The organism is Rhodoplanes sp. SY1 (assembly GCF_046000175.1).
In the GTDB taxonomy this organism is placed as follows: domain Bacteria; phylum Pseudomonadota; class Alphaproteobacteria; order Rhizobiales; family Xanthobacteraceae; genus Rhodoplanes.
The window spans coordinates 55852-112831 of the sequence record NZ_JBEOMB010000008.1 but is presented as its reverse complement, the minus strand read 5'-3'; the positions used below and the strand labels follow the sequence as shown (position 1 = coordinate 112831).

The window sequence follows — 56980 nt, the reverse complement described above, 5'->3', positions numbered from 1 at the left end:
GTCACGAAGGGCGCGGCGGCGAGCGTCGTGGCGCCGAGCAGCGTGGCGGAGAGAAAGGTCCGGCGGTCCATCGGAAGGGTCCTTCTGCGGGGAGGGCGGTGAGGCGGACGCGGTGCGCCCGTCATTCGGCGGCGGCGACGAGCGGCACGGGATGCGGGTCCGCGGCCGGCGTGTCGTAGATGGCGTCGAGCACGCGCGGGCCGAGCTCGGCGGGCCGGCCGTCGTGGACGACGCGGCCGTGCGCCAGCGCGATCACCCGGTCGGCGAAGCGGCGCGCGAAGGCGAGCTGATGCAGGCTGACGATCGCCGTGATGCCGTCCTCGCGGCAGATGCGATGGAGATCGCTCAGCACCCGCTCGGCGCTGCCGGGATCGAGGCTCGCCACCGGCTCGTCGGCGAGCACGAGGGTGGGCTCCTGCGCCATCGCGCGGGCGATGCCGACGCGCTGCTGCTGGCCGCCGGAGAGCCGGTCGGCACGCTCCAGCGCGCGGTCGAGCAGGCCGACGCGGTCGAGCGCGGCGAGCGCCAGGCGCCGGTCGGCGCGCGGCAGCGGGAGCAGCGAGCGAAAGAAGCCGTGCGCGGCGAGCCGGCCGGTCAGGACGTTGTCGAGCGCGCTCAGCCGGCCGATGAGGTGATGCTGCTGGAACACCATGCCGGTGCGCCGGCGATGGCGGCGCAGCGCCTGCCGGTCGACGACGATCGAGCCGAGGCCGTCGGCGATCACGTCGCCGCCGGTCGGCGTCACCAGGCCGTTGAGGCAGCGCAGCAGCGTCGACTTGCCGGCCCCGGAGGCGCCGAGCAGCACCGTGAACTCGCCCGGCCGGAAGGCGAGCGAGGTCGGCTGCAGGGCGGTGAGGCCGTTCGCATAGGTCACGGTCGCGTGGTCGAGCCGCAGCATGATGATGGCGTCCGCCCGGTGTTCGAGTAAGCCGAACGATCAGCAAGATCGTTCACGAACGCCGATCTAGCGGACCCACATGACAGCCGGACGACAGGGGAGGGGGCTACGGCGTTTGGACGACACCGCGGGCTCGGATCCCTCTCCCCGCGCGCGGGGAGAGGGTGGCTCGCCTCGAAGAGGCGAGTCGGGTGAGAGGGCGTTTCCGTACAGCAGAGACTCGCGGCGACGCCCCCTCACCCGACGTCCGCGCTGGACGCGCGAACGTCGACCTCTCCCCGCACGCGGGGAGAGGTGAATCCGCGCGCGGGGAGAGGTGAAGTCGGGCAGACGTCGAGAAGTCGGGACGTTCTGGAAAAGCGAAGGAGCGGCCCGCCGCTCAGTTGATCAGCGCCTGCAGGGGCGCGGGGATGCGGCCGCCGCGGGCGACGAAGCGGGTGCTCGCCTCGGCGTGGACCGGGATGATCGGGGCGTGGCCGAGGAGGCCGCCGAAGTCGACCCTGTCGCCCACCGTCTTGCCGACCACCGGGATGATGCGCACCGCCGTGGTCTTGCGGTTGATCATGCCGATCGCCGCCTCGTCGGCCATGATGGCGGCGAGCGTCTCGGCCGGCGTGTCGCCCGGCACCGCGATCATGTCGAGGCCGACCGAGCAGACCGAGGTCATCGCCTCCAGCTTGTCGATGGTGAGCGTGCCCTGCGCCGCCGCCTCGATCATACCGGCGTCCTCGGAGAGCGGGATGAAGGCGCCCGACAGACCGCCGACATAGCTCGACGCCATGGCGCCGCCCTTCTTCACCGCGTCGTTGAGAAGTGCCAGCGCGGCCGTGGAGCCGTGGGTGCCCACCCGGTCGAGCCCGATCGCCTCGAGGATGCGGGCGACGCTGTCGCGCTCGGCCGGCGTCGGCGCGAGCGACAGGTCGATGATGCCGAACGGGATGCCGAGCCGGGCCGCGGCGGCGCGGCCGACCAGCTCGCCGGCCCGGGTGATCTTGAAAGCGGTGCCGCGGATCACCGCGGTGAGCGCGCCGAAGTCGACGTCGCCGGCCTCCTCGACGGCGCGCAGCACCACGCCCGGCCCGCTGACGCCGACATTGACCACGCAGTCGCTCTCGCTGGCGCCGTGGAAGGCGCCGGCCATGAACGGGTTGTCCTCGACGGCGTTGCAGAACACCACGAGCTTGGCGCAGCCGATCGAGCCGGCGTCGGCGGTCGCCGCCGCGATGGCCTTCACGCTGCGGCCCATCAGGGCGATCGCGTCCATGTTGAGGCCCGCCCGGGTCGAGCCGACATTGACCGAGGCGCAGACGCGCTTCGTCGCGGCGAGCGTCTGCGGCAGCGACGCGATCAACGCCTGGTCGACCGCGGTCATGCCCTTCTCGACGTGAGCAGAAAAGCCGCCGATGAAGTCGATGCCGAGCTCGTGGGCGGCGAGGTCGAGCGTCTCGCCGATCCTGATCATCTCGTCCGGCCCGCAGCGGCCGGCGATCAGCGACACCGGCGTCACGGCGATGCGGTTGTTGACGATCGGGATGCCGAACTCGCGGGCGATCTCGGCCGAGACCTTGGTCAGGTCGCGCGCGACGCGGGTCACCTTGGCGTGGATGTTGGCGCACAGGCTCGCGCAGTCGTCGGCGACGCAGTCGAACAGGCTGATGCCGACCGTGACGGTGCGGATGTCGAGCTTCTCGTGCCGCACCATGCCGATGGTCTCGAGGATTTCCTCGCCCGAGAAGCCGAGATGTTTCATCAGATGCCTCTTGTATCGAACTCGCTGGCTCCCCGGTCATTCCGGGGCGCGCTGTAAGCGCGAACCCGGAATCCAGTCACGAGCGCGGAGACTGTCGCTGGATTCCGGGTTCGACGCTGCGCGCCGTCCCGCAATGACCCGCGAGGATACCCGAAGGCCTCAGACCCGGTGCATCGCTTTGAAAATCTCCTCGCGCTCGATCTCGACCTTGACGGCGAGCGCGGCGCCCTTGCGGGCGAGGCGCTCGCGCAGATCGTCGAAGGAGACGTCGGAGGCGGACAGATCGACCATCATGATCATGGTGAAGAAGTCCCGCATCACCGACTGGCTGATGTCGAGGATGTTGACGCCGGCCTCGGCGATCACGGCGGAGATGCCGGCGATGATGCCGACGCGGTCGGCGCCGATGATCGTCACGATGGCGCGGCCGGAGAGGGGCTTGCCTGACGGAGTCTTGGCGGTCTGGGGCATGGCGGTCTCGGTCACGGGATTTTCGCGCAGCGTCCGCATGCTCGTCGGCGCGCGCGCGGCGACGGGGGCCGCCGGCTGGTCGTGGCCGTGTTTAGCGTGTCGCGCCTCGGCCGGCCACCGCGGGGTTCCGGCGACGACCGGGCTCCGGTCGGTGTCGATCAGGCGCTGGGACGGCCGAGGTCGGATGGGAGGGCATCGCGAAGCGCCCGGCCGCCGGCGCGGGCGGCGCGGCTCTGGGCGCGCAGGGCGGCCGCCTCGAGGCGAGCCTTCTCGGAGAGTGACCGCAAATGCTGGCTCTGGGCCAGGAGGACGCGGCTTTCGGCGTGGAGCGATTTGATGTCGTCGGAAAAGAGCTTCATGGGCGGACGAGAATCGGGGTTGGCGCTTCTGTCGTTGCGATGACATTCCGTAGGACACGGTCGTCTGATTTGCGGCGTTATGGTTAACAAATGGTAAATACGTAGCCAATCCCGCGTGGGCGTGGAGATTGTGCACTGCACAGTTGCGGCGATCGGTCTCCGCCCCTTCCGCCAGCCTCCCGTCCTTCCCAGATCGAGCTGGCCGGGCGGCGCCGATGCGGCCCGGCCGAGGAGGCCGCCATGTCGATCGTCACATCCATTCTGCAGGGCGCCGCGGGCGTCGTCGGGGTCCGCTCGGGGACCGAGGAGCCCCGCTTCGAGGTGCTGGAGCGGATCGGCGACGCGGTGGAAATCCGCCGCTACGGAGCCCGGCTCGCCGCCGACGTCACGGTCGCGGCCGACGAGATGGCGGCCCGCTCGGCCGGCTTCCGTCGGCTCGCCCGGTTCATCTTCGGCGCCAATCGGGCCCGCGACTCGATCGCCATGACGGCCCCGGTCACGGTCGCGTCCGGCGTGGGCGGGCAGCTCGGTGGGCCGGCTGTGCGGGGCGGCTCGGGCGGCTCGGGCGGATCGGCCCGCATCGCCATGACGGCCCCCGTGACGGTGGCGCCGACCTCGGTCACTCGCGCGGGTGACGTCGCCGACCGGGCGGCCGACGCGCCCGGCGTCGCGGCCGATCCGGGTGACCGCGACGGCGGCCCGCGCTGGACCATCCGGTTCTTCATGCCGGAACACTTCACCCGCGACACGCTGCCGGTGCCGGACGACCCCGGCATCGCCGTCGTCGAGGTGCCGGCCGAGACCGTCGCCGTCATTCGGTTCTCTGGATCGACCGCGCCCGACGCGGTGCAGCACCAGGCACGCCTGCTCGCCCGCATTCTGGCGACGACGCCGTGGCGCCCCGTCGGCGCGCCTTTCGCCCAGTTCTATGATCCGCCCTGGACCCTGCCGCCGCTCCGCCGCAACGAGGTCGCGGTGCGGGTGGAGGGGTAGGGGGGATACGCCGGAGCGATGCTGTAGTGTGCGAGCCGCTCCGGGGCCGATCCCGGACGAAACCGAGGTCCAGGTTCCGGCACAGCCCGGACCGTTCTCCAGGAGATGTCCCATGTCCCACGGCAGGGTGACCAGACGCGGGCTCGGCGTGCTGACGCTGCTCGCGGCGGCGGTCGCGTCCGGCGCCCCGGCGCGGGCGCAAGGGCGTTCGGTCCGCGTTCACAAGGATCCGTCCTGTGGCTGCTGCACCGGTTGGGCGCGCCATATGGAGGCGAATGGCTTCGCCGTGACCCTGGTCGACGTCGCCGATCTCGATGCGGTCAAGTCGCGGTTCGGTGTGCCGGACGAGCTGCGAACCTGCCACACGGCCGAGGTCGGCGGCTACGTGATCGAGGGGCATGTTCCGGCGACCGCGGTCGAGCGCCTTCTCGCCGAACGGCCGGCGGCCACCGGGCTCGCCGTGCCGGGCATGCCGATCGGCTCGCCCGGCATGGAGGGCGGGGCGCCCGAGACCTACCAGGTGATCCTGTTCGGTCCGGGCGTCCGCCGCGGCTACGGCCGCTTCCACGGCGCGTCTGCGGTCTGACCGTGTCCCGGCTGCCGCACCATCCGGGCCGTCGCTCTCACAGGCTGTCGCCGAAATCCGCCCTGAACTTCGCCACCAGCCGCTCCTGCCAGTCGGAGACCGGCTTCAGGAGGCCGTAGAAGAAGCGCAGCACCTCGGGCTCCTCGACGAAGGTGAGGCCGCCGACCAGCCGCCGGTTGGCGTGCAGCCACGACAGCCGGTCGATCGCGTACTTCACCTGGCTGAGCGTGAACACCCGGCGCGGCAGCGCCAGGCGCACCAGCTCCATGTTGGAGAACACCTCGCGGCCGTCCGGCTCGCGCTGCTCGGACAGCGTGCCGCGCTCCATGCCGCGGATGCCGGCGGCGATGTAGAGGGCCGAGGCGAGCGCGCCGGCCGGATACTGCGACTGCGGGATGTGGTCGACGAAGCGCTTGGCGTCGACGTGGCAGCCGAGCCCGCCGGGCGGCGTGATCACCGGCACGCCGCGGCGATCGAGCTCGTCCACCATGTAGGCGATGAACTGCGGCCCCTGGTTGATCATGTCCTCGTCCATGGTCTCCTCGAGACCGACGGTGAGCGCCTCGATCTCGCGCACCGACATGCCGCCATAGGTGAGGAAGCCCTCGTAGAGCGGGACGAGGCCGCGCATCTTCAGATAGACGTCCTGGTGGCGGATGCAGATGCCGCCGCCGCGCGCGCAGCCGAGCTTGCGCGCCGAGAAGTAGATGATGTCGCACAGATCCGCGATCTTGCGGGTGATCTCGCGGATGCTGAGATCCTTGCAGGACGGCTCGCGCGTCTTGTTGAAGTGGAGGTTGTCGGCGAGCAGGCTCGCGTCCATCACCAGCATGATGCCGTTCGCCCGGCACACCGCGCTGACCGCGGCGAGGTTCTCGATCGACACCGGCTGGCCGCCGATCAGGTTGGTGCCGGACTCGACCCGCACGAAGGCGACCTTGTCGGCGCCCCACTTGGCGATCACGGCGTTCAGCTTGCCGATGTCCATGTCGCCCTTGAACGGCAGGCGGCTCGTCACCTCGAGCCCGGCGTCCGACACCAGCTCCTCGACCACGCCGCCCTGCAGCGTGATGTGCGCCTTGGTGGTGGTGAAGTGATAGTTCATCGGCACGACCGAGCCGGGCGTCACCAGCACCTTGGCGAGGATGTGCTCGCAGGCGCGGCCCTGATGGGCGGGCAGGAAATACTCCATGCCGAAGATGTCGCGCAGCTTGGTCTCCAGCCGCGTGTAGGTGGCGCTGCCCGCATAGGCGTCGTCGGCGACCATCATGGCGGCGAGCTGCTGATCGCTCATGGCGTTGACGCCACTGTCGGTCAGCATGTCGAGGAACACCTCCTCGTTGGGCAGCAGGAAGGTGTTGTTGCCGGCCTTGGTCATCACCTCGAGGCGGCGCTCGATCGGCGGCAGGCCGAGTTTTTGGACGATCCGCACCTTGTGCATCTCGAGCGGAATCGTCTCGTCGCCGAAATACTTGATCTTCGACATGGGTCTCCCCGCTTAATACACTCTTGAAATCGATGCGGCGCCGGCGGCATGGCCGCGTCCGGAATTATGTTCGGGGTAACCAAATCGCGCGGCCGGAGCAATACCGTACTTCCTCGGACCCGGAGGGCGACGAAGTTCCCCTGACTGCCGGGACGGGATTGCGGCCCTCGTCGTTCCGACGGGATCGCCGCCACCCGCAGGCCGACAGCGCTTGGTACAGCAACGGACCCTTTGCGTGACGGTGGCGAACCCGTTCCGGACGCGATCATTGACGTGGAGAGGGTCGGTTCTCCGCAGCGCGAACATCGATCGTCACATCTCGCGGGGCCGGCCGGCTGCATGCCGCCGGCACTCGACCACGCCAGCGGCCGGGCCGGGAGCCGAGGTCGCCAATCGACAAGGAGTCTGAAATGAAGGTCATCAGTCTGGCCTCCGCTGTTGCGATCAGCTTGGGGCTCAGCAGCGCCGCGCTGGCACAACAGCCGAATCCGGCGACGTCCGGCACGCCCGGGCTGTCGTCCGGCAACGCCGCGATGCCGGGCGCGCGCCAGAGCGTCAGCAAGGGCGACATCAAGGACAAGCTGAAGCAGGCGGGGGTCGAGGACCGTGAGGAGTTCGAGGGGCATCTCGTGACCGCACGCGCGCCGAGCGGCCATTCGGTCGAGTTCATCGTAGGGCCGGAAGACTTCGAGGCCGACAAATCGGTCGATTTCGATCGCGACGCGTTCCGTGCGAAGTTGACCAGGGCCGGCTTCGACAACATTCGGTTCGCGAACAAGGCCGACATGGTGCGCGGACAGATGTCCGGCGACAAGCAGGTGCTCGCATTCAGCAGCGGCACCGCGCCGGCCGCCGGCGCCGCGCACAGCAAGTCGCCGGGGACCAGCGATTTGAAGAACGCGCTCGAGAAAGTCGGCCTCGACGATCGCAGCGAGTTCGAAGGCAGTCTGCTGACTGCTCGAACGGATCAGGGATCCATCAGGCTCCTCGTCGGCCCGGAGGAGTTCGAGGGCAGCAAGTCCGTCGAGCTGTCCGCCGACGACCTGAGCAAGCTCCAGCGGAACGGGTTTTCCGAGGCGGAGATGACCAAGAACGTCACCATGGTCCGGGGCAAGATGAACGATCTGGAGATCATCGCGCTGTCGGGGCAGGGCGTGGGCGCCACGACCGGCTCTCGTTGAGCCGACGAAACGCACGCGCTGGCCGTCGGATGTCACGCCGGCGGCCAGCGCGGCTTGCTTGGTGATTTGCTGCGCGGGCCGGTGTTCGGGCTGTCCAGTGCGATCGGCTTTGTCGAAGTCGAATCGCGCACCCGACCGCCGCCCGTCCCCGCGCAGGCGCCACCGACGCTACACTTCAGGATGCTGCACTTCAGTGACGCGCAGCCGGTCCGATGGACCGCGTGGGCACGGCGCGCCGTTCGGCGCCTTTGTCCACCCTGCGTTCCTCACGACGATAGCGCGCCCCGCCTCAAATATCCACGCTGGCGGCGAGCGCGTTCTCCTGGATGAACTCGCGGCGCGGCTCGACGATGTCGCCCATCAGCTTGGTGAAGATGTCCTCGGCCTCGTCGACCTCCTTGATCTTCACCTGGAGGAGCGAGCGGGCGTTGACGTCGAGCGTGGTCTCCCACAGCTGGTCGGGGTTCATCTCGCCCAGCCCCTTATAGCGCTGCAGCGTGACGCCCTTGCGGCCGGCCGCGATCACCGCCTCGATCAGGTCGACGGGACCGTGGATCGGCGTCTCGTCGCCCTTGCGGCGGAGCACGCCGGGCCGTGGATAGACCTGCTGGAGGAGCGGCGCGAGGTCGTCGAGCTTCTTGGCCTCGAGCGAGCCGAGCAGCGCGCCGTCGATCACCGCGACCTCCTTCACGCCGCGCACCGTGCGCTCGAACGTGAAGCCCTCGCCCTCGACGAACTTTCCTTCCCAGCCGCGCTCGGTCTCGTCGGCGAGCGCGTCGAGGCGGCGCGCGATATAGGCGGCGGCGCGATCGGCGCTCTCGCGGTCGAGCGCGATCGCCGGATTGAGCACGCCGGCGATGGCGGCCTGCTCGACCACCGCGCGGCGGTAGCGGCCGTGCAGGCCGCCGAGCACGCCGCGGACCGTGCGGGCCTGGTCGATCAGCAGCTTGAGGTCGGGGCCCGCGCGGTCCTCGCCCGAATGGGCGCGGAACACCGCCTCGTCGAGCCCGGTGGCGATCAGATAATCTTCCAGCGCGCGCTCGTCCTTGAGGTACTGCTCGGACTTGCCGCGGTTCACCTTGTAGAGCGGCGGCTGGGCGATGAAGATGTGGCCGCGATCGATCAATTCGCGCATCTGCCGGTAGAAGAACGTCAAGAGCAGCGTGCGGATATGGGCGCCGTCGACGTCGGCGTCCGTCATGATGATGATCTTGTGGTAGCGCAGCTTGTCGGCCGTGAACTCTTCCGAGATGCCGGTGCCGAGTGCCGTGATCAGCGTGCCGATCTCCTGGCTGGAGAGCATCTTGTCGATGCGGGCGCGCTCCACGTTCAAGATCTTGCCGCGCAACGGGAGCACCGCCTGGAACTCGCGATTGCGGCCCTGCTTGGCGGAGCCGCCGGCCGAGTCGCCCTCGACGATGAACAATTCGGACTTCGCCGGGTCGCGCTCCTGACAGTCGGCGAGTTTTCCAGGCAGCGAGGCGACGTCGAGGGCGCCCTTGCGCCGCGTCAGCTCGCGCGCCTTTCGTGCGGCTTCGCGGGCCGTGGCCGCCTCGACCACCTTGCCGACGACCACCTTGGCCTCGCTCGGATGCTCCTCGAGCCACGAGGCCAGCGCCTCGTTGAGCACGCCTTCCACGGCGGGGCGGACCTCGGAGGAGACCAGCTTGTCCTTGGTCTGCGACGAGAACTTCGGGTCCGGCACCTTCACGGAGAGCACCGCCGTGAGGCCCTCGCGGCAGTCGTCGCCGGTGAGCGCCACCTTCTCCTTCTTGGAGACGCCGCCGGACTCGGCATAGCCGGTGATCTGGCGGGTCAGCGCTCCGCGGAAGCCGGCCAGATGGGTGCCGCCGTCACGCTGCGGGATGTTGTTGGTGAAGCACAGGACGGTCTCGTGATAGCCGTCGTTCCACCACATCGCGCACTCGACCTCGATGCCGTCGCGCGACGACTTGATCACGATCGGGTCCGCGACCAGCGGCTTCTTGTTGCGGTCGATGTAACGCACGAAGGCCTCGACGCCGCCCTCGTAGTGCATCTCCTCGCGCTTCTCGACGGCGTGGCGCTGGTCGCACAGCAGGATCCGCACGCCCGAGTTCAGGAAGGCGAGCTCGCGCAGGCGATGCTCGAGCGTCGCCCAGTCGTACTCGGTCATCGTGAATGTCTCGGTCGAGGCCAGGAACGTCACCTCGGTGCCGCGCTGGCCGCCCGCCTCGCCGACCACGGCGAGCGGCGCCACCGCCTCGCCGTGCCGGAACTCGATCGCGTGCTCGTGGCCGTCGCGCCAGATGCGCAGCTTCAGCCAGCTCGACAGCGCGTTGACGACCGACACGCCGACGCCGTGCAGGCCGCCCGAGACCTTGTAGGAGTTCTGGTCGAATTTTCCGCCGGCGTGGAGCTGGGTCATGATGACCTCGGCGGCCGACACGCCCTCGCCCTTGTGGATCGCGGTCGGGATGCCGCGGCCGTCGTCCCGCACCGTCACCGAGCCGTCGGGATTCAGCGTGACCGAGACCTCGCGGGCGTAGCCGGCCAGCGCCTCGTCGATGGCGTTGTCGACCACCTCGTACACCATGTGGTGCAGGCCGGAGCCGTCGTCGGTGTCGCCGATATACATGCCCGGCCGCTTGCGCACGGCGTCGAGGCCCTTGAGGACCTTGATCGACTCGGCGCCGTAGTCGGAGCCGTCGGAGGGAAGGCGCGAGGGAGTCGGATCGTCCATGAAACGAGCTTCGAAAGGTCCTGGGACGGGGGAATTCGCTGGTTCGGTGTGACACGAAAGCCGGGGCGCGTACAGGACAATATGTCGATCCGTAAATGGTTATCGGACAAAGAGAATTCAAGAGATTTCGGCAGCCGCGGGACGGCCGTCCGACGGAGCCGTGCGACGGCGAATCAGGACAGTCCGAAAGCTATCGATTCCGGTGTCACGACACCTTCCGGACGAGGCTGTCGCCGTCCGGCCGGGGCGCGACCTCGAACACGTCCGCCTCGGCCGCGATCCCGGCGAAGGCGGCCGGGTCGGCGCCCGCCATCCAGACCTGGGCGCCGAGCGCGCCGAGCGCCTCGAACAGCGCGCCGCGTCGGCCGGGATCGAGATGGGCGACCACCTCGTCGAGCAGCACGACCGGGGCGATGCCGGTCATGGTGGCGACGAGCCCCGCGTGGGCCAGCACCAGCGTGATCAGCAGCGCCTTCTGCTCGCCCGTCGAGGCGTCGCGGGCCGCGATCCCCTTTGGCGCGAAGCTGACGAGCAGATCGGTGAGATGCGGGCCGTCGAGCGTGCGCCCGGCGGCGGCGTCGCGCCCGCGGTTGTCGCGCAACACCGTGCGGTACCGGTCCTCGACCTCGATCGCCGGACGGTCGAGCGCCGCCTGCTCCATCCAGCCGTCGAGCACCAGGCCCGCCGAGGGAAACGGCCCGGCCCCGCGCTCGAGCAGCGTCGCGGCGAGCCGCCGCACGGTCTCGGCCCGGGCGGCCGCCACGGCGACGGCGAGCTCGGCCGTCTCGTGCTCGGCGGCGTCGAGCCAGTGCGGGTCGGGCGACGGGCTTTCGAGGAGCCGATTGCGGCCCCGCAGGGCGCGCTCGAGTGCCGAGACGCGCGTCGCGTGGTCGGGATGCACGGCGAGCACCAGCCGGTCGAGGAAGCGCCGGCGCTCCGACGCCGGCCCGAGAAACAGCCCGTCCATGGTCGGCACCAGCCAGACGAGCCGCAGATGCTCGGCGAAGGCCGTCGCCGCGCCGACCGGCTCGCGGTCGATCCGGCATTTTCGCGCATGCGGGCCGTCGCCGCCGGCCGGCGCCAAAAGCCCGGTGCCGAGCGTCGCGAGCCCCTGCGCCCCCTCGACCTCGGCGGCCACGGCCCAGCTGCCGGGGCCGTCCTCGCGGGCGACGGCGTCGAGCGTCGCCCGGCGCAGGCCGCGCCCGGGGCCGAGAAACGAGATCGCTTCGAGAATGTTGGTCTTGCCGGCGCCGTTCGGCCCGGTCAGCACGACCAGCCGCCGCGACACGTTCAGGGTCGCGCTCGTCCAGCTGCGGAAGTCGGTCAGGCTGAGCTTGAGGATCTGCGGGGCGACGGTCATGTCCCTCACCTGTCATGGCCGGGCTCGTCCCGGCCATCCACGCTCTTGAAGACGTGGATGCCCGGCACGAGGCCGGGCATGACGACTCGGAGATTGCCGCGAGCGGCGCGCCTCACACCCGCATGGGCATCAGGACGTAGAGGGCGCCCTTGGCGTCCTTGTCCTGGATGAGGGTCGGCGAGCCCGGGTCGGCGAGCTTGAGGATCGCGGTGTCGCCCTCGATCTGGGCCGCGATGTCGAGCAGGTAGCGCGAGTTGAAGCCGATATCGAGCGGGTCGGCATCGTAGGCGACCTCGATCTCTTCGGTGGCGCTGCCGGAATCCGGGTTGGTCACTGAGAGGATCAGCTTGCTGCCCGAGATCGACAGCTTGACGGCGCGGCCGCGCTCGCTCGACACGGTCGAGACGCGGTCGACGGCCTGCTCGAAGTCGCGTTTCTCGACCTCGAGGAGCTTGTCGTTGCCGGCCGGGATGACGCGGCCGTAGTCCGGGAAGGTGCCGTCGATCAGCTTCGAGGTGAGCACGACGGCGCCCAGCGAGACGCGGATCTTGGTGGCGGAGAGCTCGATCTTCACCTCGCCCGCCGGGTCCTCGATCAGCCGATGCACCTCGCCGACCGTCTTGCGCGGCACGATCACGCCCGGCATGCCCTCGGTGCCGGCGGGCGCCGGGAACTCGACCTGGGCGAGGCGGTGGCCGTCGGTCGCGACGGCGCGCAGCCGCGCGGTCGCGCCCTCGCCGGCGACGTGCAGATAGATGCCGTTGAGGTAGTAGCGCGTCTCCTCGGTCGAGATGGCGAACTGGGTCTTGTCGATCAGCCGCTTGAGGTCGGCGGCCGGCAGCGCGAAGGCGTGCGTCATGTCGCCTGCTGCGAGATCCGGGAAGTCGCTCTCGGGCAGCGTCTGCAGCGTGAACTTGGAGCGTCCGGCCCGGATCGTCAGCACGGCGCGGTCGCCGGTGGCGTCGAGCGTCACCTGCGAGCCCTCCGGCAGCTTGCGGACGATCTCGTAGAACATGTGGGCCGGCACCGTGGTGACGCCGCCCGACGCCACCTCGGCCGGGATCGTCTCGATGATCTCGAGGTCGAGGTCGGTCGCCTTGAAGGACAGCTCCGAGCGGTCGGCGCGGATCAGCACGTTGGCGAGGATCGGGATGGTGTTGCGCCGCTCGACCACGCGGTGGACATGCGACAGCGATCGCAAAAGCTCGGACCGCTCGACCGTGACCTTCATGCGGAACCCCGCTCGACTGACTACGCAAAGGCGCGCCGGACAGGCCTGCGCCGACTGATGACGCTCGTCGCCGGGACGGTCCCGGCTCGGATGATGCTCATGGCCTAGGACGGTCCCGGCCCGGGCCGCCCGCTCGCGCGGGCGCCGGACGGACGCCGTGGGCGCACCGGAACACGGGAAAGTGCAATGCCGGGGCGGATTCGGCAAGGGTAACGACGCAATCCCCCGACAATCCGGGTGTTTTCGGCCGTCGTGTCGGCGATTGCGCTCGGCGTCGTGCGGGCCGTCGGGTCGCGACGGCACCATCGTCACCGGGCGGTGTCGCGGCCGGTCAGAGGCGGCCCGTCACAGCGTGATGCCGCCGGGCGGCGTCTCGGCGCCGGCCCGGTAGGCCAGCAGCTGCTCGGCCCGTCGCCACGGGGTGATGTGGTGGGCGTTCACATGGGCGCGCGCCGCGGTGGCGATGCGGCGCATCCGCTCGGGGTCGGCGAGCGCCGCCTCGACCACGGCGGTGAGGCTGCCCGGCACGTCGGCGTCGTAGTGGAGCGCGTGGACGCCCTCGAGAAGCGGGTGGAAGCGGGCGATGGTCGGCTGGTTGATCACCGGCACCGAGTAGACGGCCGCCGCCTCGTAGTGGCGGATGCAGTCCCAGCCGAAGCCCTCCGGCGACCAGGTCAGCCAGGCTTGGCTCATCAGCCGGCAGAACTCGTCCTTCCGCAGCCGCTCCTCGGCGATAAAGATGTCCTTGCGGCGCGCCGCCAGCGCCCGCAGCTCCTCCAGCCCGGTGTGGCGCACCGTCGAGGAGTTGGTGGCGACTGCGACGAGCAGGCCGATGGTCTTCTCCGGACACGCCGTCTCGGGCAGCGACGGGCCGTCGCTGAGATACCCGATCGCCCACGGCCGCAGCTTCTCGAGCCGGCTCCGGTTGCGCGGCTTGCGGCGGAAGCGGGTGGACGGCATCTCCGGATGGGCGGTGCGCTGGAACACCTGCCAGCGGTCGATCGGCAGCTCGCGCTTGAAGTAGAAGGTGCAGCGGTCGAGCAGGAAGGCGTTGCAGCGCGGGATCGTGCGCATGTCGTCGCCGTCGACGACGAGCACGCTCATGCGGCGCGGCAGCAGCCGGATCGCCTGGATGCCGAACAGCCGGATGAACCGCCGCCACGGTCGCGGCGGCCAGTGGAACACGCTGCGCAGCGGTCGCCAGTGCCAGGGCGGGTGGCGGGTCGGCGGATGCACCACGATGGTGTCGATCTCGTAGCGCCAGGCCCGCCGCCACAGGTCGACGAACTCGCGCAGGCCGAACTCGCGGACGTTCTCGGGGGCCGACGCGGCGAGGTCCTCCTCGCTCGTCCACAGCAGCATGGCGTTGGCCGGGTCGACGCGCGACAGGAGGCCGGCATTGCCGATCTCGACGATCGGCGGGGAGGCTTTCACGGGGACGGACCGGTCCGATGGCATGCAGGTCACTCGCTCGCGGCGGCCCGCGAGAGGAGCGGCGCCGCGTGGCCGGACCCTACTCCGGCGGGTGCGCCGGGGTCACGATCCGGATTGTATCGGAGTGTGACGGTGGTCCCCTTCGTGCCTCACTCCTGCAGCTCGCGCTTGATCGCCTCGATCTCCTCGGCGAGCGCGAGATCGTTGCCGACCAGGTTCTCGATCTTGCGGACGGCGTGCAGCACGGTCGTGTGGTCGCGGCCGCCGAAGCGGCGGCCGATCTCGGGCAGCGAGCGCAGCGTCAGGGTCTTGGCCAGATACATGGCGATCTGGCGCGGCCGCACCACGTTGGCGGTGCGGCGCGAGGAGAGGAGATCGCCGCGGCTGACATTGTAGCGGCGGGCGACGATGCGCTGGATCTCCTCGATCTTCACCTTGCGCGGCTCCTGCGGCCGCACGAGGTCGCGGATCTCGCGCTCGGCGAGCTCCATGGTGACCGGCTGGCCGGTCAGCTTGGAGTGGGCGAGCAGCCGGTTGAGGGCGCCTTCGAGGTCGCGACCGTTGTGGGTCACCGACTTCGCGATGAAGGCGAGGACGGGCGCCGGCACGTCGAAGGCGGCGTGGTGGTTGCGCGCGCTCGCCACCCGGGCCTGCAGGATCTCGAGCCGCAGATCCTCGCCGAACGAGCCCATCTCGACGACCAGCCCGCCGGCGAGCCGCGAGCGGACCCGGTCGTCGAGATTCTCGAGGTCGAGCGGCGGGCGGTCGGCGGCCACCACGACCTGCCGGCCGGCGTCGATCATGGCGTTGAGCGTGTGGGAGAACTCGGCGAAGGTCGACTTGCCCTGCAGGAACTGCAGGTCGTCGATGAGGAGCACGTCGGTCGCCCGCAGCACCTCCTTGAAGGCCAGCGTCGTCTGGGTGCGCAGCGACGAGACGAAGCCGTACACGAACTTCTCGGCCGTGAGATAGAGGACGCGCCGCTCGCCGCCGGCATTGCCGGCCCAGGCGATCGCCTGCAGCAGGTGGGTCTTGCCGAGCCCGACCGCGGCGTGGACGTAGAGCGGGTTGAACATCACCGGATCGCCGCGGCGCGCGGTGGCGACCTGCTTGGCGGCGGCATGGGCGAGCGAGTTCGCGCGGCCGACCACGAAGGAGTCGAAGGTCAGCCGCGGGTCGAGCGGCGAGCCGCCGATCGAATCGTGGGCCGAGGCCGCCGCCGGCGTCGCCGAAGCGATGGGCGCGGCGGCGTGGCCGTTGAGGGTGCCGAAGCCGACCGGTGCCGGATCGTGCCGCACCGTGACGGTGGCCGGCGACACCGGCTTGGTCGTCGCGGCCGCAGCGGGGCGCATCATCGTGGAGCGCACCGAGAGGTCGATGCGGCGGACCAGCGGCTCCTCGCCCTGCCAGCAGGCGAGCACCCGCTCGGCGTAGTGGGACTGAATCCAGCTCTTGAGGAAGCGGGTCGGCACCGAGAGGCGCACCGTCTCGCTCTCGACGCTCTCCAGCTCCATGCGGGCGAACCAGCTCGAGAAGATGTCCTCGCCGACCTCGGCGCGCAGGCGACCCTTCACCCGCGTCCAGCGTTCCTGATGGTTGTTCGTCATGGTCATGGCCTCACGCATTCCGCCTGGGGCGGACACTGACAGTCGGGTGCTCGCGCGGCCGGAGGGACTCCGGCGCGTTCGGGCACGGTCGATCCGCGGGGCGCCGCGGGCCTCGACGGGCGAGGCGGGCGCCCCCGGTGGTCAGCTTTCGGGAGGCGAGAGCGTGGCCGGTCGCACGGACGGGCCGGGACGGCGGGGGACGAGGGGCAGACGGGGAGAGAGAGCGGGTCCACGCCGACCGACAGCCGCGGGACCATTCGACACCGACCGGGCGTCGAAACGAATGTGCCACATTTTAGTCATGTTCGCCCCTGGACTTAAAGTCTGTAGTTCGGCCTCGAAGCCACAGAATTCCCGATCAGCCGCTGAAGTATTGGTTCAGCGGACGTCGAACAGTCCCGTTTGTTTTCAGGTACAAGAGATGGGGTCGATACGCCGTACGAGCCTTCGGCACGTTCACGTTGTTACTTTAAACTACGCCTTTCGGTGTGAACGTCGCGCCTGTGACTCACGATCTCGACCTCTTCTTCGGAACCCGCCGAGCGGCGGGGCCTGTCCATCACCAATACACAGGGCCCCCCCGGCCCGCAATGCCCTGGATGGGGCGGCTCGGCGGCAATGCAGCGTCGGGTTACGCCGGGCCGCGCAACGAATCTTCTTGCAAACGACAACCGATTGTCCGCGCGTCGAATTTCATCGTGTTGTGACAAACCGCGCGGGTTAACCAAACTGCCCCGCGACGGCGCGCGGCGGAGACGGCGTGCGACAGCCCGGGAGGCAATGCCGACCGGTCGCCTCGGCTTTGATGTTAACGCTTTGTTAAGGCGCTGAATTTCCTGCGCGCCCGAGCCGGGTAACCTGCGCTCCGATGGGCATCCGGCCGGGGGGACTCGTAACTCGCGTGGAATACGGGAAACTACTTAAAGTCGCGATTGTGCTTAACGGGACCGCGAAGTTGTTGCGCAAGAGCAACGGTGATGCCTCGGAACAACATCGAAAGCCGGGGTTCTTCGTAAGGGATCGTCCGCGTCATGTCATCCGACCTACGTAGATGAACAGGGGACAACGACAGAATTGTCGTGGCGCGGTCGGGTGTTTGGAACATCGAAACAAGGATTTGCGGAACCGAGGGGCGGAAATGCGACTCGCGAATGCCTCGGCGCAGAGCCTGTCAGGATCCGAGATCGTGTGACGGCGGTCACCCCGGCTGCGGGGCAGGCCCGTCCGAAACGACGAAAGGCCGGGACGACCCCGGCCTTCTCACAACCCCGAAAGAGAGGAACGACCGCGGTCGTTCTCAGGCGAGCTTGGTCACCGCATGGGTGAGGCGCGCCACCTTGCGGCTGGCGCTGCGCTTGTGGACCACGCCCTTCTGGGCCGCCCGCATGAGCACCGGCTCGGCCGCCTGCAGGGCCGCCGTGGCCGCCGCCTTGTCGCCGCTCGCCAGCGCCTCCTCGACCTTGCGGACGAAGGTGCGCATGCGCGAGCGCCGCGCCTTGTTCACCTCGGTGCGACGCGCGATCTTGCGGGTGGCCTTCTTGGCGGAAGTCGTATTGGCCATCTTGGCGGTGTCCGTCCGTTGTAACCGAGTGACTCGGTCTCAGTGTCTGTCGTCGTCTGTCTTGCCGTGGGGCGGCCCGGGATGGCCCGGTCCGGCGCCGCGCTCGCAAGGGGCGCACAAAATCTGCCGCGGCGCGCTCGCGCCGCCGGGTGAGCGACGCTTATAAGTGTGCGCCCCGTCGGCGTCAACGGCCCTCTGTCGGATGTTTGCGGCGCACGCTATGATTTCCACATACCCCTCCGAGCGCGGCCTTTCCCGATGATTCGCTTCGCCTTTCGCTTCGTCGGCCTGTGGATCCTGGCCGCGGCCTTCATCTTCCTCGTCTACGACGGCACCCGGTCGATCGCCGCCGGGGTGGTGCTGATCAAGCCGTTCGGCGAGACCTGGAACGACATCCATGCCGGCAGCCTGCAGGCCTTGCAGCCGATCATGGAGCGGCACTCGCCCTGGCTGTGGGATCCCGCCATGCTCAAGGCGCTGACCTCGCCGACCTGGCTGGTGCTCGGGGTCATCGGCATGATTCTCGTGCTGCTCGGCCGCAAGAAGAAGCCGCTGATCGGCTACGCGCGTCGCTGAACCCCGCTTTCCCGGTTCCCGCCTGATCGAGATGTGATCGGCCGCCCGCCTGCGCCGGGCGGCCGCGCTCCCCATATCTCGCCTCGCGTCCGCAGCGGCGCACCCGAGAAGGAGACCCCCGATGTTCCTGTTCCGCAAGAAGGCCGAGATGCCGTCCCCGCGCGAGATGCTGCCGGGGCGCGACCGGCCGATCCCGACCGCGTCGCATCACTTCGTCAACGGGCGCGCCCTGCAGGGACCGTATCCGGACGGGCTCGAGACGGCGATCTTCGGGCTGGGCTGCTTCTGGGGCGCCGAGCGGAAGTTCTGGCAGCTCGGCGACGGCGTTCACGTCACGGCGGTGGGTTACGCCGGCGGCGGCACGCCGAACCCGACCTACGAGGAGGTCTGCTCCGGCCGCACCGGCCACAACGAGGTGGTGCTGGTGGTCTTCGATCCGAGGACGATCTCCTACGAGCGCCTGCTGCAGACCTTCTGGGAGAGCCACGACCCGACCCAGGGCATGCGCCAGGGCAACGACGTCGGCACCCAGTATCGCTCCGGCATCTATGTCGGGTCGCCGGCGCAGCGCGCCGCCGCGGAAGCGTCGCGCGACGCCTATCAGGCGGCGCTGTCGGCGCGCGGCCACGGGGCGATCACGACCGAGATCGTCGACGCGCCGCCGTTCTATTTCGCCGAGGACTATCACCAGCAGTATCTCGCCAAGAACCCGGCCGGCTATTGCGGGCTCGGCGGCACCGGCGTGAGCTGCCCGGTCGGCGCCGGCGTGCCGGCGGCGTGAGGGGCGCAGCGCCCGGGCGCTGAAGCAGACTTTCCATCGATCGCGATCACGCGCGGCCGGGCACGCCCCGGCCGCATTTCTTATCCTGCGCGATGTCTGCTCGGTGTCACCGCAACGGATCTAACCGTGGACCGTGGCAGGGCCGCCGCACGTCGCCGCGGAGCGACGAAACCCTGGCGTGCGCGGCCCGGAAACCCCCGTGCGGTGAAGCTTTGTTAACGATAATGAGGTGTTAATCCCGGACAGTAGAGTTCTCAGCGCAGTCCGGATTCCCATGCGGCACGTTCGTAACCTCGTCGTGATCCTCGCCGCCCTGGCCGTCTCCGGCTGTGTCTCGACGCCGCGCTTCCTGATGCCCGGCCCGCCGCCGCCGCCGCCCTCGATCGACGCGGTCGTCTACGGCGGTCCCGACGTGACCGGTGCGATCCCCGGTGCGATCCCTGGGCCGTCGCCCGCCGTCGCCGCGGCGCTGGTCCGGGCCGACGATCCCGATCCGCCCTACACGCTCGATGCCGGCGACCGGCTGCGCGTCGTGGTCTACGGCCAGGAGGGGCTCACCAACACCTATGCGGTCGATGCCGCCGGCCGCATCACGCTGCCGCTGATCGGTGGCGTCGCGGCCCGCGGCCGCACCACGGCCGAGCTCGCCAGGGTGATCGCGGCACGGCTGCGCGACGGCTACATCCGCGAGCCGCATGTCGCGGTCGAGGTCGAGTCCTATCGGCCGTTCTTCATTCTCGGCGAGGTGGCGTTCCCGGGCCAGTACCCGTTCGTCGCCCATCTCACGGCCGAGACGGCGGTGGCGATCGCCGGCGGCTTCACGCCGCGCGCCTATCGCACCGAGATCGAGATCACCCGCCCGACCCCGCAGGGACCGGTCCGCCTCAAGGGCCCGATGCTCACCCCGGTGCGCCCGGGCGACACCGTGGTGGTGTCGGAGCGGTGGTTCTGAGGGTCGCTTTCGGCGTACCCGCGATCCCTCGCGCAAGGCTTATCCGCTCGTCCCCGCGAAGGCGGCGACCCAGGGGCGGCACGGTGCGACGTCCTGGATTCCCGCCTTCGCGGGAATGAGCGGAGGTCTGGGCCGCGCCCCGGAATGACAATCGCCCCTCACCGGTGATGCACGGCGAGCCACACGGTGGCGCCGTCCGGATCGGTCGCGTCGACGCGGTGGCGGGCGTGGGCCGGGATGTGGACGAAGTCGCCGGGGCGCAGGTCTCGCGGCGCCGCCTCCTTCTCGAACCGCAGGGTCGCGGTCCCGCTGAGCAGCACCACCCATTCGCCCCAGGCCTGATCGTACCAGAAGCCCGGCGGGCTCGCCTGACCGTGCGAGACGATGCGCTCGATCTTGAGATCCGGCGTCGCGAGCAGGGTCGCGATCACCTCCTCGGCGCGGCGCGTCTCGCTGCCGGCGAACAGGTTGCCGCTGGTGATCATTCCGGCCTCGCTGCTCTCGGTCGGTCGCCCCGGTCCGCCACGGCCTGACGCCGTGGCGTCACGTCGCGCGCGCGAGCCAGGCCGCGATGTCGTCGCGATGCTGGTTCAGGTAGTGGCGGAACCACACGGCGTAGCGCTCGGGATGCGCCTTCTGGTCGGCGAACAGCGTCTCGAACGGCACCCAGGCGTACTCGCTCACCTCGTCCGGTGCCGGCGCGACCGCGCCGTCGAAGGTGCCGCCGAAGGCATGCACCAGCTCGTCCTCGATGAAGCCGTTGGACAGCGTCGCGCGGTAATGCGTCTTGAAGATCGGCGCGAGCGCGCAGGCGAATCCCATCTCCTCGGGCAGCCGCCGCAGCGCCGCGTCGAGCGTCGACTCGCCGGGCCGCGGGTGGCTGCAGCAGGTGTTCGCCCACAGCCCGCCCGAGTGGTACTTGGCCGGGTTGCGGCGCTGGATCAGGATCTCGCCGCGGGCGTTGCGGACCAGCACCGAGATGGCGCGATGCGGCAGGCCGCGGCGATGCACCTCGGTCTTGCCGGCGACGCCGAGCGGCCGGTCGTCGGCGTCGACCAGGATGATCTGCTCCTCGGTCGCGTCCTCGGTCGTCGGGTCGGCGATCGCATCGACCGGCATTCTGGATCTCTCGTGCTGCAGTGCGTGACGACCGCGTGGGGTGCCGCGCGGAATGGCCGCAGTATAGGCAAGGGGGGCGGGGCGACAACCCCGGGCCGACAATCCCGGGCCGATAGCCCGGGGCCGACGTGCCCGCGACGCCGAACGGCCGGCGCGGGCGCCGGCCGTCATGGGTGTCGCCAAGGAAGGGGGCGGTTCGGCCCGGTCCGGGGCGGGGCGGGGCTGCCGGACCGCGCCGCGCCAGAGCCGCCGCTGCGGTCAGATCGCCGCCGCTGCGGTCAGACCGCAGCCGCTGCGGTCAGACCGCAGCCGTGATCCACTGCTCGAGCTTGGCCTTCGGCGCGGCGCCGACCTGGCGCGACGAGAGCTCGCCGTTCTTGAACAGCATCAGGGTCGGGATCGACATGATGTTGTACTGCGCCGCGACCTTGGGATTCTCGTCGACGTTGAGCTTGACGATCTTCACCTTGCCGTCGAGCGAGCCGGCGATCTCCTCGAGGGCCGGGGCGATCATGCGGCAGGGGCCGCACCACTCGGCCCAGAAGTCCACGACGACCGGCTTGTCCGACTTCAGCACCTCGGTCTCGAAGTCCTGGTCGGAAACCTTGGTCACGCCCATGCCATACCTCGCGGGGTTCGATGATCGGGCCTGAACGTATGAATGCGTCCCGGGTGCGTCAAGGCGCCGCCGCGGCGACCCCGAGCCGGGCCAGGGCGGCGGCCCGGGCGTCGGGCGGAATCTCCATCAGCTCCGGCGTTTCGGTCCACACCAGCGCGGTGGAGATGCGCCGTCCGGGCCACAGCCGGCCGAGCACGGCGGCATAGAGCGCGAGTTGCGTCACGTAGTCGGGCGGCACCTCGGCGAGCGTTCTCGGGGCTGTGCGATTCGTCTTGAAGTCGGCGATCAGCACGGCGTCCGCCGTGACGGCGAGGCGGTCGACCTGGCCGGCGACGACGAGCGGCGTCCCGTCCGGCCGCGCGAGGCGGCCGAGGATCGGCACCTCGGCGCGGCTGCCGGAGCCGAACAGCGGGGCGAAGCGGGCGTCGTCGAGAATCGCCAGCGTCTCGGCGAGCAGCGCCTCGCGGGCGGCCTCGGGGAGCGCCGCGGCATTGCGGGCCAGCACGGCGCGGGCCCTCGCGGCGCGCGTCTGCGCGGCGATCTCGGGCAGCGACTGGAGAAGCCTATGGGCGAGGCTGCCGCGCAGCATCGCCGCCTTGCGGGCCGCTTCCGTGCCGACGACGCGGCGCGGGACGGCGGGCCGATCCTCGTCGAGGGCGCGCGAGGGCGAGACGGCGGCGGGCGCCGCCGTGTCGGTGGCGACCGGCGCGCGCAGCCAGGCCGGTTCCGACTCCGGCGACGCGGACGGCGACGTGGCCTCCGCCGCCGGGGTGGGTTCGGGCAGGGGCTCGGCCGCCACCTTGCGATAGATGCGGACCGGCGCGTCGTGGCCGGGAAGCGTCTCCTCCGTCACGCCCGGCTTGCCGGCGAGCTGCGTCGTGATCAGCTCGTGCCAGCAGCCGGCCGGCGGCTTCTTGGCACCGGCGCAGCCGCAGACGACCAGGCGGTGGGCGGCGCGCGTCATCGCCACGTAGAGGAGCCTTCGGTACTCGTCCTCGGCCTCGCGGGCGGCGGCCGCGCGGGCCGCGGCGAGCGCCGGCGGATCCTGCTCCTTGCGGCCGGCCCACACCGGCGCCCCCGGCGCGCCGGGGGCGAGGTGCTCGGTCGGCAAGGTGAGAAGCCGCGGCGGCCGCGGGCCGGAGGGCGGCTGCGTCGTGTCGGCCAGGAACACCAGCGGCGCCTCGAGGCCCTTGGCGCCGTGCACGGTCATCACCCGCACCTCGTCGCGGCGGATCTCCATGTCGCGCTTGATCTCGCTTTCGGCGGCGCGCAGCCAGGCGACGAAGCCCTGCAGCGACGGCGTCTCGCGCCGCTCGAAGTCGAGCGCCAGCGCCAGGAACTCGTCGAGCGCGTCGTTCGCCTCGTGGCCGAGGCGGGCGAGGATTGTCTTGCGCCCGCCCTCCGGGCCGAGCAGCCGGGCGAAGAAGTCGAACGGTCCGCAGCGCCGCGCCGCCTCGGCGCAGCGATCGAAGCGCGCCGCCGCGTCGGCGACGACGGGATCGTCGCCGGCCGCGGCCATCAGCGCCGCGTGCAGCGTGCCGCGCCGGCCGTGGGCGAGGCGGAACAGCATGTCGTCGTCGAAGCCGAGCAGCGGGCTCTTGAGCGCGATCGCCAGCGCGAGATCGTCGGCCGGCAGCAGGATCGCGTCGGCCAGCGCCATCAGGTCGACGACGGCGACATGCTCGGTCAGCGTCAGCCGATCGGCGCCGGCGACCGGCACGCGCGCCTCGCCGAGCGCCCGGATGATCGCCTCGAACATGGGCCCGCGCTGGCGCACCAGCACCAGCACGTCGCCGGCGCGCAGCGGCCGGCTCTCGTGGCCGGCCGGCGCGCCGGCGTCGATCAGCGCGCGGATCGTCTGCGCAATCTGTCGCGCGAGCTTGACCTGCGGGCTCGTCTCGATCGTTTTGTCGAACGGCGCGTCCCAGCCCTCGATCTCGTCGCGTGGATCGGGCGGCGTCAGCGGCCACACCTCGACGATGCCGGGCGCCGCGTCGGGGAGCGCAATGTGCGGCGGAATCCCGTCGGCGTCCGACGTGATGCTGGCGAACATCTCGGGCGCCGCGAACACCGCGTCGACGGCGCCGAGAATGTTGGCGCCGGAGCGGAACGACACCTTGAAGTCGCGCCGGTGGAAGGTCAGGCCCGCCGCCTTGTGGGCGGTCTCGAAGTGCCGCCGCATGCGGGCGAACTCCTTCGGCACGGCGCCCTGGAACGAGAAGATCGACTGCTTCTCGTCGCCGACCGCGAAGACGGTGCGGCGGATCGGCCGCGCGCCGGCCCCGGCCGTGAACTCGGCGACCAGGAGGCGGATGATCTCCCACTGCTTCGGGCTCGTGTCCTGCGCCTCGTCGATCAGCACGTGGTCGATGGCGCGGTCGAGCTTGTAGTGCACCCAGCCGGGCGCGGTCTGCTGAAGGAGCGCGAGGGTGCGGTCGATCAGGTCGTCGTAGTCGAGGAAGCCGCGGCGGTTCTTCTCGGCGACGTAACGGGCGATCACGGCGGCCGCGAGCGTGATGAGGGCCGCGGTGCGGTCGCGCGCCGCGACGGCATCGCGCCGCGCCACGAGAGCGATCACGCGCTCCTGCTCGACCGTCAGTCGCTCGGCGAGCCCCGGATGCTTCTTGGCGATGCCCGACGTGACGAGCGATTTTCGTCGCTCGCGCTTGCCGGTGAGGAAGACGTCCAGATAGGCCTCGATCTGCTCCGCCCCGCGCGCCGCCGCGGCGGCCGTAAAGCGGGCGCACTGCTTCTGGTCGTTCGCCGTGCCGCCCTTGCAGACGGCGGCGACCGAGGCCCAGTCGGCGGCCGGCAGGATCGGCCCGTCGACGATCGCCTTGTCGATCGCCGCGATCGTATCGTCGCTCGTGACGCCGAGCGACGTCGACAGGTTCTCCAAGGCGCCCTGCAGGCCGCCATGCGCGTCGATCCAGGCGGTCAGCGCGTGGCGGCGGAACACCGCCTCGCGGACGAGGTCGCGCAGCGTCTGGTCGGCGGCGGCGGCGAGCGCGGCCGCGAGCGCCCGGCCGGTCGGCGAGCCGGGGTCGGCCGTGGCGTCGAGCAGCACCGCCATGGTGGAGCGGTCCAGAAGCTCGTCGGTGGCGCGGTCGTCCAGCACGGAGAAATGCGCCGGCACGCCGGCCTCGAACGGAAAACGCTGCAGGAGGCGCGTGCAGAAGGCGTGGATGGTCTCCACCTTCAGACCGCCCGGCGTGTCGAGCGCCGCGGCGAACAGTTTTCGCGCCTGCTCGCGGTCGCGCGCCGTGATGGATTTGACTCCGAGACTGGTGAGCTTCTCATCGAGCGCCGCGTCGTCGAGCGAAATCCAGCCGGCGAGCTGCCCGAAGACGCGGTCCGCCATGTTGGCGGCCGCCGCCTTGGTGAAGGTGATGCAGAGAATCTTCGCCGGATCGACGCCGGCGAGCAGCAATCGGATCACCCGCTGCGCCAGCACGTGCGTCTTGCCCGAGCCGGCATTGGCTGACACGAACACCGAGGCATCCGGATCCGCCGCCTCGGCCTGCACGGTCGTGACATCGACCGGGATGATTTTCGGGCGACTCATGCTCGGGCCTCTCGCAGCGCGCTGCCGTCACCTCTCCCCGCGTGCGGGGAGAGGTCGGGGTTTGCGCCGAAGGCGCGAAGCCCGGGTGAGGGGGCGTGTCGAGGATACGGAGGCGCCCCCTCATCCGACTCGCCGCTGCGCGGCGAGCCACCGTCTTGTCGCGCGAGAGCGCGACCCCGCGCGCGGGGAGAAGGACAGGCGGCGGCGCGTCGTAAAATGTCGCGCATCACTCGCCCCCCTCTCCGGTCGACCACTCCTTCACGCGGGCGAGGTCGTCGTAGGTGCCGTAGCGGCTCTTCCACATCGAGAGCACCAGCGAGCGGTAGGGCGTCTCCGGGTCGTCGAACTTCTTCACCAGCCCGATCAGCTTGCCGAGCGCGGCGTCGGCGGCGGCATCGGGCGACTGCGTCTCGAGATCGACCGGACAGCATTCGCCGGCCGGGTCGCCGCCGGTGAGGCGCACATAGGCGAGCTCGTCGAGCCCGGCACCGGGCGGCAGCCCGTCGAAGCCGCCGCCGCGCAGAATCGCGCCTTCGAGCGTGAGCTGCGGCGAGAGGCCGAGCCGCACCTGCTTGGAGGAGGGCGGCGCCCCGGTCTTGAAGTCGAGAATGGCGAACGAGCCGTCGGGATGGCGCTCGATGCGGTCGGCGCGGGCGCGCAGCCGGAAGGCGCGGCCCTCGCCGAGCGGAATGTCGAGTTCGCCCTTGATCTCGGCGGTCACGACCGTGCCGTCGGCGCGGCGCTCGCGCTCGAAGCGCACGAACCAGCGGGCGATCTCGGTGAAGCGCGGCCACCAGAAGGCGCGTGCCTCCGGCGTGTCGTCGAGCTTGGCGAATTCCTGCCGGCCGATCTCCAGGAGTGCGGCGAGGGGGTCGTCGGGCAGCGCCGCGGCGTAGCGCTCGCAGAACGTGCCGATCGCCGCGTGGATGGCGATGCCGCGGTCCTTGGCGCCGGGTGGCAGATCCACCGGATCGAGCGGCGACAGCCGCAGGATGTGCTTCGCATAGATCGTGTAGGGATCGCGCAGCCAGTGCTCGATCTCGGTGACCGAGAGCGACACGGGGCGCACGTCGCGCGGCGGCTTGGGCTCCGGCCGGGCGACGCGCTTCGGCGGCCCGTCCGGCCGATCGAGCTTTCGCGCGAGATCCAGATACGCCTCGCCGCGTCTCACGACGTCCTTCCAGGCCGGGCCGGCGACGGCGGCGAGCCGCTGCAAGAAGCGCGAGGCGGCGACCGGCGCGCCGCCGACCTTGCCGGGCCGCGTCATCACCACCTCGGGGGCGGAGCCGGCGAGCTGGGCGAAGTCGTGCGCCGACAGGCCGATGCGGCGCTCTGGCAGGTCGAGACCCAGGGCGTGGCGCATGCCGCGGCTGAGCCACGGGTCGCTCGCCGCGGCCGGCGGCCACACGCCTTCGGCGAGGCCGCCCAGCACGAAACGGTCGACCGTCACGAGCCGCGCTTCGAGCAGGCCGAGAATGTGCAGGCGGGCTCCCGCGACCGGCGGCGGCCGCACCACGCGGTCGGCGACGGCGGTGCGGAACAGCTCGGCATAGTCCTCGGTCGCCACCGGAAACGTCTCGGCCGCCGCCTCGTCGACGAGCTTGTCGAAGGTGTCGGCGAGCGCGCCGCCGTCCGCCCCCGCGAAGGCGACGATCCCGTGGGCGCCGTCGTCGGACAGCGCCTCGATCACGGCGCGATGCGCGGCGGCGAGCGCCGCCAGCCCCTGCGGTTTTCGCGAGTCGAGCTTTTCCAGCGGCGCCAGCGCGGCGGTCAGGCGCGCGACCAGGGCGGTCGCGGCGTCCAGCTCGTGCGCCCGCAGCCGGGCCCGCGGATCGGCCGGGTGGAGGGTCGACTCCTCGCCGGCCTGCAGCTTCGCCACCTCGGTGGCGATGGTGGCGAGCGCGTGGGCGAGGCCGGCCGTGCCGAGGCGCGGCCGCGGCCCGCGCAGCACCGCGCGCTCCAGCGCCGCGACGGCGCGGGCGTGCTCCGCCGCGTCGCGGCCGAGCCGGGCGAGCGGGTGCTTCAAGAGCGCCAGCAGCGGCACCGGCGCGACCTCGCCGAGCGCCGTCTCGGCGGCGAGGCGGGCGAACACGCCGGCCGGGGCGTCGGCGAGCGGCTGGCCGCCGGTGTCCGACACGGTCACGCCCCAGCGGCCGAGCGCGGCGGCGACGCGGCGCGCCAGCGCCCGGTCCGGGGTCGCGAGCGCCGCGGTGCGGCCGGGCTCTTCCAGCGCCTCGCGCAGCACGACCGCGATGGCGAGCGCCTCCTCCTCGGCGTTCGCCGCCTCGATCACGGAGAGGCCCGGCATGCCGTCGCGCACCGCCCCGGTGAAGTCCGCGTCGGCCAGCCGCCTTTGCCACAGATGGGTGGTCGGAGCCGGCCGCAACGCCTCGGAGAGCAGCACGCCGCGGTCGTGCCGGGGCGGGGTGCCGAGCGGCACCACGTCGGCGCGCCTCAGCCCCAAGCCGGCCAGCAGGCCGTGCAGGGCGAATTGCGGGTGGCCGCACTCGGGCTCCGGCCCAAGGCCGGAGCGGCCCGGCGCCAGCCCCGAGCCGTCCGCCACGCCGTCGATGGCCGCCCATGACTCGTCGTCGAGTGCCGTGTCGAGGCCGGGCAGCACCACGGCGCCGTGCGGCAGCCGCGCCACCGTGGCGATGAAGCGGGCCGTCGCCGGCATCGAGCCGGTCGAGCCGGCGACGATCACCGGCCCCTCGGCCCGCGCCGCGATGCGGGCGGCCTCGGCGGCGATCAGGAGATCGCGGCGGGCGGCCGGCTCGATGGTGTTCCGCTCGGCCAGCAGCGCCGGCCATGCCTCGCGGGCGACCGCCAGGAACTCCAGCGTCAGGCCCCAGTAGCGGTCGTGCTCCTCCGGGACGAGGGTGTCGAGGGCGGTCCACGGGACGCCCCGGGTGGTCATGTCGTCGATCAGCCGGGCGAGCTGGTCGGCCATGGCGAGCGCCGCCGCCGGGGTGTCGACTACGACGGGCGCCTGCTCGGCGGTCCTGCGGCGCAGGGTCTTGGCCCAGGCGAGGACGAGGCGGGCGAGCAGCAGCCGGCGCGACAGGCCGGGCAGGGCGGGGGGCAGGTCGAGCGCCTCGGGCAGGGCGGCGGCGTCGGCGCCTGCGGCCTCCGCGCCGCGGCCCGCGGCCGAGAAGGCCAGCTCGTCCTCGTCGATGTCGCCGAGCGCGACGATCCGGGGCAGCACGGCACCGTCGCGGCCCATCGCCGCGAAGAACACGTCCCGGGCGGTCCGGCAGGCCCGGCGGGTGGGCAGATAGAGCGTCACGCCGGCGAGCGCCAGCGGGTCGGCCGCGGCCGAGAAGCCCGGCACCAGCCGCCCCTCCAGGAGGGCAGCCGCAAGCGTGGGCAGGAACGGCACGGCGGCCGGAATCGTGTAGACGCGGGGTGCGGGAGGCTTTGGCACCGGATGTTCGGGCGAGCTGGGCATGGCCGGAGCTTAACCGGATTCGTCCGCAGGAATGCGAGGGCGCGATCGCCTTTCTTGTGTGCCTCCGCGGTTCCGACTAGTGTGCCGGGTCGCCGGCCGCAGGGACCGGCACCAGTCCCGGAACGGTAGGCTTTCCAGAGATTTGGTCATGACCGGCCGGCCCGTCGCCGGCCCCGGCGGGGGATTTCGGCGCGCCGAACGCGCGCGGTCCCCTCGAGGCAGTGAGGACACGTGCAGTACATCTCCACCCGCGGCGAGGCGCCGCCGCTCGGCTTCATGGACGTCACCCTCGCCGGCCTCGCCCGCGACGGCGGCCTCTACGTGCCCGAGGCGTGGCCCGGGCTCGACGCCGCGACCATGGCCGGCTTCGCCGGACGCCCTTATGCGGAGGTGTTCACCGAGGTGGTGGCGCCGTTCGTCGGCGACACGCTGACGGCGACCGACCTTTCCCGCATGGCGCGCGAGGCCTACGACACGTTCCGCCATCCGGCCGTGGTGCCGCTCGTGCAGGTCGCGCCGTCGACCTTCGTGCTGGAGCTGTTCCACGGGCCGACGCTGGCCTTCAAGGATCTGGCCATGCAGGTGCTGTCGCGCCTGATGGACCATGCGCTGGCGGCGCGCGGCGAGCGCTCGACCATCGTGGTCGCCACCTCGGGCGACACCGGCGGCGCCGCCGTCGAGGCGTTCCGCGGCTCGGCCCAGGCCGACCTCTTCGTGCTGTTCCCGCAAGGGCGCGTCTCCGACGTGCAGCGCCGGATGATGACCACGGCGGGCGCCGACAACGTCCACGCGCTCGCTATCGAAGGCACCTTCGACGACTGCCAGGCGATCGTGAAGGGCCTGTTCAACGACCACCCGTTCCGCGACCGGGTGCGGCTCTCCGGCGTCAACTCGATCAACTTCGCCCGGCTCGTCGCCCAGGTCGTCTATTATTTCGCCGCCGCCGCGGCGCTCGGCGCGCCGCACCGGAAGGTCGCGTTCACGGTGCCGACCGGCAATTTCGGCGACGTGTTCTCCGGCTATGTGGCGGCCCGCATGGGCCTGCCGGTCGACCGGCTGCTGGTCGCGACCAACGTCAACGACATTCTCGCGCGCACGCTCGCCACCGGCACCTATCAGGTTCGCGACGTGGTGGCGACCACGTCGCCGTCGATGGACATCCAGGTGTCGTCGAACTTCGAGCGCCTGCTGTTCGAGGCCTGCGAGCGCGACGCGAAGGCTGTGCGGGCCGCAATGGCATCGCTCGCCCGATTACAAGGCTTCACTATTCCAGGCCGTTCGCTCGGCGCCATGCGGGCCCTGTTCGCGGCCGACCGCGCCGCCGAGGAGGAGGTCGCCGCGACCATCCGCACGGTGCGGCGCGAGGCCGGCTATCTGCTCGATCCGCACACCGCGGTCGCCATGGCGGTCGCCGAGAAGGAGCCGCGCGACCCGTCGGTGCCGATGGTCGTGCTCTCCACGGCGCATCCGGCCAAGTTCCCGGACGCCGTCGAGGCCGCCTGCGGCATCCGCCCGGGGCTGCCGGACTGGCTCGCCGATCTGCCCGGCCGGCGCGAGCACGCGACGGTCCTTCCGGCCGACCAGGCCGCCGTCGCCCGCCACATTCTCAGCCACAGCCGCGCGGCGAGCGCGGACGCAGGAGCAGCCGCATGACCGTCGAGGTGTCGCGTCTTCCGTCCGGCCTGATCGTCGTCACCGACGACATGCCGCATCTCGAGACCGCGTCCCTCGGCGTCTGGGTCAACTGCGGCAGCCGCCACGAGCGGCCGGATGAGCACGGCATCTCGCATTTCCTCGAGCACATGGCGTTCAAGGGCACGGCGAGCCGCACGGCCCGCCAGATCGCCGAGGAGATCGAGGCGGTCGGCGGCGACCTCAACGCCGCCACCGGCGTCGAGGTGACGGCCTACTACGCCCGCATGCTGCGCGAGGACGTGCCGCTCGCCCTCGAGGTGCTGGCCGACATCCTCTCCAACCCGCGTTTCGACGACCACGAGATCGTCCGCGAGAAGAACGTCATCATCCAGGAGATCGGCGCCCTCGAGGACACGCCGGACGACCTGGTGTTCGACTATCTGCAGGCGACCGCCTATGCGGGCCAGCCGGTCGGCCGCTCGATTCTCGGCACGCCCGACACGGTGCGATCGATCGACGCTGCGATGCTGCGCGACTATCTGGGCCGCAACTATCGCGGTCCCGGAACCGTGGTGGCTGCGGCCGGCGCCGTGAACCATCAGGTGGTTCTGGAGAAGGTCGAGCGGCTGTTCGGTGGCTTCGCCGGTCCGTCGCGGGGGCGGCCGGAGCCGGCCCGCTTCCATGGTGGCGTGCATGTCGAGGCGCGCGACCTCGAGCAGGCGCATCTCGCGCTGGCGCTGGAAGGCGTGCCGCAGCGCGACCCCACCCTCTACAGCCTGCAGGTGTTCACCAACGTGCTCGGCGGCGGGATGTCGTCGCGGTTGTTCCAGGAGGTCCGCGAGACCCGCGGCCTGTGCTACTCGATCTACTGCTTCCACTCGCCCTATGCCGACACGGGCCTGTTCGGCCTCTATGCCGGCACCGACGCCGCCGACGCCAAGGAGCTGATGCGGGTCGTCGTCGCCGAGATGGAGGCGGCCGCCTACGGGCTCACCGAGGCCGAGGTCGCCCGCGCCAAGGCGCAGATGAAGTCCGGCCTGCTGATGGCGCTGGAGAGCTCGGGCGCGCGCGCCGAGCAGCTCGCCCGCCAGATGATCATCCACGACCGGGTGATGACCGTGGAGGAGATCGTCGCGCGGGTCGACGCCGTGACGGTGGACAGCGCCCGCGCCGCCGGCCGCGCGCTGCTCGCCCGCTCGCGCCCGGCCGTTGCCGCGCTCGGACCCGGCGGGCTTGAATCGGCCGCGGCGATCGCCGAAAGTCTCCCCTCGAAGGCCGCGTGACGGCGCCGGCGATCCGCCGGTCCCCCCGTCGCCGGCCGGGCACTGCGACCCGGACAATGGCGTTCTTCCGCACCGTCAGTCTCGCCGAGCCGGCGGGCGCGATCGAGGGCAAGGGGGTGATGCTGCGGCCGCCCCAGATGTCCGACTTCGAGGAATGGGCGGCGCTGCGCGAGCGCAGCCGTGGCTTCCTGACGCCGTGGGAGCCGACCTGGCCGATGGACGACCTCACCCGCGGCGCCTTCCGCCGCCGGCTGAAGCGCTACGCCGAGGACCAGCGGACCGACCAGGCTTATGCCTACTTCATCTTCCGCAGCGCCGACCGGGCGCTGGTCGGCGGCCTCACCCTCGCCAATGTCCGCCGCGGCGTCGCCCAGGCGGGCAGCATCGGCTACTGGATGGGCGAGCCCTATGCCCGGCGCGGCTTCATGACCGAGGCGGTGCGGGCGCTCGCCCCCTACGCCTTCTCGGCACTGCGGCTGCACCGGCTGGAGGCCGCCTGCATCCCGACCAACGCGCCGTCGATGCGGCTCCTCGAATCGTGCGGCTTCGTGCGCGAGGGCTACGCGCGGCAGTATCTCTGCATCAATGGATTGTGGCAGGACCACCTGCTCTACGCCCGCCTGAAGGACGACCCGCCGCGTTGAGCATGGCGGACCGGCCGCGCCCGTCCCGGACGGGCGGTGCCACGGGTCCGCCACGGTTGGGATCGACAAGGACGCGGGGCGAGGCGCAGGAACGAGCGTACGGGGACATCATGGCTGAGCGAGGGATCGGAACGGCGGTCGGAACGGCAAGCGTGATTCGATCGCGTGTCGCGTCGCACCGGGCTGCGGGCCGGGCAGCCGGCCTGGCGGCCGCGCTGCTGCTCGCGGCGACGGTCGCGGCCTGCTCGTCGACCGACGAGTTCTTCAGCGGCCAGCCGACGCCGAGCGAGAAGTCCGGCTCGCCCGGCTTCGCCGACCGCTTCCGCAGCCTGTTCGGCGCGGGCTCCGAAGCCAAGGCGGCGGCCGGCGGAACCGCCGAGGCCGGCCAGACGGGCGGCGCCTCGACCCTGTCGGCCCTCGAGGTGGACTGCCCGTCGGTCGACATCCGCCAGGGCGCCTCGACCCTGCAGATGAACGCGCCCGGCTCCGACCAGGCGCTCGGCCTGCGCTACCAGGCGACCTTCGGGCGAACGGCGCGCCAGTGCGCCGTCAATGCCGGCACGCTGTCGATCAAGATCGGCGTGCAGGGGCGGCTGATCCTCGGTCCGGCCGGCGCCCCGGGAGAGACCCAGATCCCGCTGCGCTACGCGCTGGTGCGCGAGGGAATCGAGCCGAAGACGATCTGGTCGAAGCTCTACATCCTGCCCGTGACCCTGCCGCCCGGCCAGCCCAACGTGCCGTTCACGCACGTCTCCGAGGACCTCGCCGTCCCGGTGCCGTCGCAGGCCGACCTCGACAAGTACATCATCTATGTCGGCTTCGACCCGCAGGGCCTGCCCAGCGAGCGCAAGCCCGCCCGCAAGCCGCGCGGGTAGGGGACGGGGCGCTCTCTTTTATCGCCGCTCGATCGACCAGTGCCGCGCCCTTCATGGTGAGGAGCGCGACGGTCGTCGCGCGTCTCGAACCATGTGGGCACCGCACGGAAAGGGGCCGCATGGTTCGAGACGCGATGCGTTGCATCGCTCCTCACCATGGGGGAGAGCTTTGCATAATCGGTCATTCCGGGGCGGCGCGCAGCGCCGAACCCGGAATCCAGCCCAAAATGTCTAGCTCGCTGCTGGATTCCGGGTTCGCGCCTTCGGCGCGCCCCGGAATGACAATCTCTGCAACGCCCTCTGAGGGGGAGAGTTGGTCCGGTCGCGCGCCGATATGCACCGTCATCCCGGGGCGTGAGCCGAAGGCTCACGAGCCCGGGATCCATACGCCCGGTGCCGGTGGCTCACGACAGACAGGGGATATGGGTCCCGGGCGCGGCGCTGGCGCGCCGCCCCGGGACGACGGGTCTGCTTTGGTCGACTCCGCCCGTGCGTCGTAGGGCCTGAAAACGAAAACGCCCGCGGATCCCGCGGGCGTTTTCGTATTGGATCGGCTGGTGCGTCGCCGCTCAGTTCAGCTTGGCGGCCAGGCCCTTGATGCCGTCGCTGACGAGCTGGGCGGCGAGCTTGCCCTTGACCGTGTCGGTCAGCAGCGCCTCGGCGGCGGCGACCGCGGCATCGGCGGCGGCGCTCTTCACCTCGGCGATCGCCTGGGCCTCGGCCTGGGCGATCTTGGTCTCCGCCATCTTGGTGCGGCGGGTCACGAACTCCTCGACCTTGGCCTTGCCCTCGGCCTGCAGGCGCTCGCCCTCGGCCTTGGCGTTGGCGACGATCTCGGCGGCCTCGCGCTCGGCCTCCTGGCGGCGGCGCTGATACTCGGCGAGCAGCGCCTCGGCCTCGGAGCGCAGCTTGCGCGCCTCGTCGAGCTCCGCCTGGACGCGGCGGCCGCGGTCGTCGAGCGCGCCCGTGACGGTCTTGTGCGCCCCGAGCTTGAGCAGCGCGAGGACGAGCAGCACGAACGCCACGGCCACCCAGAATTCGGCTTCGTAGATCATCGCGGTGGTCCTCAGCGCGCCAGCGCGCGATCGACCGCGGCGGCGGTCGCGTCGGCGCTCGGCTCCTTGCCGATCAGCTGGGTCACGATCGCATGGGCGGCGTCGACCGCGATGCCGCGCACGTTGGTCATCGCCTGGGTCTTGGCGGCAGCGATCGACGTCTCGGCGGCGGCGAGCTTGTCGGCGAGCTCGGCCTCGACCGCCTTGCGGTGCGTCTCCGACTCGCGGGCGAGCCGCTCGCGCGTCTCGGTGGCGATCGCATGGGCGTTGTTGCGGGCGTCGGCGAGCGATTTCTCGTAGGCCGCGCCGGCCTTGTCGGCCTCGCTCTTGAGACGGACCGCCTGGGCGAGGTCGCCGTCGATCCGGGCGCGCCGGTCGGCCAGGATGCCGGCCATCCGGGGCAGCGCCACCTTGGCCACCATCGCGTAGAGCACGGCGAAGCAGAGCGCGAGCCAGAACAGCTGGGACGCGTAGGTCTCCGCCTTGAACGGCGGAAAGCCGCCGCCGTGCCCGGAGGCCGGGGCGTGCTCCGTCGTCGCGTGGGTGGGCTGGGCCATCGGCCCCTCCTTGTCGGAACTGTCGGAGTCGGAACTGTCGGAGTCGGAACTGTCGGAGTCGGAACGTCGGCGCGTCGCGTGAAAAGATCACTCGCGCGAGGACAGGTCACGTCGCGCGAGAGGTCGCGACGCGAGGTCGCGAGAAAGCGTGTCGCGCGGACGCCGGGCGTCCGCGAGCCACGGCCGGCCGTCGATCAGACGGCGAACAGCAGCAGGAGCGCGATCAGCAGCGAGAAGATGCCGAGCGCTTCCGTGATGGCGAAGCCGAAGATCAGGTTGCCGAACTGGCCCTGGGCGGCGGACGGGTTGCGCAGCGCGGCGGAGAGATAGCTGCCGAAGATCTGGCCGACGCCGAGCGCGGCGCCACCCATGCCGATGCAGGCGATGCCGGCGCCGATGTACTTCGCGGCGATCGGATCCATGTGGAAGCTCCTTCTTTGGTGCTGGATTGAGGATCGTTGGGTCGTGGTCGTGGATCGTGAGGTCGGTCAGTGGCCCGGATGCAGGGCGTCGCTCAGGTAGATGCAGGTGAGAAGCGTGAACACGTAGGCCTGCAGGAACGCGACCAGGAGCTCGAGCGCGGTCAGCGCCGTCACCATGGTGAGCGGCAGGATGCCGCCGATCCAGCCGATCGCGCCGAGCGCGCCGCCGAGACCGGCGACGAAGCCCGCGAACACCTTCAGCGTGATGTGGCCGGCCAGCATGTTGGCGAACAGACGCACGCTGTGGGAGATGGGCCGCGACAGGAACGACACGATCTCGATCAGCACCACGAAGGGCAGGATGTAGCCCGGAATGCCGTGCGGCACGAACAGGCGGAAGAACTTGAGCCCGTGCGCATAGAGGCCGTAGCCGATGACGGTGAAGAAGACGAGCAGCGCCAGGGTCGCCGTGACGACGATGTGGCTCGTCACCGTGAAGGTGTACGGGATGATGCCGATGATGTTGGCGAACAGGATGAAGGTGAACAGCGAGAACACCAGCGGGAAGAAGCGCAGTCCCTCCTCGCCGGCCGTCGACCTGATCATGTCGGCGACGAACTCGTAGGTCACCTCGGCCATCGACTGCAGCCGCCCGGGGACGAGCTGGCGGCCCGCCGTGGTGCCGACCATCAGGAAGGCCGTGACGGCGACCGCGGCCATCATGAACACGGCCGAGTTGGTGAGCTGGATCTCGGTCGCACCGAGCTTCACGAGGGGAGCGATGTTGACGATCTCGAACTGATGAATCGGATCAGCCATGACCTCTCGGGTCCCCTTCCACTGTTGCCCGCCCCACCGGAGCGTCTCCGGCCTGCATGTCGCCGGCCCGGGCGTCGCCTGATGGCGTCACGGACGGCCGTCGCGTCGTTCCGCACCCTGTCCCGGCACCACGCCGGCGGCGCGCATCACGTTGAGCACGCCGGCCGCGAAGCCGACCAGAAGAAACACGATCATTCCCCATGGCGCGATCCCGAGCCAATGGTCGAGCGACCAGCCGATCACGGCCCCGACCAGCACACCCGCCACCAGCTCGGAAGAGAGGCGAAATCCGCGGGCGAACCCCGCGTAGCGCGTGCTCGATCGCGGTGCCGACGCATCACCCGACGGAGAACTCGTCCGTTGCTGGTCGAGCTGTTCGCCGAGACGCTGGAGCCTCGCGGAAAGATCGGCTTCCTCGGCCGGGCGGTCGTCCCTGTCGTGCGCGTTCGGGGCCATGTTATCGCCTCCCGCGCAACGACGTCCGGTCGGACGTCCACCCCCCGCCAAAGCCGCGCGGACCATACTGACCGCGTTTCGGCGAGTCAAGAATTCCACGGCTCGTTGTGGGCGCTGCAGCGAAGCCGCTAAGCCCGTGTCCTGCGCGGGGAATCCGGCGCCGTCGGAGGGCCGTCGGCGGGCGCTGCCGCGGGTGCCGATTTGCCGCAATCGGCGTTAAGCTGGGAGCGACCGCGTGGCGGCTCGCGCCGGACGTCCCTGGAGCCGAGAGGACCCCCGATGATTCGACATCCCCTGGCGGCGGCCGTGCTGGCCGCATCCGTGACGGTCGTCGCCGGGACGACCGCCCCGGCCCAGACCCCGCCGGCGCCGCCGACCGCCGACGGCGACGCCGCCCGCTTCAGCTATCACCGCACCGAGGAGGGCTTCGCCCGGCTCGACCTGCGCACCGGCCAGGTGTCGCTGTGCAGCCTCCGCTCGTCCGGCTGGGCCTGCCAGGCGGTGCCCGACGACCGCACCGCCTTCGAGAGCGAGATCACCCGGCTGCAGACCGAGAACGTCGCGCTCAAGAAGGCGCTGCTCGACCGCGGCGTGCCGCTCCCCTCCGGCGTGAAGCCGGAGGCGGCGGTCCCGACCGACCCCGGGCGCGGCAGCGCCGACGCCGAGCTCGACCGCGCCTTGAACTTCGTCGAACGCGCCTGGCGCCGGCTGATCGAGATGATGACCAGCCTGCAGCGCGACCTCGGCAAGACGTGAGGGAGGCCTCGTGCCCCGGACAAGGCGCGTCGGGCCGCAGGACCGATGCGCCGCAGAGCCGGGGCCCAGGGGCGTATCGGCGAGGCGTTCACCTGATCCCCTGGGTCCCGGTTCGCGGCGCGACGCGCCGCGCCCGGGACACGGAACACCGTGAATGACGAGGGAACCCACATGCCCGGCACGCTGAGCCCGGTCCGCACCGCGCCGGTGGCGACGGTCGCCACCGCGACCCTGACGGTCGCGACCAAGGGCGAGGGCTTCGTCGACGTGACCGACGAGGCGCGGCGCTTCGTCGAGGCGGCGGGCGGCCGCCACGGCACGCTCCTCCTGTTCATGCGCCACACCTCGGCGTCGCTGACCATCCAGGAGAACGCCGACCCCGACGTGCGCACCGACCTCGTCACGGCGCTCGACCGGCTCGCTCCGCGCGATGCCGGCTGGGTGCACGACGCCGAGGGGCCGGACGACATGCCGGCCCATGTGAAGACGCTGCTGACCGGCGTCTCGCTCGCCGTCCCGGTGGTCGGCGGCCGGCTGGCGCTCGGCACCTGGCAGGGAATTTACGTGGCCGAGCACCGGGCGCGGCCGCACCGGCGCGAGGTCGTGCTGCAATTTCTGGGCGAGACGGCCTGAGCCGTCGCGGCGTCCGGTGCCCGGCGCGAGCACGGAGCGCCGGGATCGTCACGGTGGTAGCGAGAGGCGTCAATTTGGCTTGACGATCGGCACAAGCCCCGATTGGGTGATGCGTGCATTTGTCCTATGATGGCTTAAGCGGGCGGAGGCCGCGGGCCGGACGCACCGGTCGCGCCGCGCACGACACGCCCGAATCAAGGGGCAGGATTCGACTTGAGTGACATCACGTTCTACCGGCTGGTGATCGCCGACGACCATCCGCTCTTCCGGGGCGCCATGCGGGAGGCGGTCGCGGGGCTGTTCGAGAAGGTCGAGATCGCCGAGGCCGGGTCGTTCGATCAGATCTCCGAGATCCTCGATCGCGGCGGTGACGTCGACCTGATTCTGCTCGATCTCGCGATGCCAGGGGTGCGCGGCTTCTCCGGTCTCCTCTATCTGCGCGCCCAGTATCCGAGCGTGCCGGTCGTGGTCGTCTCGGCGACCGACGACCCGGGCGTGATCCGCCGCTGCATGGATTTCGGCGCCGCCGGCTACATCCCGAAGACGCTCGGCGTCGACGTCATGCGCCAGGGCATCACGGCGGTCCTGCAGGGCGGCCTGTGGACGCCGCCCGACATCGACCTCGACTCCAGCGCCGACCCCGAGGCTTCGGCGGCGCTCGCCCGCTTCGCGACGCTGACGCCGCAGCAGGTGCGGGTCCTGATGATGCTGTCGGAGGGGCTGCTGAACAAGCAGATCGCCTACGAGCTGTCGGTGTCGGAAGCGACCGTCAAGGCGCACGTGTCGGCCATCCTGCAGAAGCTCGGGGTGGAGAGCCGCACCCAGGCCGTCATCGCCGCCTCCAAGATCGAGATCCAGTGGCCTCCGGCCACGGCAGCCGCCCCGCATTGAGGGCTGCGCGGATCTGTCGAGCGCGGCCGAAGCCGCGAGCCGCAGCCTGCTCTCTCCCCCCTTGTGGGGGAGAGGTGGAGAGGGGGGTGAGCCACGCACTCGGAGATCGTGGCTCACCCCCCCTCCCTGTCCCTCCCCCACAAGGGGGGAGGGAACGCAGGAGCCGCAGACCCTGCAGATTGCGCCCGCACCACCGCGTCGAGTTGACAGATCACTCCGCCGCCGCCACCCGGAGCGCCTGCCACTGCGCGAGCTGGGCGCGCAGGGGGGCGGGGCGGACCGGCTTGTTGAGGATGCGGATGTCGAGCATCCGGGCGGTGTCGCGCACCTCGCGGGTGCGGTCGGCGGTGAGCAGCATGGCGGGGAGCGACTCGCCGTAGCGCCGGCGCAGCGCCACGATGGTGTCGATGCCGTTGCCGATGTCGAGGTGGTAGTCGACCAGCAGCACCGTCGGCCGCCGGCCGCTGCGCTCCACCGCCGCGATGGCGCGGTCGAGATCGGGCGCCTTCAGCACCTCGCAGCCCCAGCCCGACAGCAGCGTCTCCATGCCGTCGAGGATCGCCGGCTCGTTGTCGATGCACAGCGCGATCGACCCGGCGAGGTGGCCCTGCGCCCGCACGGCCTGCGTCTCGGCCGGCTCCGGCATCGCCACGGCGGCGCGCGGCAGCGTCACCGAGAATTGCGAGCCGCGGCCGACCTCCGAGCGCAGCGCGACCTCGTGGTCGAGCACGCGGGCGATGCGCTCGACGATCGACAGGCCGAGCCCGAGGCCGCGCGCCACCATGGCGCCGCGCTCCAGCCGGTGGAACTCCTCGAAGATGGCGCGCTGGCTCGCCGAGGCGATGCCGATGCCGGTGTCGTAGACATCGATGCGCACGGCGTTGCCGTGCCGCCGGCAGCCGACCAGCACGCGGCCGTGCTCGGTGTACTTGATCGCGTTGGAGACGAGGTTGCGCACCAGCCGACGCAGCAGCCGGCGGTCGGAGCGCACCACCAGGCGGCTGTGGACGAAGCGCAGCGACAGCGACTTCTCGCGGGCGAGCGGGGCGAACTCGACCTCGAGCTGGCGGAACAGATCGTCGACCGCGAAGGTGGTGATCTCGGTCTTGAGCACGCCGGTGTCGAGGCGCGAGATGTCGAGCAGCGCGCCGAGGATCTCCTCGACGGCTTCGAGCGAGGCGTCGACATGGCCGGCGAGCCGGGCCTCCTCGCCGGCCGGCTGGCGCTCGACCAGGCTGGTCACGTAGAGGCGCGCCGCGTTGAGCGGCTGCAGGATGTCGTGGCTCGCCGCGGCGAGAAAGCGGGTCTTCGACAGGTTGGCGTTCTCGGCCGCCGCCTTGGCGTCGGCGAGCTCGGCGTTGAGGCGCTCGAGCTCGGCGGTGCGCTCGCGCACCCGGTGCTCGAGCTCGTCGTTGGCGCGGGCCAGCGCCTCGGCCGCCTCGACGCTCGGGGTGATGTCGGTCAGCGTCACCACGACGCCGCCGCCCGGCATCTGCGCGACCCGCACCTCGACGATCAGGCTGCGGGCCGGGAAGCGCTCCAGGAAGGGCTCGGCGCAGGTGGCGTAGCGGCCGACCCGCTCGCGCACCAGCGTGTCGACCTCGCCGGGACCGAAGGCACCCTTGGCGGCGTTGAAGCGCAGGACGTCGTCGAGCGTGGTGCCGACCCGCACCAGCGTCGGGGGCAGGTCGAGGATCTCGCCGAACTGCCGGCTCCAGCAGACCAGCGCCATCTCCTTGGAGAACACCGCGATGCCCTGGCGGACATGGTCGAGCGCGGTCTGCAGGATCTCGCGGTTGTAGTGGATCGCCGCGTTGGCGTCGTCGAGCAGCTTGAGGGCCGCCTTGGTCGACATCAGCCGCTTGCGCAGCAGGAGCGACAGCACGAGCCGCGACGAGGCGGCGCCGATCGCCGAGGCGAGCAGGAACTCGGCGTGCTGGAGGAGCTGGAAGTCTGCCTCCTGCTTGGGATCGAGCGGCATACGGCGCGACGCCGCGAAGGTCTCGAAGGCGGTGCGGGTGCGCTCCTCGCCGATGTAGCGGGCGACCGTGGTGGTCAGCTCGCCGACCGTCACGGCCGAGCGCCACAGCCGGAAGCTCGGCGTCGTCGGGGTGAGCCGCGAGGGGACGAAGATGTCGGCCTGCAGCCGCTCGATCGCCGAGGGGGATTGGCGCAGCGACACCGCCACGTAGGTGAGCACGTTGAGGACGAGGCTGACGACGACGCCGTGGACGAGCGGCGGCAGGTCGAGACCGAACAACGCCTCCGGGCGCAGCAGCACGATGCCGAACGGCCCGTGGACCAGGATGTCGCGGTCGATCATGCCGGCGGCGACGAAGCTCGGCAGCAGCAGCGTCCAGGTCCACGCCGCGAAGCCCACCAGCATGCCGGCGACCGCGCCGCGCGCCGTCGCCCGCCGCCAGAACAGGCCGCCGAAGAAGGCCGGCGCGAGCTGGCTGATCGCCGCGAAGGACAGAAGCCCGATCGAGGCGAGCTGGGCGAGCCCGGCGGAGCGGTGGTACAAATAGGCGAGCAGCAGGATGGCGAGGATGGCGAGGCGGCGGACGCGCAGGAGCAGCGCGCCGGCGTTCGCCGAGCCGAGCGATCCGCCCCGGCGCAGCACCAGCGGCACGAACAGGTCGTTCGACACCATGATGGCGAGCGCGACCGATTCGACGATCACCATGGCGGTGGCGGCCGACAGCCCGCCGACGAAGGCGACGAGGGCGAGCGTGTGCGAGCCGGCGGCGAGCGGCAGGGCCAGCACGTACATGTCGCCGTCGACCGTGCCGGGCGGGAAGGTGAGCAGGCCGGCGAGCGCGATCGGGACGACGAACAGGTTGATCAGCACCAGATAGATCGGGAACAGCCAGGCGGCGCGGCGCACCTCGGTCTCGGAGTTGTTCTCCACCACGGCGACGTGGAACTGGCGCGGCAGCAGCAGGATCGCGAAGGCGGCGAGCAGCGTCATCGTCGCGAAGGTCGAGAAGCTCTGCTCGCCGGTGAGCACGCGGGCGACCTCGGGGCGCTCGAGCGCCCGCATGAACAGCGCCGCCGGTCCGCCGAACATGCCCCAGGTGACGAACACGCCGACCGCCAGGAAGGCGACGAGCTTGACCACCGATTCGGTCGCCACCGCGAGAATCAGCCCGTCCTGGTGCTCGGTCGCGTCGATATGGCGAGTGCCGAACAGGATGGCGAACAGCGCCATCGACATCGCCACCACGAGGGCGATGTCGCCGAGCACCATATGGGCGCTCCAGCTCTCCGGCGCGACCTCGGCCAGGATGGTGCCGAGCGACGATGATACCGCCTTGAGCTGCAGGGCGATGTAGGGGATCGTCCCGGCGATGGCGATCACCGCCACGATGGCGGCGACCGCCTGGTTCTTGCCGTGGCGGGCGGCGATGAAGTCGGCGATCGAGGTGATGTTCTGGCCCTTGGCGAGCCGAACGATCCGGGTCACCAGCGGCGAGGCGAGGCCGATCACCAGGATCGGCCCCACATAGATGGCGAGGAAGTCGAATCCCGAGCGCGAGGCGAGCCCGACCGAGCCGAAGAACGTCCACGACGTGCAGTAGATCGCCAGCGACAGCGGGTAGATCAGGCGCGACCGGCGGCGGCGCTCGCGGGCGCGGACGCGATCGCCCCAGCTCGCCACCAGGAACAGCATCCCGATGTAGCCGAGCGCGACGGCGACTGCGACCCAGCCGTGTGGCATGGCGTCTCCTGCGGCCGGGCGAGGTGGCCCGCGGCCTCGCGCGAGCGTCCCATACCGGCGCCCGGCTTGTCCATCGCGGCGCGGCTCTCGACTCCCCTCAGGGCCGGTCCAGCAATTGTCGTTGCAATGCCGGGCAAGGGTGCCGTACTTATCGGATAAATACTTACGACTATCGCAACCCGGGGATCAAGGATCCGGCTGCATGTCGATGAAGCCCTTCGATCGTGCCGAGGCCCCGCCGAGCGGCAGCGCCAGCAACAGCCAGCGCACCGTGCCGGCGATCTCCGATGCGCAGCTCGCGAGCGTCCTCGACACCGCGGCGGACGGAATCATCATCATCGACGAGCGCGGCATCGTGCTCACCTACAACAAGGCGTGCGAGCGCCTGTTCGGCTACACGGCGGTCGAGATGCTCGGCCGCAACGTCTCGACCATCATGCCGAACGATCACTCGCGGGCGCACGACGGCTACATCGGCAACTACATCGCGAGCGGCCACCGCAAGATCATCGGCATCGGCCGCGAGGTTCCGGCGCAGCACCGCGACGGCACCGTCATCCCGATCCACCTGTCGGTCGGCGAGGCGGTGACCTCGGCGGGACGCCAGTTCATCGGCATCATGCGGGACCTGCGGGCGCGCAACGAGAGCGAGCAGCGGCTCGCGCAGCTCCAGGCCAATCTGGTGCGGATGGCGCGCGTCTCGGCGGTCGACGAGATGGGGGCGGCGCTCGCCCACGAGCTCAACCAGCCGCTGACCGCCGTGATGCTCTATCTCCAGGCGGTGGAGCGCTCCTGCGCCAAGCAGGGTGCCGCCGGCGCCATCCCGACCAGCGTCATGGCGATTCTCGAGAAGGCGGTGCGCGAGGCCGAGCGGGCCGGCAGCATCATCCAGCGGATGCGCCAGTTCATCGAGAAGCGCGATCCGGTGCGCAAGAGCGTCGAGCTCAACCCGCTGATCGAGGACGCCCTCGAGCTCACCGTGCTGGGCAGTGCGCCCGGCACCCGCATCGTCCGCGACCTCGCATCCGGCCTGCCGAACGTGATGGTCGACCCGGTCCAGATCCAGCAGGTCGTCGTCAACCTGGTGCGCAACGCGATCGAGGCGATCAAGGGTTGCGACGTCCAGGTGGTGCGGGTGTCGACCCGGTTGCGGCCGGACGGCGTCGGGCTGAGCGTGCTCGACAGCGGTCCCGGCATCCCTCCGGCCGGCATTTCCGAATTGTTCAAGGCTTTTTCGTCGTCCAAGAGCCAAGGGCTCGGACTCGGCCTTGCCATTTCGAAATCTATCGCTCAGACCCACGGCGGCGATCTCATCGTCGATCCGGGAGGTCGGGGGCGGGGGGCCTGCTTCACCTTGCTCCTGCCGCTGCCGCTGCCGGACGAGGGGAGCTCGGGCGCGACGACAGCAACCAAGGACGGACACAATGGGTCAGAACGCCACCGCGGCTGGTGAGATCCACATCATCGACGACGATCCCGCGGTCCGCGACGCGCTTTCGGTCGTACTGACCCTGGAAGGCTATCACGTCACCACCTTCGCGGACGGGCATTCCTTCCTGGCGGCGGTGCGCTCGCGGGCGCCGGCCTGCATCATCCTCGACGTCCACATGCCGGGGCGGTCCGGGCTCGACATCCTCAAGGAGCTCAACGCCAAGAACTATCCGGCGCCGGTGTTCATCATCTCCGGCCAGGGCGACATCCCGATGGCGGTCGAGGCGATCAAGAACGGCGCCTTCGACTTCATCGAGAAGCCGTTCGACGCCGAGACCGTGGTCAACCGGGTGCGCGACGCCATCGAGGCGGCGAGTCGCCGGCAGGCGCGGGCCGGCCTCGGCGAGACGCTGACCCAGTTCCCCGGCAGCGACCTCCTCACCGCGCGCGAGCGCGAGGTGCTCAACCTCATCGCGGCCGGCGCCTCCAACAAGGAGGCCGGGCGTCAGCTCGGGATCAGCCCGCGCACCATCGAGGTCCACCGCGCCCGAATCATGGAGAAGCTCGGCGCCAAGAACGCCGCCGACCTCGTCCGCATCGTCCTGTCGGAGTCCCCCCGCAACGCCTGAGCGTCCGCCCTCGCCGCTCTATCCCGGACTCACAGACCCTCTCGGAGCGCTAAGTAATACTGCTTAGCGTTGTAATACGAATTGAGCGCTTGGCGAGGTGCTCCGATGTTGAGAGGCAAGGCAGCTCGTGGGCTGGCTGCGAGCTGTTGGGTTCTGTCATGGCCGTGCATGTCGTCGAAGATGATCCGGGGGTGAGCGACTCGCTCGCCATCCTCCTGGAGCATTTGGGGTTCGAGGTCGTGTGCCATTCCGACGCGGAGGATTTCTTCCGCGCCGGGCCGCCGGCCGGACAGGACATCGTCTTCGTCGATCTGATCCTCCCGGGCATCAGCGGGGCCGAGCTGATCCGCTGGCTCAACGGCTTGAAGGATCCGCCCCGCATCGTCGCGATGTCGGGCCAGTCGCAGAACACGATCGACCTGCAGCTCCGCGGCCTCGAAGGCGTCGGCGAGATGAGCATCATCCGCAAGCCGCTGTCGCACGGCGCCATCACCCAGCAGCTCGCCACCCTGCGCTCTTGATCCGGCGGTTTCGCGCGGCGCGTGCGACGAGAGCGTCGGCCTCGTCCGCGCCGGCGAGGTTTTGAATCACTCGGCCGTTCCGCTTGATTCCCGGGCGGCGTACCGGGAGCGGCGGACGGGAAGTGGCGCTTCGCGTCGGCGGTGAGCTTCGGCCCCGACCGCAGGCCCAGTGCGCCACTCCGGAGACCGATCGAGACACCCCCGAATTGCCCCCGGACAAATGCGTACGGCGAAAGTTCGAGGCGTCGCGGCGGCGACCAAACGTAAAGCGCGCTTGACAGTCGTTAGGTGCGGTGCAATCTCAATTGCGCGGTTGAAATCCACGTCTTCCAGGATCGTCTCGGAGGCTCCCGAAACGCCCGTTTCGGACCCTTCGGCGTGCCGTGCAACATGCTGAATCATAAGGGCTTTTAACGATAAGGGTTTCTCCGTAAGCATTCATGCCAGATTACGCCTCGGCGATCAGCTCCGGTAATGTCCCATTGCGCTGCCGAGCGTTTCAACCCCCGGCTCGTCCGGCGAGGACCCCCATGAAGCCAGCCATCGCACAGCGATCCATTTCCGTTGCGGTCGAGTCGCCCTGTCGGCTCCCGTCGTCCCACCGCGCCGCGCCCGTTCCGGCCGCCAGCCGTCGCGACGAGGAGCCCCAGGGCCAGCGCCAGCGGGTCGGTCAGCACGCCCATGTCTTCCGTGAGGGCGACCGCGCCGACCGGATGTATCAGCTCGTCGACGGCGCCGTGATGCTCTACAAGCTCCTGCCCGACGGACGCCGTCAGGTGGTCGAGCTGCTCTCCGCCGGCGACGTGTTCGGCCTGTCGGCGCTGCCCGTGTACGACTGCTCGGCCGAGACGCTGGTCACCTGCAACATCATCGCGTGGGAGCGCGCCGCCGTCGAGCACTCGCCCGAGCTGCTGCGCCGGCTCAGCGGGCACGTGCACGCCCAGCTTTGCGCCCTGCACGAGCATGCCGTGCTGCTCGGCCGCAAGTCGGCGCTGGAGCGGGTCGCCACCTTCGTCATGCACTGCGTGCCGGGTCGCGGCGGCTTCAACTGCTCGGGTCCGCGCTGCGGTGGCGACTCCGCCGTCGTTCGCCTCGGCATGACCCGCCAGGAGATCGCCGACTATCTCGGCCTCACGCTGGAGACCGTCTCGCGCGCCTTCTCGGAGCTGCGGCGTCGCGGCATCATCGCGATCGACAAGCAGGAAGAGGTGCGGGTCCACGACGTCTGCCGCATCTGTCAGCTCACCGGAGCGCACTGACCGGCGTACATTGGCCGGCGCACATTGATCGGCGCACATTGATCGGCGCAAGTCGACCGGCGTGCCGTGATCCGCGCGTTCTCGTCGGCGCGAAACCGTCGCCGGCCATGACGCCGCCGATCCCCGAGCTTTTTCGGAGCGACCGTCCATCTCCTCCCCGGACGGTCCTCTTCAACTGAAAGCGCCGTACGGTTCGTGCGGCGCTTTTTTTTCGCGCCGTCGCGCAGCCTGGATTTCGCGCGTCGCGCGTCGACGTGCCCGACATCGCCACAACGTGGCGTCGCGTCGTGCCGACCTTGCGACATTCTCATAAGAACAGTTCGCACTCCGTCTGAAATGCTCTAAGAGAGCGGCCAGACGCAGGACCCCCATGCAGACGCGTTCGCCTGATTCCGTGCGCCCGCCCTCGGGCCCCAAATTCTCGCTCCGCGATCTCCGTCATCTCGCCGAGACCTTCGCGATCGCGTCCGCCGGTGCGGCGCTGTTCTATCTCGCCAACATCCCAGCCGCCTTCCTGGCCGGCGCCATGGTGTCGGTCGCGGTCGCCGCGATCGCCGGCCGTCCGTGTGGTGTGCCGCGCCCGCTCGCGCGCGCCTGCTTCGTGATCGTCGGCCTGTCGCTCGGCAGCGTCGTCAATCCGGCCTCGCTGCGCGGCATCGCGGCCTGGCCGATCAGCATCGCGGCCGTCGTCGCGGCATCGGCCTGCGTCACCGTCGCGACGACCTATTATCTGCGCAAGGTCCACGGCTGGGAGACGATGACCGCGATGTTCGCGGCCGTGCCCGGGGCGCTCTCCCAGGTGCTCGCGCACGCGGTCGAGGAGAAGTGCGACGTCCGCGGCATCGCCGTGGTGCAGTCGCTCCGCGTGGTGATTCTCACGGTCGGCGTGCCGGTGGCGCTCGCCGCGCTCGGCCACGGCGGGCCGACCCGGCTCGCGGCGCCGCCGTCGAGCCTGCTCGCCGCTCCGGCCGAGCTCGCCGTGCTGGTCGCGGCGGCGCTCGGGGTCGGGCTCCTGCTGATGCGCATCGGATTTCCCGGCGGCCTGCTGATCGGCCCGATGACGGTCTCGGCGGTGCTGCACGGCACCGGCCTGATCACCGTGACGCTGCCGGCCTGGGCGACGATCGGCGGCATGATCGGGCTCGGCGCGATCTCCGGATCGCGCTTCACCAACACGTCGACGGGTCTGCTGCTGACCTATCTGGGCGCCGGGCTCGGGGCCTTCGGGGTCGCGGTCGCGGTCACGGCCGCGTTCGTGCTGGCGCTGGTGCCGACCCTGCATCTGCCGCTCGGCGATCTCACGGTCGCGTTCTCGCCCGGCGCCATCGACGCCATGATGGTGCTGTCGCTCGCTTTGCATATCGATCCGGTCTTCGTCGGGGCGCACCACATCGCGCGGTTCTTCGCCGTGTCGCTGACGCTGCCGGTGGTGATCCGATACGTTCGAAGACTGCGGAAGGACGGGGGGGACGACAGCATTGTCAAGTAGACTGGACAATCAAGTCGGCCTGACACTGGCTCCGATTGACTTTCATCAATGCGTGCACCGCGAGCATCCTGACTAGTCCTGAACGCTCTTCAATTCAGCCCGATCTTGTAACGCCGCAACCCAAGGCCCCATCCATGGCTCAATCGACGGTTCGCAAGACCATGACATTCGGGGAGGGCGGACTCGCGTTCGTCTTCGCCGTGACGACACTGCTCTGCCTGATCGGAGCAGCCAAGGCGCAGGACGCGCCGTTCGCGTTCCATGCGTATCTGTCGGCGGCCGCGAGCGTCGCGGCCGTGTTCCTGATCTTCCGGGGCTATTTCAACCGTCCGGCCGTGCTGCCCGGCGAGGCGACCGACGACGGCCGCGTCAACTACAATGACGGACCGATCAAGTTCGCCACGGCGGCGGCGGTGTTCTGGGGCGTCGCCGGCTTCACGGTCGGCCTCTACATCGCGCTCGAACTCGCCTATCCGTGGCTGAACTTCGACCTGCCGTTCCTGAACTTCGGGCGCCTGCGGCCGCTGCACACCTCGGCCGTGATCTTCGCGTTCGGCGGCAACGTGCTGCTCGCGTCGTCGTTCTACGTCGTGCAGCGCACCTGCCGCACGCGGCTCGCCGGCCACATGGCGCCGTGGTTCGTGATCCTGGGCTACAACTTCTTCATCGTCATCGCCGGCACGGGCTATCTGCTCGGCGTCACCCAGAGCAAGGAATACGCCGAGCCCGAGTGGTATGCGGACCTGTGGCTGACGGTCGTCTGGGTCGTTTATCTGCTCGTCTTCCTGGCGACGATCATCAAGCGCAAAGAGCCGCACATCTACGTCGCCAACTGGTTCTATCTCGCCTTCATCGTCACCATCGCGGTGCTGCATCTCGGCAACAACGCGACGCTGCCCGTCTCGGTGTTCGGCTCGAAGTCCTACATCGTCTGGTCCGGCGTGCAGGACGCGATGTTCCAGTGGTGGTACGGCCACAACGCGGTGGGCTTCTTCCTCACCGCCGGGTTCCTCGGCATCATGTACTACTACGTGCCGAAGCAGGCGGAGCGGCCGGTCTACTCCTACCGGCTGTCGATCGTGCACTTCTGGGCGCTGATCTTCCTCTACATCTGGGCCGGCCCGCACCATCTCCACTACACGTCGCTGCCCGACTGGGCGCAGACGCTCGGCATGACCTTTTCGATCATGCTGTGGATGCCGTCCTGGGGCGGCATGATCAACGGCCTGATGACGCTCTCCGGCGCGTGGGACAAGCTGCGCACCGACCCGGTGCTGCGCATGATGGTCGTCTCGGTCGCCTTCTACGGCATGTCGACCTTCGAAGGGCCGATGATGTCCATCAAGGCCGTGAACTCGCTCAGCCACTACACCGACTGGACCGTCGGTCACGTCCATTCGGGCGCGCTCGGCTGGGTCGGCTTCGTGTCGTTCGGCGCCATCTACTGCATGGTGCCGTGGCTGTGGCAGAAGAAGCAGCTCTACAGCCTCAAGGCCGTGAACTGGCACTTCTGGCTCGCCACCATCGGCATCGTGCTCTACGTCTCGGCCATGTGGGTGTCCGGCATCCTGCAGGGCCTGATGTGGCGCGCCTACACGTCGCTCGGCTTCCTCGAATATTCGTTCATCGAGACGGTCGAGGCGATGCACCCGTTCTACGCCGTCCGGGCGCTCGGCGGCGCCCTGTTCGTCGTCGGCTCGCTGATCATGGCCTGGAACGTGTGGATGACGGTGCGGTCGGGCGAGCCGGCGCCGGTGGCGCGGCCCGCCCTGCAGCCGGCCGAGTGAGGGAGGAACGACCATGTCGCTCATGGCCAAGCACGAGATCCTCGAGAAGAACTCGATCCTCCTCCTCATCGGCATCCTGCTGGTGATCTCGATCGGAGGTCTCGTCGAGATCGCCCCGCTCTTCTATCTGAAGAGCACCATCGAGAAGGTGGAGGGCATGCGGCCCTACACCCCGCTCGAGCTCGCCGGACGAGACATCTACGTCCGCGAGGGCTGCTACACCTGCCACTCGCAGCAGATCCGTCCGCTGCGCGACGAGGTGGAGCGCTACGGGCACTACTCGCTCGCCGCCGAGTCGATGTACGACCATCCGTTCCAGTGGGGCTCCAAGCGCACCGGGCCGGACCTGTCGCGGGTCGGCGGCAAGTACTCGGACGAGTGGCACGTCGCCCATCTGAAGAACCCGCGTGCCGTGGTGCCGCAGTCGGTGATGCCGGGCTATCCGTTCCTGGCGAAGACCGAGCTCGACCCCAAGGCGCTCGCCGCCCAGATGGAGACGCTGCGCCTCGTCGGCGTGCCCTACACCGACGACCAGATCAAGAACGCCGCCAAGGACCTCAAGATCCAGGCGACGCTCGACGATCCGGCGGTCGCCGATCTCCAGGGCCGCTATCCGAAGAGCACGGCGCGTGACTACGACGGCAACCCGTCGCGCATCACCGAGATGGACGCCCTCGTCGCCTATCTGCAGATGCTGGGCACGCTGGTCGATCTGAAGCTCTACGACGACAAAGCCAACCTGCGCTGAGAGGGGTCCATGAAACCGGAATTCGGACTGTCCCTGATCGGCCACCTCGTCGCCAACTGGTGGACGCCGTTCTTCGTCCTCCTGTTCGTGGCGGTGCTCGCCTACGCGCTGTGGCCGCACAATCGCGCGGCCTTCGACCACGCGGCCAAGATGCCTCTGCGGGAGGACTGAGAGACCATGGCGAAGCAAGACATCGACGCCGTCACCGGCATCGCGACCACGGGTCACGAGTGGGACGGCATCAAGGAGCTGAACAACCCGCTGCCGCGCTGGTGGCTGTGGACGTTCTACGCCTGCTGCATCTGGGCGTTCGGTTACTGGATCGTCTATCCGGCCTGGCCGCTGGTGTCGTCCTACACGTCGGGCGTGATCGGCTACTCGTCGCGCGCCAATGTCCGCGCCGATCTCGCGGCGCTCCAGCAGCTCCGCGGAGAGAAGGCGGCGGCGCTCGCCAAGGCCGACCTCGCCGACATCGAGAAGGATCCGAACCTGCTCGCCTTCGCGCGGGCGCAGGGGCGGGCCGCCTTCGGTGACAACTGCGCGCCCTGCCACGGCTCCGGCGCCACCGGCTCGAAGGGTTACCCGAACCTCAACGACGACGACTGGATCTGGGGCGGCTCGCTCGAAGCATTGCACCAGACGCTCCAGTACGGCATCCGCTCCGGCCACGCCCAGGCGCGCGAGAACCAGATGCCGGCCTTCGGCAAGGACGGCACGCTGAAGAAGGACGAGATCGTCCAGGTGGCGAACTACATCCGCTCGCTGTCCGGTCAGCCGACCCGGGCCGGCGTCGACCTCGCGGCCGGCAAGCAGCTGTTCGCCGACAACTGCGCGGTCTGCCACAACGAGGACGGCAAGGGGAACCAGGAGCTCGGCGCCCCCAACCTCACCGACCGCATCTGGCTCTACGGCGGCGACGAGGCGAGCCTGATCGAGACGATCACCAACTCCCGCGCCGGCGTGATGCCGGCCTGGGTCGACCGCCTCGATCCGGTGACCATCAAGGCGCTCGCCGTCTACGTCCACACGCTCGGCGGCGGACGCTGACCGCGCGCGCGGGTAAACGTATTCAAGATTGAGAATGATCAACCCCGCGTCCACGTCCGCGGCGTAAGACAGGACCGTCCCGGCCCGGGGCCGGGGCGGTCCATTCCTCGGAGCATCCTCCCAGCGCGCAGGGTTCTCCACCGGAGCACAGGGTACCCCCGCCCATGAACATGCCCGTCAAGCCGCCCGTCGCCGCTCTCGCCGACGCCCCGCTCTACGTCGCGGCGAAGAAGAACTATCCGCAGAGCGTCCACGGCCGTTTCCGCACAGTCAAATGGGTGCTGATGGCGGTGTTCCTGGGCATCTACTACCTGCTGCCCTTCGTGCGTTGGGATCGCGGCCCGAACTCGCCGAGCCAGGCCGTGCTGGTCGACCTGCCGAACCGGCGCTTCTACTTCTTCTTCATCGAGTTGTGGCCCCAGGAGGTCTACTACTTCACCGGCCTCCTGGTGATCGCCGCGATGGTGCTGTTCCTGCTGAACGCCGTCGCCGGCCGGGTCTGGTGCGGCTACGCCTGCCCGCAGACGGTGTGGACCGACCTGTTCTACGCGGTCGAGCGCTGGATCGAGGGCGACCGCCGCGAGCGCATGAAGAAGGACAAGGAGGGGCTCACGGCGCGTCGCGTCGGCGAGCTCACCCTCAAGCATTCGATCTGGCTGATCATCGCCTGGTGGACGGGCGGCGCCTGGGTGCTCTACTTCGCCGACGCGCCGACGCTGGTGAAGGAGCTCGCCACCTTCCAGGCCCCGATGATCGCCTATGCGGCGATCGCCACGCTCACCTTCACGACCTACACGCTCGCCGGCCACATGCGCGAGCAGGTCTGCATCTACATGTGCCCGTGGCCGCGCATCCAGGCGGCGCTGACCGACGAGTGGGCCCTCAACGTCACCTATCGCTACGACCGCGGCGAGCCGCGCACCTCGATCAAGAAGGCGGTGGAGCTGCGGGCGATCGGCGAGAAGGCGGGCGACTGCGTCGACTGCCTGCAATGCGTCGCGGTCTGCCCGACCGGCGTCGACATCCGCCACGGATCGCAGCTCGGCTGCATCCAGTGCGGCCTGTGCATCGACGCCTGCGACAACGTCATGTCCAAGATCGGTCGGCCGACCGGCCTGATCGCCTACGACAACGACATCAACATCGGCCGGCGTCTCGCCGGCGAGGCGCCGGTCTATCGCTTCGTGCGCGCCCGCACCGTCATCTACACCGGCATCATCGCGCTGGTCGGCGTCGTGATGCTCTACGCGCTCTCCACCCGCACGCTGATCGACATCAACGTGCTGCACGATCGCAATCCCCTGTTCGTCAACCTGTCCGACGGCTCGGTGCGCAACGCCTACACGATCCGCTTCCTCAACAAGCGGTCCGATCTGCGCACCATCGAGCTGTCCGCCTCCGGCGTGCCGATCCCGGTCGTGCACGTGATCGGCGAGGAGCCGGCGAGCCGCACCATCGTGGCGGTCGGCCCCGACCAGACCCGCGAGGTGCGCGTCCTCGTCACGGTGCCGCCGGGCGCCCGCATCGGCGCGTCGAACCCGATCACCTTCACGGCGCGCGACGTCGACTCCGGCGACACCGCGACCGCGACCGACCACTTCTTCGGGCCGTGACGTCGGACGAGCGCACGGTCCAGGATGGACCGTGCCGGAACGAGCCGTGACAGGGCGAACGTGACAGGACAGGGAGCGTCGCGCATGGAGACCGAGACCGCGGAGACCGAGACCGCGAGCCGGGGGCGGCCGCTGACCGGGCGGCGGGTGGCGATCTACATTGTCGCCTTCTTCGGCGTGGTGATGGGCGTCAACGGCGTGATGATGAAGCTCGCCGTCGACACGCTGCCCGGCACCGTGGTCGACAGCGCCTATCGGGCGAGCCTCGCCTACAACAAGGAGATCGCCGCCGCGCACGAGCAGGCGTCGCGCGGCTGGCAGGTCGCCGCCCATGTCGAGCGGGTCGGCGAGCGAGACGGTGGCCACAAGGCGAGCGTGCGCATCGAGGCGCGCGACGCCGCCGACCGGCCGGTGAGCGGCCTCGCCGTCACGGCGCGCCTCGCCCGGCCGACCGATCGGCGCGAAGATCGCACCCTCGAGGTCGCCGAGCGCGGCATCGGCATCTATCGCGGCGAGGTCGAGGACGTCGCCGCCGGCCAATGGGACCTGGTGATCGAGGCGGCCCGCGGCGGCGACCGCGTCTATCTCTCGAAGAACCGCGTCGTGCTGCCCTGATCTGTCCGGAGGCCCGCGACGCGCGCGTGTCCTTCTCCCCGCGCGCGGGGAGAAGGTGGCGCGTCGCAAAGCGACGTGCCGGATGAGGGAGCGCCTCCTCGCGCTCGAGACTTGCGGAGGCGCTCCCTCACCCGGACTTCGCGCCTTCGGCGCGAACCCCGACCTCTCCCCGCTCGCGGGGAGAGGTGAAAAGCCGCCATCGCGGAGCCGTCATCGCCCATCAGAGACATGACGACATGACCGAGACCCCCGATCTCGCCGATCCCGACCTCACCTGCTTCGTCGAGCGGCTCGACGACGGGCGCGTGCGGCTCGACCTCGCGGTCGAGGGAATGACCTGTGCGGCCTGCATGTTCGAGATCGAGGGCGGGCTCGGGGTGCTGCCGGGCGTCACTCAGGCGCGCGCCAACCTGACCAGCGGCCGCGTCGCGGTCGAGTGGCAGGAGACCGAGGGGGCGGAGCCGCTCGCGCCGGCCGCCATCGTCGGCCGCCTCGCCGACCTCGGCTACAAGGCCTACCCGTTCGATCGCCACCGGATGGAGACGGAGGAGCATCGGGAGGCGCGCTTCCTCCTGCGCTGCCTCGGCGTGGCCGCCTTCGCGACCATGAACGTGATGCTGCTGTCGGTCTCGGTGTGGTCCGGCAACGTCACCGACATCACGCCCGAGCAGCGCGACTTCTTCCACTGGCTCTCGGCCCTGATCGCGCTGCCGGCGGTCGCCTATGCGGGCCAGCCGTTCTTCCGCTCGGCGACCCGCGCCCTGATGGCCGGTCGCCTCAACATGGACGTGCCGATCACGCTCGGCGTGCTGCTCGCGCTCGGCCTGTCGGTGTTCGAGACCCTGCACCACGCCGAGCACGCCTATTTCGATTCGGCCGTGATGCTGCTCACCTTCCTGCTGGCCGGCCGCTGGCTCGACCAGAACATGCGCCGCCGCACCCGCGCGGTCGCCGCCAATCTCGCCGCCCTCAAGGCCGAGACGGCGACGAAGTTCGTCGGTGACGGCGAGATCAGCGAGGTGCCGGTGTCGGCGATCCGGCCCGGCGACCTCGTGCTGGTGCGGCCGGGCGAGCGCATCGCGGTCGACGGCGAGGTCGAGGACGGCCGCTCCGAGATCGACCAGAGCCTGGTCACCGGCGAGACCGCGCATGTGACGGCGGAGCGCGGCACGCTCGTCTATGCCGGGACCCTCAACGTCGTCGGCACGTTGCGGGTGCGGGTCGGCGCCGCCGACCGCGGCACGCTGCTCGACGAGGTGACGCGGCTCCTCGACCGCGCCGTCGAGGCGCGCTCGCACTATGTGCGGCTCGCCGAACGGGCGGCCCGGCTCTACGCCCCGGTCGTCCATCTCACCGCGCTGCTCACGGTGATCGGCTGGGTGCTGCTCGGCGCGAGCTGGCACTTCGCCATCGTCACGGCCGTGGCGGTGCTGATCATCACCTGCCCGTGCGCGCTCGGCCTCGCGATTCCCGCCGTCCAGGTGGTGGCCTCGGGGGCGCTGTTCCGCAGCGGCGTGCTCCTGTCGTCCGGCGACGCCATCGAGCGGCTCGCCGCGGTCGACACCATCGTGCTCGACAAGACCGGCACGCTGACGCTGCCGGAGCCCGAGCTCGCCGACGCCGGTCGCGTCGCGCCGGAGACGCTGGCGCTGGCCGGCCGGCTCGCGCTGACCAGTCGCCATCCGCTCGCCGCGGCGATCGCCAAGGCCGCCGGCGCCACGGCGCCGCTCGACGGCGCCAGCGAGGAGCCGGGGCAGGGGGTCTTCGCGACCCTCGTCGGTGACGACGGCAGCGTGCGCGACGTCAGGCTCGGCCGGCCGTCGTGGTGCGGGGCGGAGGCGGACGCCACCCGCCTGGCGTCGGTCGACCCGGAGGCGTCGGTCATCGCGTTCCGGGACGGGAGCCGGACGACCCTCTTCGCGGTCCGCCAGCGGCTTCGCGAGGACGCGACCGCGGTGCTGGCCGGCCTGCGCGCCAAGGGCTACGCGGTCGAGATTCTCTCCGGTGACCGCGAGGCCGCCGTCGCCCATGTGGCGCGCCAGCTCGGCGTGACGACGGTGCGGGCCGGCGCGACGCCGGCCGACAAGATCGCCCATGTCGAGGCGCTGCGCGCGGCCGGGCACACGGTCCTGATGGTCGGCGACGGCATCAACGACGCCCCGGCGCTCGCCGCCGCGAACGTCTCGCTGTCGCCCGTCACGGCCGCCCATCTCACCCAGGCGGCGGCCGACGCCGTGTTTCTGGGCGACCGCCTCGCCCCGGTCGCGACGGCCCTCGCCGTCACCCGGCAGGCGCGAAAAATCATGCACGAGAACCTGTGGCTCGCGGTGGTCTACAATGCGATCGCGGTGCCCGTCGCGATCATGGGCTACGCGACCCCGCTGATCGCGGCGCTCGCCATGTCGGGCTCCTCGGTGCTGGTGATCCTCAACGCGCTCCGCGCCAAGGGCGGCGCCGGCGAGGGGGTCGTCGACCAGCTCGCCGAGGCGGCGCGTTCGGGGAACGGCGCGGACCCGCAGGCCGCGGCGAACGTTGTCCAGGCGGCCGTCAGCGGCGCGCCCGCGCGGAAGCCGGTGCGGCAGACGACGGTCAAGAGCGGCACGTGGCGATGAATCGACCCGATTTCCGCTCGTCCCCGCGCAGGCGGGGACCCAGGGGCCGCACGTCGTGTGTTCTGGATGCCCGCCTTCGCGGGCATGAGCGGCGTGTGGGTCGGCGTGAGCGGAAACCACTCTAGGTTGACGTCGCTCCAGGCCGGCGACGGTCGCGCAGTGACGGGAGAGGCGGCATGGAAGTTTTGGTCTATCTGGTGCCGCTCGCGCTGCTGCTCGGGCTCTCGGGGCTCGCCGCCTTCCTGTGGTCGCTGAAGTCCGGCCAGTACGACGACCTCGACGGCGCCGCCTGGCGCGCCATCCAGGACGACGACACGCTGCCGCCCGCCCCGCGTCGTCCGGACGGGAAGGCGCCGCCGCGGTGAGGCCGCGAAGCCGGGGCTCCGTCATCCCGGGGCGCGGCGAAGCCGCGGGCCCGGGATCCAGCGTCGGACTCGGCATTGTTGGCTGGATTCCGGGTTCGGCGCTGCGCGCCGCCCCGGAATGACCGCCGCATGGACCGCCTGAGCCCGCCTCAATCGATCTCCACCTCGGCCTCGATCTCGACCGCGATGCCGAACGGCAGCTCCGCCACCCCGATCGCCGAGCGGGCGTGCTGGCCGCGCTCCGGCCCGTAGACGGCGAGGATCAGGTCCGAGAAGCCGTTGATCACGGCCGGCATCGCCTGGAAGCCCGGCGCGCTCGTCACCATGCCGAACGCCCGCACCCAGGCGCTGACGCGGTCGAGGCTCCCCAATTCACGCTTGAGGCTGGTGAGGATCGACAGGCCGGTGAGGCGCGCCG

The 56980-nt window shown here is 70.5% G+C and carries 49 protein-coding genes and 1 pseudogene (2 of these 50 running past the window's edge); 26 read left to right on the top strand and 24 right to left on the bottom strand.

Annotated elements, in window-relative coordinates; translation table 11 throughout:
• The 5 genes from phnD to ABTU92_RS03105 form a co-directional block, all read right to left on the bottom strand.
• Nucleotides 1–71, bottom strand: partial view of a phosphate/phosphite/phosphonate ABC transporter substrate-binding protein gene (gene phnD, locus ABTU92_RS03125; RefSeq protein ID WP_408087574.1) — the 5' end (the start) only. Its footprint begins 814 nt before the window's first position; only the first 71 of its 885 coding nucleotides appear in the window; its start codon is at nt 69–71; the stop codon falls past the left edge of the window.
• A gap of 50 nt (nt 72–121) precedes the next feature.
• Nucleotides 122–898, bottom strand: a complete 777-nt coding sequence (gene phnC, locus ABTU92_RS03120) for a phosphonate ABC transporter ATP-binding protein (protein ID WP_408087572.1) — start codon at nt 896–898, stop codon at nt 122–124.
• 379 nt (nt 899–1277) lie between these two features.
• Complete coding sequence (locus ABTU92_RS03115) at nt 1278–2648, bottom strand: PFL family protein (protein WP_408087570.1); 1371 nt, start codon at nt 2646–2648, stop codon at nt 1278–1280.
• A gap of 159 nt (nt 2649–2807) precedes the next feature.
• Entirely contained in the window at nt 2808–3119 is a 312-nt protein-coding gene (locus ABTU92_RS03110) for an ACT domain-containing protein (protein WP_408087568.1), read from the bottom strand.
• Between the two features lie 158 nt (nt 3120–3277).
• Complete coding sequence (locus ABTU92_RS03105; RefSeq protein WP_408087566.1) at nt 3278–3478, bottom strand: hypothetical protein; 201 nt, start codon at nt 3476–3478, stop codon at nt 3278–3280.
• A 240-nt stretch (nt 3479–3718) separates the two neighbouring features.
• On the opposite strand from ABTU92_RS03105, the gene ABTU92_RS03100 reads away from it, so the two are divergent.
• Together ABTU92_RS03100 and ABTU92_RS03095 are read left to right on the top strand one after the other, a co-directional pair.
• Nucleotides 3719–4471, top strand: coding sequence for an SOUL family heme-binding protein (locus tag ABTU92_RS03100; RefSeq protein WP_408087564.1), 753 nt, complete (start codon nt 3719–3721; stop codon nt 4469–4471).
• 112 nt (nt 4472–4583) lie between these two features.
• Nucleotides 4584–5057, top strand: a complete 474-nt coding sequence (locus ABTU92_RS03095; RefSeq protein ID WP_408087562.1) for a DUF411 domain-containing protein — start codon at nt 4584–4586, stop codon at nt 5055–5057.
• A gap of 37 nt (nt 5058–5094) precedes the next feature.
• Here ABTU92_RS03095 and ABTU92_RS03090 read toward each other — a convergent pair whose 3' ends face one another.
• Nucleotides 5095–6543, bottom strand: coding sequence for a tryptophanase (locus ABTU92_RS03090; protein ID WP_408087560.1), 1449 nt, complete (start codon nt 6541–6543; stop codon nt 5095–5097).
• 410 nt (nt 6544–6953) lie between these two features.
• Here ABTU92_RS03090 and ABTU92_RS03085 point away from each other — a divergent pair, with 410 nt between their 5' ends.
• Nucleotides 6954–7724, top strand: coding sequence for a hypothetical protein (locus tag ABTU92_RS03085; RefSeq protein WP_408087558.1), 771 nt, complete (start codon nt 6954–6956; stop codon nt 7722–7724).
• Between the two features lie 289 nt (nt 7725–8013).
• On the opposite strand, the gene gyrB is transcribed toward ABTU92_RS03085, so the two are convergent.
• The 6 genes from gyrB to rpsT all read right to left on the bottom strand — a co-directional run bounded on the left by gyrB (nt 8014) and on the right by rpsT (nt 17639).
• Entirely contained in the window at nt 8014–10446 is a 2433-nt protein-coding gene (gene gyrB, locus ABTU92_RS03080; RefSeq protein ID WP_408087556.1) for a DNA topoisomerase (ATP-hydrolyzing) subunit B, read from the bottom strand.
• A gap of 205 nt (nt 10447–10651) precedes the next feature.
• Nucleotides 10652–11806 (bottom strand): DNA replication/repair protein RecF, encoded by a 1155-nt coding sequence (gene recF, locus ABTU92_RS03075; protein WP_408087554.1) that lies wholly within the window; start codon nt 11804–11806, stop codon nt 10652–10654.
• A gap of 112 nt (nt 11807–11918) precedes the next feature.
• Nucleotides 11919–13037, bottom strand: coding sequence for a DNA polymerase III subunit beta (gene dnaN, locus ABTU92_RS03070; RefSeq protein WP_408087552.1), 1119 nt, complete (start codon nt 13035–13037; stop codon nt 11919–11921).
• 345 nt (nt 13038–13382) lie between these two features.
• Nucleotides 13383–14471 (bottom strand): glycosyltransferase, encoded by a 1089-nt coding sequence (locus ABTU92_RS03065; RefSeq protein ID WP_408087550.1) that lies wholly within the window; start codon nt 14469–14471, stop codon nt 13383–13385.
• A gap of 149 nt (nt 14472–14620) precedes the next feature.
• A complete protein-coding gene (dnaA, locus tag ABTU92_RS03060) occupies nt 14621–16078 on the bottom strand; it encodes a chromosomal replication initiator protein DnaA (RefSeq protein WP_408087632.1) in 1458 nt (485 codons plus the stop codon).
• A 1297-nt stretch (nt 16079–17375) separates the two neighbouring features.
• A complete protein-coding gene (gene rpsT / locus ABTU92_RS03055; protein WP_378479098.1) occupies nt 17376–17639 on the bottom strand; it encodes a 30S ribosomal protein S20 in 264 nt (87 codons plus the stop codon).
• A 258-nt stretch (nt 17640–17897) separates the two neighbouring features.
• Between rpsT and ABTU92_RS03050 the strand changes: the two genes are divergently transcribed.
• The 3 genes from ABTU92_RS03050 (at nt 17898) to ABTU92_RS03040 (ending at nt 19948) form a co-directional block, all read left to right on the top strand.
• Nucleotides 17898–18215: a hypothetical protein gene (locus tag ABTU92_RS03050; protein ID WP_408087548.1), complete on the top strand. Its 318-nt coding sequence runs from the start codon at nt 17898–17900 to the stop codon at nt 18213–18215.
• A gap of 121 nt (nt 18216–18336) precedes the next feature.
• The gene (gene msrA, locus ABTU92_RS03045; RefSeq protein WP_408087546.1) at nt 18337–18996 is read left to right on the top strand and encodes a peptide-methionine (S)-S-oxide reductase MsrA; all 660 of its coding nucleotides are present in this window, start codon (nt 18337–18339) and stop codon (nt 18994–18996) included.
• A 274-nt stretch (nt 18997–19270) separates the two neighbouring features.
• Entirely contained in the window at nt 19271–19948 is a 678-nt protein-coding gene (locus tag ABTU92_RS03040; RefSeq protein ID WP_408087544.1) for a polysaccharide biosynthesis/export family protein, read from the top strand.
• Between the two features lie 158 nt (nt 19949–20106).
• Here ABTU92_RS03040 and ABTU92_RS03035 read toward each other — a convergent pair whose 3' ends face one another.
• The 5 genes from ABTU92_RS03035 to addB all read right to left on the bottom strand — a co-directional run bounded on the left by ABTU92_RS03035 (nt 20107) and on the right by addB (nt 28675).
• Complete coding sequence (locus ABTU92_RS03035; RefSeq protein WP_408087542.1) at nt 20107–20433, bottom strand: cupin domain-containing protein; 327 nt, start codon at nt 20431–20433, stop codon at nt 20107–20109.
• A 58-nt stretch (nt 20434–20491) separates the two neighbouring features.
• Nucleotides 20492–21067 carry an isopentenyl-diphosphate Delta-isomerase gene (gene idi / locus ABTU92_RS03030; RefSeq protein WP_408087540.1) on the bottom strand — a complete coding sequence of 192 codons (576 nt, stop codon included), beginning with the start codon at nt 21065–21067 and terminating at the stop codon, nt 20492–20494.
• Between the two features lie 298 nt (nt 21068–21365).
• Nucleotides 21366–21686 (bottom strand): thioredoxin, encoded by a 321-nt coding sequence (gene trxA, locus ABTU92_RS03025; protein WP_111357809.1) that lies wholly within the window; start codon nt 21684–21686, stop codon nt 21366–21368.
• Between the two features lie 58 nt (nt 21687–21744).
• Nucleotides 21745–25251 carry a double-strand break repair helicase AddA gene (gene addA, locus ABTU92_RS03020; RefSeq protein ID WP_408087538.1) on the bottom strand — a complete coding sequence of 1169 codons (3507 nt, stop codon included), beginning with the start codon at nt 25249–25251 and terminating at the stop codon, nt 21745–21747.
• Nucleotides 25252–25477: 226 nt separating this feature from the next.
• On the bottom strand, nt 25478–28675 hold the full coding sequence (gene addB / locus ABTU92_RS03015) for a double-strand break repair protein AddB (protein WP_408087536.1): 3198 nt from the start codon (nt 28673–28675) through the stop codon (nt 25478–25480).
• A gap of 255 nt (nt 28676–28930) precedes the next feature.
• Here addB and thrC point away from each other — a divergent pair, with 255 nt between their 5' ends.
• The 4 genes from thrC to ABTU92_RS02995 all read left to right on the top strand — a co-directional run bounded on the left by thrC (nt 28931) and on the right by ABTU92_RS02995 (nt 33136).
• Complete coding sequence (gene thrC, locus ABTU92_RS03010) at nt 28931–30352, top strand: threonine synthase (protein ID WP_408087534.1); 1422 nt, start codon at nt 28931–28933, stop codon at nt 30350–30352.
• Nucleotides 30349–31617: a M16 family metallopeptidase gene (locus ABTU92_RS03005; RefSeq protein WP_408087532.1), complete on the top strand. Its 1269-nt coding sequence runs from the start codon at nt 30349–30351 to the stop codon at nt 31615–31617. Before thrC ends, ABTU92_RS03005 begins: the two co-directional genes overlap by 4 nt.
• A 56-nt stretch (nt 31618–31673) precedes the next feature.
• Nucleotides 31674–32261 (top strand): GNAT family N-acetyltransferase, encoded by a 588-nt coding sequence (locus tag ABTU92_RS03000; RefSeq protein WP_408087530.1) that lies wholly within the window; start codon nt 31674–31676, stop codon nt 32259–32261.
• Nucleotides 32262–32413: 152 nt separating this feature from the next.
• The gene (locus ABTU92_RS02995) at nt 32414–33136 is read left to right on the top strand and encodes a hypothetical protein (protein ID WP_408087528.1); all 723 of its coding nucleotides are present in this window, start codon (nt 32414–32416) and stop codon (nt 33134–33136) included.
• A gap of 569 nt (nt 33137–33705) precedes the next feature.
• On the opposite strand, the gene ABTU92_RS02990 is transcribed toward ABTU92_RS02995, so the two are convergent.
• The 5 genes and pseudogenes from ABTU92_RS02990 to ABTU92_RS02970 form a co-directional block, all read right to left on the bottom strand.
• Nucleotides 33706–34191: an ATP F0F1 synthase subunit B gene (locus ABTU92_RS02990; protein WP_408087526.1), complete on the bottom strand. Its 486-nt coding sequence runs from the start codon at nt 34189–34191 to the stop codon at nt 33706–33708.
• A gap of 11 nt (nt 34192–34202) precedes the next feature.
• Nucleotides 34203–34766, bottom strand: a pseudogene (locus ABTU92_RS02985) (F0F1 ATP synthase subunit B'); the annotation flags it as partial.
• A 176-nt stretch (nt 34767–34942) separates the two neighbouring features.
• A complete protein-coding gene (locus ABTU92_RS02980; protein ID WP_111360051.1) occupies nt 34943–35170 on the bottom strand; it encodes a F0F1 ATP synthase subunit C in 228 nt (75 codons plus the stop codon).
• A 66-nt stretch (nt 35171–35236) separates the two neighbouring features.
• Entirely contained in the window at nt 35237–35989 is a 753-nt protein-coding gene (locus tag ABTU92_RS02975; protein WP_408087524.1) for a F0F1 ATP synthase subunit A, read from the bottom strand.
• 87 nt (nt 35990–36076) lie between these two features.
• Nucleotides 36077–36445: an AtpZ/AtpI family protein gene (locus ABTU92_RS02970; RefSeq protein WP_408087522.1), complete on the bottom strand. Its 369-nt coding sequence runs from the start codon at nt 36443–36445 to the stop codon at nt 36077–36079.
• Between the two features lie 279 nt (nt 36446–36724).
• On the opposite strand from ABTU92_RS02970, the gene ABTU92_RS02965 reads away from it, so the two are divergent.
• The 3 genes from ABTU92_RS02965 (at nt 36725) to ABTU92_RS02955 (ending at nt 38725) form a co-directional block, all read left to right on the top strand.
• Nucleotides 36725–37201: a hypothetical protein gene (locus ABTU92_RS02965; protein ID WP_408087520.1), complete on the top strand. Its 477-nt coding sequence runs from the start codon at nt 36725–36727 to the stop codon at nt 37199–37201.
• Between the two features lie 171 nt (nt 37202–37372).
• On the top strand, nt 37373–37834 hold the full coding sequence (locus tag ABTU92_RS02960; protein WP_408087518.1) for a secondary thiamine-phosphate synthase enzyme YjbQ: 462 nt from the start codon (nt 37373–37375) through the stop codon (nt 37832–37834).
• 213 nt (nt 37835–38047) lie between these two features.
• On the top strand, nt 38048–38725 hold the full coding sequence (locus tag ABTU92_RS02955) for a response regulator transcription factor (RefSeq protein ID WP_408087516.1): 678 nt from the start codon (nt 38048–38050) through the stop codon (nt 38723–38725).
• Between the two features lie 211 nt (nt 38726–38936).
• Here the strand turns inward: ABTU92_RS02955 and ABTU92_RS02950 are convergent, their stop codons facing one another.
• A complete protein-coding gene (locus ABTU92_RS02950) occupies nt 38937–42446 on the bottom strand; it encodes a NahK/ErcS family hybrid sensor histidine kinase/response regulator (RefSeq protein ID WP_408087514.1) in 3510 nt (1169 codons plus the stop codon).
• Between the two features lie 202 nt (nt 42447–42648).
• Here ABTU92_RS02950 and ABTU92_RS02945 point away from each other — a divergent pair, with 202 nt between their 5' ends.
• From ABTU92_RS02945 to ccoS, 13 genes are all read left to right on the top strand, one after another.
• Nucleotides 42649–43899, top strand: coding sequence for a two-component system sensor histidine kinase NtrB (locus ABTU92_RS02945; RefSeq protein WP_408087512.1), 1251 nt, complete (start codon nt 42649–42651; stop codon nt 43897–43899).
• A complete protein-coding gene (locus ABTU92_RS02940) occupies nt 43871–44506 on the top strand; it encodes a response regulator transcription factor (RefSeq protein ID WP_111357486.1) in 636 nt (211 codons plus the stop codon). The genes ABTU92_RS02945 and ABTU92_RS02940 overlap by 29 nt, the downstream gene beginning before the upstream one ends.
• Before the next feature lie 158 nt (nt 44507–44664).
• A complete protein-coding gene (locus ABTU92_RS02935; protein WP_408087510.1) occupies nt 44665–45027 on the top strand; it encodes a response regulator in 363 nt (120 codons plus the stop codon).
• 530 nt (nt 45028–45557) lie between these two features.
• Nucleotides 45558–46286, top strand: a complete 729-nt coding sequence (locus tag ABTU92_RS02930; protein WP_408087508.1) for a Crp/Fnr family transcriptional regulator — start codon at nt 45558–45560, stop codon at nt 46284–46286.
• A 370-nt stretch (nt 46287–46656) separates the two neighbouring features.
• Complete coding sequence (locus ABTU92_RS02925) at nt 46657–47775, top strand: AbrB family transcriptional regulator (protein ID WP_408087506.1); 1119 nt, start codon at nt 46657–46659, stop codon at nt 47773–47775.
• A 161-nt stretch (nt 47776–47936) separates the two neighbouring features.
• The gene (gene ccoN / locus ABTU92_RS02920; RefSeq protein ID WP_408087630.1) at nt 47937–49562 is read left to right on the top strand and encodes a cytochrome-c oxidase, cbb3-type subunit I; all 1626 of its coding nucleotides are present in this window, start codon (nt 47937–47939) and stop codon (nt 49560–49562) included.
• Between the two features lie 13 nt (nt 49563–49575).
• Nucleotides 49576–50310, top strand: a complete 735-nt coding sequence (gene ccoO, locus ABTU92_RS02915; protein ID WP_408087504.1) for a cytochrome-c oxidase, cbb3-type subunit II — start codon at nt 49576–49578, stop codon at nt 50308–50310.
• Nucleotides 50311–50319: 9 nt separating this feature from the next.
• The gene (locus ABTU92_RS02910) at nt 50320–50481 is read left to right on the top strand and encodes a cbb3-type cytochrome c oxidase subunit 3 (protein ID WP_111357481.1); all 162 of its coding nucleotides are present in this window, start codon (nt 50320–50322) and stop codon (nt 50479–50481) included.
• Between the two features lie 6 nt (nt 50482–50487).
• A complete protein-coding gene (gene ccoP / locus ABTU92_RS02905) occupies nt 50488–51357 on the top strand; it encodes a cytochrome-c oxidase, cbb3-type subunit III (protein ID WP_408087501.1) in 870 nt (289 codons plus the stop codon).
• Nucleotides 51358–51521: 164 nt separating this feature from the next.
• A complete protein-coding gene (gene ccoG / locus ABTU92_RS02900; RefSeq protein WP_408087499.1) occupies nt 51522–52970 on the top strand; it encodes a cytochrome c oxidase accessory protein CcoG in 1449 nt (482 codons plus the stop codon).
• A gap of 84 nt (nt 52971–53054) precedes the next feature.
• Entirely contained in the window at nt 53055–53585 is a 531-nt protein-coding gene (locus ABTU92_RS02895) for a FixH family protein (RefSeq protein WP_408087497.1), read from the top strand.
• Nucleotides 53586–53821: 236 nt separating this feature from the next.
• Nucleotides 53822–56197: a copper-translocating P-type ATPase gene (locus ABTU92_RS02890; protein ID WP_408087495.1), complete on the top strand. Its 2376-nt coding sequence runs from the start codon at nt 53822–53824 to the stop codon at nt 56195–56197.
• Between the two features lie 176 nt (nt 56198–56373).
• A complete protein-coding gene (gene ccoS / locus ABTU92_RS02885) occupies nt 56374–56562 on the top strand; it encodes a cbb3-type cytochrome oxidase assembly protein CcoS (RefSeq protein ID WP_408087493.1) in 189 nt (62 codons plus the stop codon).
• Nucleotides 56563–56711: 149 nt separating this feature from the next.
• Here ccoS and ABTU92_RS02880 read toward each other — a convergent pair whose 3' ends face one another.
• On the bottom strand, nt 56712–56980 hold the 3' portion of the coding sequence (locus tag ABTU92_RS02880) for a RidA family protein (RefSeq protein ID WP_408087491.1). 211 nt of this gene lie beyond the right edge of the window; only the last 269 of its 480 coding nucleotides appear in the window; its start codon lies off the right edge, out of view; it ends in the stop codon at nt 56712–56714.

Excerpts from the sequence above, each read along its gene's own strand:
- phnC (WP_408087572.1), bottom strand. The coding sequence starts at position 898 with ATGCTGCGGCTCGACCACGCGACCGTGACCTATGCGAACGGCCTCACC.
- ABTU92_RS03115 (WP_408087570.1), bottom strand. The coding sequence starts at position 2,648 with ATGAAACATCTCGGCTTCTCGGGCGAGGAAATCCTCGAGACCATCGGC.
- ABTU92_RS03110 (WP_408087568.1), bottom strand. The coding sequence starts at position 3,119 with ATGCCCCAGACCGCCAAGACTCCGTCAGGCAAGCCCCTCTCCGGCCGC.
- ABTU92_RS03105 (WP_408087566.1), bottom strand. The coding sequence starts at position 3,478 with ATGAAGCTCTTTTCCGACGACATCAAATCGCTCCACGCCGAAAGCCGC.
- ABTU92_RS03100 (WP_408087564.1), top strand. The coding sequence starts at position 3,719 with ATGTCGATCGTCACATCCATTCTGCAGGGCGCCGCGGGCGTCGTCGGG.
- ABTU92_RS03095 (WP_408087562.1), top strand. The coding sequence starts at position 4,584 with ATGTCCCACGGCAGGGTGACCAGACGCGGGCTCGGCGTGCTGACGCTG.
- ABTU92_RS03090 (WP_408087560.1), bottom strand. The coding sequence starts at position 6,543 with ATGTCGAAGATCAAGTATTTCGGCGACGAGACGATTCCGCTCGAGATG.
- ABTU92_RS03085 (WP_408087558.1), top strand. The coding sequence starts at position 6,954 with ATGAAGGTCATCAGTCTGGCCTCCGCTGTTGCGATCAGCTTGGGGCTC.
- gyrB (WP_408087556.1), bottom strand. The coding sequence starts at position 10,446 with ATGGACGATCCGACTCCCTCGCGCCTTCCCTCCGACGGCTCCGACTAC.
- recF (WP_408087554.1), bottom strand. The coding sequence starts at position 11,806 with ATGACCGTCGCCCCGCAGATCCTCAAGCTCAGCCTGACCGACTTCCGC.
- dnaN (WP_408087552.1), bottom strand. The coding sequence starts at position 13,037 with ATGAAGGTCACGGTCGAGCGGTCCGAGCTTTTGCGATCGCTGTCGCAT.
- dnaA (WP_408087632.1), bottom strand. The coding sequence starts at position 16,078 with ATGACGAACAACCATCAGGAACGCTGGACGCGGGTGAAGGGTCGCCTG.
- rpsT (WP_378479098.1), bottom strand. The coding sequence starts at position 17,639 with ATGGCCAATACGACTTCCGCCAAGAAGGCCACCCGCAAGATCGCGCGT.
- ABTU92_RS03050 (WP_408087548.1), top strand. The coding sequence starts at position 17,898 with ATGATTCGCTTCGCCTTTCGCTTCGTCGGCCTGTGGATCCTGGCCGCG.
- msrA (WP_408087546.1), top strand. The coding sequence starts at position 18,337 with ATGTTCCTGTTCCGCAAGAAGGCCGAGATGCCGTCCCCGCGCGAGATG.
- ABTU92_RS03040 (WP_408087544.1), top strand. The coding sequence starts at position 19,271 with ATGCGGCACGTTCGTAACCTCGTCGTGATCCTCGCCGCCCTGGCCGTC.
- ABTU92_RS03035 (WP_408087542.1), bottom strand. The coding sequence starts at position 20,433 with ATGATCACCAGCGGCAACCTGTTCGCCGGCAGCGAGACGCGCCGCGCC.
- idi (WP_408087540.1), bottom strand. The coding sequence starts at position 21,067 with ATGCCGGTCGATGCGATCGCCGACCCGACGACCGAGGACGCGACCGAG.
- trxA (WP_111357809.1), bottom strand. The coding sequence starts at position 21,686 with ATGGGCGTGACCAAGGTTTCCGACCAGGACTTCGAGACCGAGGTGCTG.
- addA (WP_408087538.1), bottom strand. The coding sequence starts at position 25,251 with ATGAGTCGCCCGAAAATCATCCCGGTCGATGTCACGACCGTGCAGGCC.
- ABTU92_RS03005 (WP_408087532.1), top strand. The coding sequence starts at position 30,349 with ATGACCGTCGAGGTGTCGCGTCTTCCGTCCGGCCTGATCGTCGTCACC.
- ABTU92_RS03000 (WP_408087530.1), top strand. The coding sequence starts at position 31,674 with ATGGCGTTCTTCCGCACCGTCAGTCTCGCCGAGCCGGCGGGCGCGATC.
- ABTU92_RS02990 (WP_408087526.1), bottom strand. The coding sequence starts at position 34,191 with ATGATCTACGAAGCCGAATTCTGGGTGGCCGTGGCGTTCGTGCTGCTC.
- ABTU92_RS02980 (WP_111360051.1), bottom strand. The coding sequence starts at position 35,170 with ATGGATCCGATCGCCGCGAAGTACATCGGCGCCGGCATCGCCTGCATC.
- ABTU92_RS02975 (WP_408087524.1), bottom strand. The coding sequence starts at position 35,989 with ATGGCTGATCCGATTCATCAGTTCGAGATCGTCAACATCGCTCCCCTC.
- ABTU92_RS02970 (WP_408087522.1), bottom strand. The coding sequence starts at position 36,445 with ATGGCCCCGAACGCGCACGACAGGGACGACCGCCCGGCCGAGGAAGCC.
- ABTU92_RS02965 (WP_408087520.1), top strand. The coding sequence starts at position 36,725 with ATGATTCGACATCCCCTGGCGGCGGCCGTGCTGGCCGCATCCGTGACG.
- ABTU92_RS02960 (WP_408087518.1), top strand. The coding sequence starts at position 37,373 with ATGCCCGGCACGCTGAGCCCGGTCCGCACCGCGCCGGTGGCGACGGTC.
- ABTU92_RS02950 (WP_408087514.1), bottom strand. The coding sequence starts at position 42,446 with ATGCCACACGGCTGGGTCGCAGTCGCCGTCGCGCTCGGCTACATCGGG.
- ABTU92_RS02945 (WP_408087512.1), top strand. The coding sequence starts at position 42,649 with ATGTCGATGAAGCCCTTCGATCGTGCCGAGGCCCCGCCGAGCGGCAGC.
- ABTU92_RS02940 (WP_111357486.1), top strand. The coding sequence starts at position 43,871 with ATGGGTCAGAACGCCACCGCGGCTGGTGAGATCCACATCATCGACGAC.
- ABTU92_RS02935 (WP_408087510.1), top strand. The coding sequence starts at position 44,665 with ATGGCCGTGCATGTCGTCGAAGATGATCCGGGGGTGAGCGACTCGCTC.
- ABTU92_RS02930 (WP_408087508.1), top strand. The coding sequence starts at position 45,558 with ATGAAGCCAGCCATCGCACAGCGATCCATTTCCGTTGCGGTCGAGTCG.
- ABTU92_RS02925 (WP_408087506.1), top strand. The coding sequence starts at position 46,657 with ATGCAGACGCGTTCGCCTGATTCCGTGCGCCCGCCCTCGGGCCCCAAA.
- ccoN (WP_408087630.1), top strand. The coding sequence starts at position 47,937 with ATGACATTCGGGGAGGGCGGACTCGCGTTCGTCTTCGCCGTGACGACA.
- ccoO (WP_408087504.1), top strand. The coding sequence starts at position 49,576 with ATGTCGCTCATGGCCAAGCACGAGATCCTCGAGAAGAACTCGATCCTC.
- ABTU92_RS02910 (WP_111357481.1), top strand. The coding sequence starts at position 50,320 with ATGAAACCGGAATTCGGACTGTCCCTGATCGGCCACCTCGTCGCCAAC.
- ccoP (WP_408087501.1), top strand. The coding sequence starts at position 50,488 with ATGGCGAAGCAAGACATCGACGCCGTCACCGGCATCGCGACCACGGGT.
- ccoG (WP_408087499.1), top strand. The coding sequence starts at position 51,522 with ATGAACATGCCCGTCAAGCCGCCCGTCGCCGCTCTCGCCGACGCCCCG.
- ABTU92_RS02895 (WP_408087497.1), top strand. The coding sequence starts at position 53,055 with ATGGAGACCGAGACCGCGGAGACCGAGACCGCGAGCCGGGGGCGGCCG.
- ABTU92_RS02890 (WP_408087495.1), top strand. The coding sequence starts at position 53,822 with ATGACCGAGACCCCCGATCTCGCCGATCCCGACCTCACCTGCTTCGTC.
- ccoS (WP_408087493.1), top strand. The coding sequence starts at position 56,374 with ATGGAAGTTTTGGTCTATCTGGTGCCGCTCGCGCTGCTGCTCGGGCTC.